The organism is Acidovorax sp. 107 (genome assembly GCF_003058055.1).
In the GTDB taxonomy this organism is placed as follows: domain Bacteria; phylum Pseudomonadota; class Gammaproteobacteria; order Burkholderiales; family Burkholderiaceae_C; genus Acidovorax.
In genome coordinates, this window is the sequence record NZ_QBTZ01000001.1 from 2,256,027 (window position 1) to 2,311,612 (window position 55,586).

55 protein-coding genes (2 of these 55 cut by a window edge) are annotated in these 55,586 nt (G+C 66.4%); 29 read left to right on the top strand and 26 right to left on the bottom strand.

Going from position 1 to position 55,586, the window contains the following annotated elements:
• From C8C99_RS10590 to C8C99_RS10605, 4 genes are all read left to right on the top strand, one after another.
• Window positions 1-464 carry the 3' portion of an electron transfer flavoprotein subunit beta/FixA family protein gene (locus tag C8C99_RS10590; protein WP_108627117.1) on the top strand. The gene continues 286 nt to the left of window position 1, outside the view, so only the last 464 of its 750 coding nucleotides appear in the window; the start codon falls outside the window, past its left edge; its stop codon occupies window positions 462-464.
• The gene (locus tag C8C99_RS10595) at window positions 465-1,397 is read left to right on the top strand and encodes an electron transfer flavoprotein subunit alpha/FixB family protein (protein WP_108624986.1); all 933 of its coding nucleotides are present in this window, start codon (window positions 465-467) and stop codon (window positions 1,395-1,397) included.
• A 443-nt stretch (window positions 1,398-1,840) separates the two neighbouring features.
• Window positions 1,841-2,731, top strand: a complete 891-nt coding sequence (locus C8C99_RS10600; protein ID WP_108625717.1) for a hypothetical protein — start codon at window positions 1,841-1,843, stop codon at window positions 2,729-2,731.
• Complete coding sequence (locus tag C8C99_RS10605; protein WP_108625718.1) at window positions 2,728-5,028, top strand: ATP-dependent DNA helicase; 2,301 nt, start codon at window positions 2,728-2,730, stop codon at window positions 5,026-5,028. The genes C8C99_RS10600 and C8C99_RS10605 overlap by 4 nt, the downstream gene beginning before the upstream one ends.
• A gap of 75 nt (window positions 5,029-5,103) precedes the next feature.
• Here C8C99_RS10605 and C8C99_RS10610 read toward each other — a convergent pair whose 3' ends face one another.
• Both C8C99_RS10610 and C8C99_RS10615 read right to left on the bottom strand, forming a co-directional pair.
• Window positions 5,104-6,615: a tripartite tricarboxylate transporter permease gene (locus C8C99_RS10610; protein WP_056638771.1), complete on the bottom strand. Its 1,512-nt coding sequence runs from the start codon at window positions 6,613-6,615 to the stop codon at window positions 5,104-5,106.
• Between the two features lie 10 nt (window positions 6,616-6,625).
• Window positions 6,626-7,048 carry a tripartite tricarboxylate transporter TctB family protein gene (locus tag C8C99_RS10615; RefSeq protein WP_056638768.1) on the bottom strand — a complete coding sequence of 141 codons (423 nt, stop codon included), beginning with the start codon at window positions 7,046-7,048 and terminating at the stop codon, window positions 6,626-6,628.
• A 152-nt stretch (window positions 7,049-7,200) separates the two neighbouring features.
• Here C8C99_RS10615 and C8C99_RS10620 point away from each other — a divergent pair, with 152 nt between their 5' ends.
• The 4 genes from C8C99_RS10620 to C8C99_RS10635 all read left to right on the top strand — a co-directional run bounded on the left by C8C99_RS10620 (window position 7,201) and on the right by C8C99_RS10635 (window position 10,809).
• Window positions 7,201-7,899: a response regulator transcription factor gene (locus C8C99_RS10620; RefSeq protein WP_056638766.1), complete on the top strand. Its 699-nt coding sequence runs from the start codon at window positions 7,201-7,203 to the stop codon at window positions 7,897-7,899.
• A complete protein-coding gene (locus C8C99_RS10625) occupies window positions 7,880-9,373 on the top strand; it encodes a sensor histidine kinase (protein ID WP_108625719.1) in 1,494 nt (497 codons plus the stop codon). The genes C8C99_RS10620 and C8C99_RS10625 overlap by 20 nt, the downstream gene beginning before the upstream one ends.
• Window positions 9,370-10,167, top strand: a complete 798-nt coding sequence (locus C8C99_RS10630; RefSeq protein ID WP_108625720.1) for a YkgJ family cysteine cluster protein — start codon at window positions 9,370-9,372, stop codon at window positions 10,165-10,167. The genes C8C99_RS10625 and C8C99_RS10630 overlap by 4 nt, the downstream gene beginning before the upstream one ends.
• A gap of 105 nt (window positions 10,168-10,272) precedes the next feature.
• Window positions 10,273-10,809 carry a hypothetical protein gene (locus tag C8C99_RS10635; protein ID WP_108625721.1) on the top strand — a complete coding sequence of 179 codons (537 nt, stop codon included), beginning with the start codon at window positions 10,273-10,275 and terminating at the stop codon, window positions 10,807-10,809.
• 167 nt (window positions 10,810-10,976) lie between these two features.
• Here the strand turns inward: C8C99_RS10635 and C8C99_RS10640 are convergent, their stop codons facing one another.
• Both C8C99_RS10640 and C8C99_RS10645 read right to left on the bottom strand, forming a co-directional pair.
• Window positions 10,977-11,408, bottom strand: coding sequence for a nuclear transport factor 2 family protein (locus C8C99_RS10640; RefSeq protein WP_233247203.1), 432 nt, complete (start codon window positions 11,406-11,408; stop codon window positions 10,977-10,979).
• Window positions 11,405-12,415: a zinc-dependent alcohol dehydrogenase family protein gene (locus tag C8C99_RS10645; RefSeq protein ID WP_108625722.1), complete on the bottom strand. Its 1,011-nt coding sequence runs from the start codon at window positions 12,413-12,415 to the stop codon at window positions 11,405-11,407. The genes C8C99_RS10640 and C8C99_RS10645 overlap by 4 nt, the downstream gene beginning before the upstream one ends.
• A gap of 109 nt (window positions 12,416-12,524) precedes the next feature.
• Between C8C99_RS10645 and C8C99_RS10650 the strand changes: the two genes are divergently transcribed.
• The gene (locus C8C99_RS10650; RefSeq protein ID WP_108625723.1) at window positions 12,525-13,397 is read left to right on the top strand and encodes a LysR family transcriptional regulator; all 873 of its coding nucleotides are present in this window, start codon (window positions 12,525-12,527) and stop codon (window positions 13,395-13,397) included.
• A gap of 184 nt (window positions 13,398-13,581) precedes the next feature.
• Here the strand turns inward: C8C99_RS10650 and C8C99_RS10655 are convergent, their stop codons facing one another.
• The 7 genes from C8C99_RS10655 to C8C99_RS10685 form a co-directional block, all read right to left on the bottom strand.
• Complete coding sequence (locus C8C99_RS10655; RefSeq protein ID WP_108625724.1) at window positions 13,582-14,541, bottom strand: CysB family HTH-type transcriptional regulator; 960 nt, start codon at window positions 14,539-14,541, stop codon at window positions 13,582-13,584.
• Between the two features lie 193 nt (window positions 14,542-14,734).
• Window positions 14,735-16,081 carry a sulfatase gene (locus C8C99_RS10660; protein WP_056638754.1) on the bottom strand — a complete coding sequence of 449 codons (1,347 nt, stop codon included), beginning with the start codon at window positions 16,079-16,081 and terminating at the stop codon, window positions 14,735-14,737.
• Window positions 16,078-17,172, bottom strand: a complete 1,095-nt coding sequence (locus C8C99_RS10665; protein ID WP_108625725.1) for an ABC transporter substrate-binding protein — start codon at window positions 17,170-17,172, stop codon at window positions 16,078-16,080. The genes C8C99_RS10660 and C8C99_RS10665 overlap by 4 nt, the downstream gene beginning before the upstream one ends.
• 36 nt (window positions 17,173-17,208) lie before the next feature.
• Complete coding sequence (locus C8C99_RS10670) at window positions 17,209-18,042, bottom strand: ABC transporter ATP-binding protein (protein WP_108625726.1); 834 nt, start codon at window positions 18,040-18,042, stop codon at window positions 17,209-17,211.
• Between the two features lie 142 nt (window positions 18,043-18,184).
• On the bottom strand, window positions 18,185-18,988 hold the full coding sequence (locus C8C99_RS10675) for an ABC transporter permease (protein WP_108625727.1): 804 nt from the start codon (window positions 18,986-18,988) through the stop codon (window positions 18,185-18,187).
• 13 nt (window positions 18,989-19,001) lie between these two features.
• Entirely contained in the window at window positions 19,002-19,883 is an 882-nt protein-coding gene (locus tag C8C99_RS10680; RefSeq protein ID WP_108625728.1) for an ABC transporter permease, read from the bottom strand.
• 283 nt (window positions 19,884-20,166) lie between these two features.
• Entirely contained in the window at window positions 20,167-21,273 is a 1,107-nt protein-coding gene (locus C8C99_RS10685) for an ABC transporter substrate-binding protein (protein WP_108625729.1), read from the bottom strand.
• 268 nt (window positions 21,274-21,541) lie between these two features.
• Between C8C99_RS10685 and C8C99_RS10690 the strand changes: the two genes are divergently transcribed.
• Both C8C99_RS10690 and C8C99_RS10695 read left to right on the top strand, forming a co-directional pair.
• Window positions 21,542-22,399 (top strand): TauD/TfdA family dioxygenase, encoded by an 858-nt coding sequence (locus tag C8C99_RS10690; protein WP_056638738.1) that lies wholly within the window; start codon window positions 21,542-21,544, stop codon window positions 22,397-22,399.
• 154 nt (window positions 22,400-22,553) lie between these two features.
• Window positions 22,554-23,918: an LLM class flavin-dependent oxidoreductase gene (locus C8C99_RS10695; protein ID WP_108625730.1), complete on the top strand. Its 1,365-nt coding sequence runs from the start codon at window positions 22,554-22,556 to the stop codon at window positions 23,916-23,918.
• Between the two features lie 18 nt (window positions 23,919-23,936).
• Here C8C99_RS10695 and C8C99_RS10700 read toward each other — a convergent pair whose 3' ends face one another.
• The 13 genes from C8C99_RS10700 to C8C99_RS10765 form a co-directional block, all read right to left on the bottom strand.
• A complete protein-coding gene (locus C8C99_RS10700; protein ID WP_108625731.1) occupies window positions 23,937-24,893 on the bottom strand; it encodes a universal stress protein in 957 nt (318 codons plus the stop codon).
• A 123-nt stretch (window positions 24,894-25,016) separates the two neighbouring features.
• The gene (locus C8C99_RS10705; protein ID WP_108625732.1) at window positions 25,017-25,421 is read right to left on the bottom strand and encodes a GreA/GreB family elongation factor; all 405 of its coding nucleotides are present in this window, start codon (window positions 25,419-25,421) and stop codon (window positions 25,017-25,019) included.
• A gap of 392 nt (window positions 25,422-25,813) precedes the next feature.
• A complete protein-coding gene (locus tag C8C99_RS10710; protein WP_108625733.1) occupies window positions 25,814-26,521 on the bottom strand; it encodes an SDR family oxidoreductase in 708 nt (235 codons plus the stop codon).
• A 110-nt stretch (window positions 26,522-26,631) separates the two neighbouring features.
• Window positions 26,632-27,633 carry an NADP-dependent oxidoreductase gene (locus tag C8C99_RS10715; RefSeq protein ID WP_056638726.1) on the bottom strand — a complete coding sequence of 334 codons (1,002 nt, stop codon included), beginning with the start codon at window positions 27,631-27,633 and terminating at the stop codon, window positions 26,632-26,634.
• Between the two features lie 157 nt (window positions 27,634-27,790).
• On the bottom strand, window positions 27,791-28,399 hold the full coding sequence (locus C8C99_RS10720) for a TetR/AcrR family transcriptional regulator (RefSeq protein ID WP_056638723.1): 609 nt from the start codon (window positions 28,397-28,399) through the stop codon (window positions 27,791-27,793).
• A 218-nt stretch (window positions 28,400-28,617) separates the two neighbouring features.
• Complete coding sequence (locus C8C99_RS10725) at window positions 28,618-28,833, bottom strand: molybdopterin-binding protein (RefSeq protein WP_015013774.1); 216 nt, start codon at window positions 28,831-28,833, stop codon at window positions 28,618-28,620.
• A gap of 68 nt (window positions 28,834-28,901) precedes the next feature.
• Window positions 28,902-29,717 (bottom strand): ATP-binding cassette domain-containing protein, encoded by an 816-nt coding sequence (locus C8C99_RS10730; protein ID WP_108625734.1) that lies wholly within the window; start codon window positions 29,715-29,717, stop codon window positions 28,902-28,904.
• Between the two features lie 186 nt (window positions 29,718-29,903).
• The gene (gene ssuC / locus C8C99_RS10740) at window positions 29,904-30,770 is read right to left on the bottom strand and encodes an aliphatic sulfonate ABC transporter permease SsuC (protein ID WP_108625735.1); all 867 of its coding nucleotides are present in this window, start codon (window positions 30,768-30,770) and stop codon (window positions 29,904-29,906) included.
• 27 nt (window positions 30,771-30,797) lie between these two features.
• Window positions 30,798-31,976: an FMNH2-dependent alkanesulfonate monooxygenase gene (gene ssuD, locus C8C99_RS10745; RefSeq protein WP_108625736.1), complete on the bottom strand. Its 1,179-nt coding sequence runs from the start codon at window positions 31,974-31,976 to the stop codon at window positions 30,798-30,800.
• Between the two features lie 47 nt (window positions 31,977-32,023).
• Window positions 32,024-33,043, bottom strand: a complete 1,020-nt coding sequence (locus C8C99_RS10750; protein ID WP_108625737.1) for a sulfonate ABC transporter substrate-binding protein — start codon at window positions 33,041-33,043, stop codon at window positions 32,024-32,026.
• 33 nt (window positions 33,044-33,076) lie between these two features.
• Complete coding sequence (locus tag C8C99_RS10755) at window positions 33,077-34,051, bottom strand: sulfonate ABC transporter substrate-binding protein (RefSeq protein WP_056638713.1); 975 nt, start codon at window positions 34,049-34,051, stop codon at window positions 33,077-33,079.
• A 169-nt stretch (window positions 34,052-34,220) separates the two neighbouring features.
• Window positions 34,221-34,811, bottom strand: coding sequence for an NADPH-dependent FMN reductase (ssuE, locus tag C8C99_RS10760; RefSeq protein WP_108625738.1), 591 nt, complete (start codon window positions 34,809-34,811; stop codon window positions 34,221-34,223).
• Between the two features lie 184 nt (window positions 34,812-34,995).
• Window positions 34,996-36,018: a sulfate ABC transporter substrate-binding protein gene (locus C8C99_RS10765; protein WP_108625739.1), complete on the bottom strand. Its 1,023-nt coding sequence runs from the start codon at window positions 36,016-36,018 to the stop codon at window positions 34,996-34,998.
• 168 nt (window positions 36,019-36,186) lie between these two features.
• Between C8C99_RS10765 and C8C99_RS10770 the strand changes: the two genes are divergently transcribed.
• The 12 genes from C8C99_RS10770 (at window position 36,187) to C8C99_RS10825 (ending at window position 47,776) form a co-directional block, all read left to right on the top strand.
• On the top strand, window positions 36,187-36,459 hold the full coding sequence (locus C8C99_RS10770; RefSeq protein WP_056638705.1) for an oxidative damage protection protein: 273 nt from the start codon (window positions 36,187-36,189) through the stop codon (window positions 36,457-36,459).
• A 224-nt stretch (window positions 36,460-36,683) separates the two neighbouring features.
• A complete protein-coding gene (mnmC, locus tag C8C99_RS10775; RefSeq protein ID WP_108625740.1) occupies window positions 36,684-38,645 on the top strand; it encodes an FAD-dependent 5-carboxymethylaminomethyl-2-thiouridine(34) oxidoreductase MnmC in 1,962 nt (653 codons plus the stop codon).
• Window positions 38,646-38,783: 138 nt separating this feature from the next.
• Window positions 38,784-39,587 carry a sulfite exporter TauE/SafE family protein gene (locus tag C8C99_RS10780; protein ID WP_056638701.1) on the top strand — a complete coding sequence of 268 codons (804 nt, stop codon included), beginning with the start codon at window positions 38,784-38,786 and terminating at the stop codon, window positions 39,585-39,587.
• A gap of 10 nt (window positions 39,588-39,597) precedes the next feature.
• Complete coding sequence (locus C8C99_RS10785; RefSeq protein ID WP_108625741.1) at window positions 39,598-41,436, top strand: nitrite/sulfite reductase; 1,839 nt, start codon at window positions 39,598-39,600, stop codon at window positions 41,434-41,436.
• Between the two features lie 13 nt (window positions 41,437-41,449).
• Window positions 41,450-41,830: a DUF934 domain-containing protein gene (locus tag C8C99_RS10790; protein ID WP_056638695.1), complete on the top strand. Its 381-nt coding sequence runs from the start codon at window positions 41,450-41,452 to the stop codon at window positions 41,828-41,830.
• Window positions 41,830-42,480 (top strand): phosphoadenosine phosphosulfate reductase family protein, encoded by a 651-nt coding sequence (locus C8C99_RS10795; RefSeq protein ID WP_233247205.1) that lies wholly within the window; start codon window positions 41,830-41,832, stop codon window positions 42,478-42,480. Before C8C99_RS10790 ends, C8C99_RS10795 begins: the two co-directional genes overlap by 1 nt.
• Window positions 42,481-42,499: 19 nt before the next feature.
• Window positions 42,500-43,465, top strand: a complete 966-nt coding sequence (gene cysD, locus C8C99_RS10800; RefSeq protein ID WP_108625742.1) for a sulfate adenylyltransferase subunit CysD — start codon at window positions 42,500-42,502, stop codon at window positions 43,463-43,465.
• Entirely contained in the window at window positions 43,465-44,838 is a 1,374-nt protein-coding gene (locus tag C8C99_RS10805; protein WP_108625743.1) for a sulfate adenylyltransferase subunit 1, read from the top strand. The genes cysD and C8C99_RS10805 overlap by 1 nt, the downstream gene beginning before the upstream one ends.
• 126 nt (window positions 44,839-44,964) lie before the next feature.
• Window positions 44,965-45,294, top strand: a complete 330-nt coding sequence (gene fdxA / locus C8C99_RS10810; protein WP_008904181.1) for a ferredoxin FdxA — start codon at window positions 44,965-44,967, stop codon at window positions 45,292-45,294.
• A 46-nt stretch (window positions 45,295-45,340) separates the two neighbouring features.
• A complete protein-coding gene (locus tag C8C99_RS10815; RefSeq protein ID WP_108627120.1) occupies window positions 45,341-46,393 on the top strand; it encodes an NAD(P)/FAD-dependent oxidoreductase in 1,053 nt (350 codons plus the stop codon).
• A gap of 126 nt (window positions 46,394-46,519) precedes the next feature.
• Window positions 46,520-46,879, top strand: a complete 360-nt coding sequence (locus C8C99_RS10820; RefSeq protein ID WP_108625744.1) for a nuclear transport factor 2 family protein — start codon at window positions 46,520-46,522, stop codon at window positions 46,877-46,879.
• 15 nt (window positions 46,880-46,894) lie between these two features.
• Window positions 46,895-47,776: a helix-turn-helix domain-containing protein gene (locus tag C8C99_RS10825; RefSeq protein WP_108625745.1), complete on the top strand. Its 882-nt coding sequence runs from the start codon at window positions 46,895-46,897 to the stop codon at window positions 47,774-47,776.
• Here the strand turns inward: C8C99_RS10825 and C8C99_RS10830 are convergent.
• Window positions 47,743-48,801, bottom strand: a complete 1,059-nt coding sequence (locus tag C8C99_RS10830; protein WP_108625746.1) for an NAD(P)H-binding protein — start codon at window positions 48,799-48,801, stop codon at window positions 47,743-47,745. The two genes, C8C99_RS10825 and C8C99_RS10830, sit on opposite strands and share 34 nt — an antisense overlap.
• A gap of 108 nt (window positions 48,802-48,909) precedes the next feature.
• Here C8C99_RS10830 and C8C99_RS10835 point away from each other — a divergent pair, with 108 nt between their 5' ends.
• Both C8C99_RS10835 and C8C99_RS10840 read left to right on the top strand, forming a co-directional pair.
• Window positions 48,910-49,620 (top strand): TetR/AcrR family transcriptional regulator, encoded by a 711-nt coding sequence (locus C8C99_RS10835; RefSeq protein ID WP_082576733.1) that lies wholly within the window; start codon window positions 48,910-48,912, stop codon window positions 49,618-49,620.
• Window positions 49,621-50,094: 474 nt separating this feature from the next.
• Window positions 50,095-51,381, top strand: a complete 1,287-nt coding sequence (locus C8C99_RS10840) for a cytosine permease (protein WP_108625747.1) — start codon at window positions 50,095-50,097, stop codon at window positions 51,379-51,381.
• 79 nt (window positions 51,382-51,460) lie between these two features.
• Here the strand turns inward: C8C99_RS10840 and thiD are convergent, their stop codons facing one another.
• Window positions 51,461-52,312, bottom strand: a complete 852-nt coding sequence (gene thiD, locus C8C99_RS10845) for a bifunctional hydroxymethylpyrimidine kinase/phosphomethylpyrimidine kinase (protein WP_108625748.1) — start codon at window positions 52,310-52,312, stop codon at window positions 51,461-51,463.
• 276 nt (window positions 52,313-52,588) lie between these two features.
• On the opposite strand from thiD, the gene thiO reads away from it, so the two are divergent.
• The 4 genes in view from thiO to C8C99_RS10865 are tightly spaced (at most 21 nt apart) and all read left to right on the top strand, a layout consistent with a single transcriptional unit that may run on beyond the window.
• Window positions 52,589-53,722: a glycine oxidase ThiO gene (gene thiO, locus C8C99_RS10850; protein ID WP_108625749.1), complete on the top strand. Its 1,134-nt coding sequence runs from the start codon at window positions 52,589-52,591 to the stop codon at window positions 53,720-53,722.
• Window positions 53,719-53,916: a sulfur carrier protein ThiS gene (thiS, locus tag C8C99_RS10855; protein ID WP_056638659.1), complete on the top strand. Its 198-nt coding sequence runs from the start codon at window positions 53,719-53,721 to the stop codon at window positions 53,914-53,916. Before thiO ends, thiS begins: the two co-directional genes overlap by 4 nt.
• A gap of 21 nt (window positions 53,917-53,937) precedes the next feature.
• Window positions 53,938-54,747, top strand: a complete 810-nt coding sequence (locus tag C8C99_RS10860; protein WP_108625750.1) for a thiazole synthase — start codon at window positions 53,938-53,940, stop codon at window positions 54,745-54,747.
• Window positions 54,740-55,586 carry the 5' portion of a thiamine phosphate synthase gene (locus C8C99_RS10865; RefSeq protein WP_108625751.1) on the top strand. It continues 50 nt past the right edge of the window, so 847 of the gene's 897 nt are visible here — the first part of the coding sequence; its start codon is at window positions 54,740-54,742; the stop codon falls past the right edge of the window. Before C8C99_RS10860 ends, C8C99_RS10865 begins: the two co-directional genes overlap by 8 nt.

A 55,586-nucleotide genomic window follows, 5' to 3' on the forward strand; every position in this document is an offset into this window, starting at 1 on the left:
CCGTGGCCAAGCTCTTGAAGGCCCTGGTGGACAAAGAGCAGCCCGGTCTCATCATCCTGGGCAAGCAAGCCATCGACGACGACGCCAACCAGACCGGCCAGATGCTGGCGGCCCTGGCCGACCTGCCCCAGGCCACGTTCGCCAACAAGGTCGAACTGGCTGCCGACAAGGTCAGCGTGACCCGCGAAGTCGACGGCGGCCTGGAAACCCTGGCCCTGACACTGCCCGCCGTCATCACCACCGACCTGCGCCTGAACGAACCCCGCTACGTCACCTTGCCCAACATCATGAAGGCCAAGAAGAAGCAGCTGGACACCGTCAAGCCCGAAGACCTCGGCGTGGACGTGACCCCGCGCCTGAAGACCCTCAAGGTGACCGAACCCGCCAAACGCGGCGCAGGCGTCAAGGTGGCGGATGTGGCCGCCCTGGTCGAGAAACTCAAGAACGAAGCGAAGGTGATCTAAATGTCGGTACTCGTTATTGCTGAACACAACAACGCGTCCATCAAGGGCGCCACGCTGAACACCGTCACGGCCGCAGTGGCCTGCGGCGGCGAAGTGCACGTGCTGGTGGCCGGCCACAACGCCGGTGCTGCTGCACAAGCCGCCGCGCAGATTGCCGGAGTTGCCAAGGTCATCCACGCAGACGCAGCAGGCCTGGAACACGGCCTGGCCGAGAACGTGGCCGCCCAGGTGCTCGCCATCGCCTCCAACTACAGCCACATCCTGTTCCCCGCCACTGCCAGCGGCAAGAACATCGCCCCCCGCGTGGCCGCCAAGCTCGATGTCGCCCAGATCAGCGACATCACCAAGGCGGTGAGCCCAGACACCTTCGAGCGCCCCATCTACGCCGGCAACGCCATCGCCACCGTGCAAAGCCAAGATGCCGTCAAGGTCATCACCGTGCGCACCACCGGCTTTGACGCCGCAGCCGCCACCGGTGGCAGCGCAGCTGTTGAAACCGCCGCCGCCACGGCAGACGCCGGCAAGAGCAGCTTCGTGGGCAGCGAAATCGCCAAGAGCGACCGCCCCGAGCTCACGGCCGCCAAGATCATCGTCTCCGGTGGCCGGGCGCTGGGCAGCAAGGAAAAGTTCGACGAAGTCATGACCCCGCTGGCCGACAAGCTGGGTGCGGCTCTCGGTGCCAGCCGCGCGGCGGTGGACGCAGGCTACGCACCGAACGACTGGCAAGTGGGCCAGACGGGCAAGATCGTGGCACCGCAGCTGTACATCGCGGCCGGTATCTCGGGTGCCATCCAGCACTTGGCGGGCATGAAGGATTCGAAGGTGATCGTGGCGATCAACAAGGACCCTGAGGCGCCGATCTTCAGCGTGGCGGACTATGGGCTGGAAGCGGATCTGTTCACGGCTGTGCCTGAACTGGTCAAGGCCCTGTAAGGCGGCAAGCCCTGCGGCACAAGCCCTGAAGGGCATCGTTTGCGGTGCCTTTTTTTGGTGCTTGCGTCCAAGCAACGACCGCTTTGCATCCCATACCGTGATTTCGTCGATTCGAATTCACTGGCGGCTATCGCTGCATTGCAGCCTCTCGAAGTCGCTTTCAATTCACCCGCTGCATAGACACGGTCCATGACACCTTCCGATTGTTCGCCTCACGTCGGGCAAGAGCATCCTCATTCAAATCCTTGTGGGATTCATTCGGTTCCCTTGCAAGGTGTTTGTTAGAGCGCTCCTTTTTCAATAGCTACCAGCGCATATTCATCGTGCACTAGATGCCTCTCTGACCTAAATTCGTCTACAACACACTTCCTCCCATCCAAAAAAGCAGCGCCAGCCAGACACTGTGATTAAAATCAGTATCCCGCCAGCCCAACCACCCCGCCATGACGGTGCTGCACTCCCCCACTTCGGACTCCCCGCCCTCCACGCAGATCACACGCTTTCACCGCACGCGCCTGATGCAGATCTGGCGCTCGGCAGGCTGGCCGTGCAAGGATGGACTGGAGATTGACCTGCTGGCTGCGGGCCTCATCAGTCTGCACATTGCGGCCGATGGTTGCGAAACCCTGCGCCTCACCGATGAAGGCATCCGCACCCTGGCGCAGGCCCGTCAGCGCAGCGTGCGGGCGCTGAGCCTGCACGACCGGCTGGGGCAGAAGTTCGCAGCGCAGTTGCTGGCTTCGGGGCGAATCGTATGGACCGAACTGTCACTGCGCGCGGTGATCGACACCGTGCCGGTTGTGGATGGGGTGCTGCCTGCGGCCACGGGCGATACGCCCGCCAACACGGCACCGGTCATGGCACCCCTGTGGGCCGACGACGACCACACCCCCGCCGCACGCGCCGCCCACGTCTGGCGCATGGCCCGGCCCGATCTGTTCTCGGTGCGCAACACCTCGGTGCCCGCCTACCTGCAGCCCATGGTGCATGAGGTGAAGGCGAGCCGGGCCGACCTGCTGTCGGACCTGCGGCACGACGCCAAGCGGCAGGCCTACCAGTGGCTGTGCGAGGAGTGTTACTACGTCTTCCCGGCCGGCATCGCCGAGCCTGATGAGATCCCCGAGCACTTCGGCATCTGGGTGCTGCATGGCAGTGTGGAGGATGGGCGCTTTGAGCTGCTGCGCCCTGCAAGGCACAACCGCTGCACCTTGCCCTTTGCGGTGTGGATGGCGTTGTGCAAGGCCACGCCGCTGCGCAGTGAGGAAGACCCGGCCCAGGCGCATCTGGGTGAAGCTTTCGCTCCTGCCATCGACAGCCCCCACTCCGCGCCATGACCTACACCGTGGCGGTGCGCGAGCTGTGCGAGTTCACCGCCAAGCAGGGTGACCTGGACTTGCGCTTCACGCCCGCGCCCACCGCGCTGGAGGGCATCGCAGGGCATGCGGTAGCTGCATCGCGCCGAGGCGCGCGCTACCGCGCTGAAGTTTCGCTGAGTGGCAGCTACCAAAGCCTGCGTGTGCGCGGCCGGGCCGATGGCTATGACCCTGCCCAACAGCGCATCGACGAGGTCAAAACCTTCAAAGGGCGGCTGGACCGCCAGCCCGCATCACACCGCCACCTGCACTGGGCGCAGGCCAAGGTGTATGGCTGGCTGCTGTGTGAGCAAGAGCAGCTGGAGCAGATCGACGTAGCGCTGGTGTACCTGGATGTGGGCACGCAGCAGGAGACGGTGTTTACCGAGCGCTGCAGCGCTGACGACCTGCGCCAGCACTTCGAGGCACAGTGCCAGCGCTTCATTGCCTGGGCCGAACAGCAGATGGACCACCGTGCCGCTCGCGATACGGCTCTGAATGCGCTGGCGTTTCCGTTTGGCGGCTTTCGCACGGGCCAGCGCCCACTGGCCGAGGCTGTGTACAAGGCCGCAGTGGCGGGCCGCTGCCTGCTGGCCCAAGCGCCCACAGGCATTGGCAAGACCATGGGCACGCTGTTCCCGCTGCTCAAGGCCGCACCTGCGCAGCGCATCGACAAGGTGTTTTTTCTGGCCGCCAAAACCTCAGGCCGGCAGATGGCGCTGGATGCGCTGGCGCGCCTGTCTGACAGCGCACCGGCGCTGCCACTGCGCGTGCTGGAACTGGTGGCGCGCGACAAGGCGTGTGAACACCCGGACAAGGCCTGCCACGGCGAATCGTGCCCGCTGGCCCGGGGCTTCTACGACCGGCTGCCCGCCGCACGCGCAGCGGCGGTGGCCACCACCATGGAAGGGAAAAGCGTCCCCGCTTTGCTACTAGCCCGAGTGCGTGAGGTTGCCCTGCAGCACGAGGTCTGCCCTTACTACCTGAGCCAGGAGCTGGCCCGCTGGGCCGATGTGGTGGTGGGTGACTACAACTACTACTTTGACCTCGGCGGCCTGCTGCACGGCCTGGCCCAGGCCAACCAGTGGCGCACGGCGCTGCTGGTGGACGAAGCCCACAACCTGGTGGAGCGCGGCCGCAAGATGTTCACTGCCGAGTTGCACCCCGCCGCCCTGGCCCAGGCCCGCAGCAGCCCCACCGCTGCGCAGCACGCGCCCGTGAAGAAGGCGCTGGACAAGGTGCGCCGCGCCTGGGTGGCGCTGGACAAGGCGCACACCGCTCCCTACACGGTGCTCGAAGCCTTGCCGGACAAGCTGCTGGCCGCGCTGCAGCAGTGCACCACCACCCTCAACGAACATTTCACCGAGCACCCCACCGAGCCGGACGGTGCGTTGCAAACGTTCTACTTCGACGCCCTGCACCTGCAGCGCATGGCCGACCTGCTGGATGCGCATTCGATGGTGGACATCACCCAGGCCTCTGCCACCCACCACCGCACCTTCAAGCCCGGCGATTCCGTGGTCTGCATCCGCAACGTGGTGCCCGCACCCTTCCTGCAACCCCGGCTGGCCGCCGCGCACACCAGCACCTTGTTCTCGGCCACGCTGCAGCCCGCGCGCTACTACGCCGATCTGCTGGGCCTGCCCGATAACCATGCGTGGGTAGATGTGGAGTCACCCTTTGCCGCGCACCAGCTGCAGGTGCAGGTGGCGCGCCACATCTCCACACGCTACCCGCACCGCGCAGCGTCGCTGGCACCCATTGCGGCTCTGATGGCGCAGCAGTTTCGCGCGCGGCCCGGCAACTACCTGGCGTTCTTCAGCAGCTATGACTACCTGCAGCAGGCCGCCGCGCTGTTTGCGCAGCGGCACCCCGATGTGCCGCACTGGTGCCAGTCGCGTCGCATGCTGGAGGGTGAACAACGCGATTTTCTGGCCCGCTTCACCGACACCAGCCGGGGCATTGCCTTTGCGGTGCTGGGCGGCGCATTTGCCGAGGGCATCGACCTGCCGGGCAAGCGCCTCATCGGCGCATTTCTGGCCACCTTGGGCCTGCCGCAGGTCAACCCCGTCAACGAGCAGATTCGCGAGCGCATGCAGGCGCTGTTTGGCGCGGGCTACGACTACACCTACCTCTACCCCGGCCTGCAAAAGGTCGTGCAGGCCGCTGGCCGCGTGATCCGCACGCCCAGCGACGATGGCGCAGTGCATCTGATGGACGACCGGTTTGCGCAGGCGCAGGTGATTGCGTTGCTACCCGCCTGGTGGCAGGTGGAGTGAGCCACAAAAAAAGGCCGGTCACCCAGGGTGACCGGCCTTGCAAAGCCGCCAAGGCGGCACACAGAGAGTCAAGCGTTAGCTCGCCGCAGGCGCTACCACCATCTCCTTGGCCCTGCCGCGCTGGCGGAAGAACACAAAGATCTGCCACAGGACGAACGCAGCGATCAGGCTGATCAGCGTGCCGCTGATGGGGCGGTTGATGAACACCTCGAAGCTGCCGCGCGACAGCAGCATGGAGCGGCGGAAGTTCTCCTCCAGCATGGGGCCCAGGATGAAGCCCAGCATCAGCGGCGACGGGTCCATCTCCAGCCGCATGAACAGATAGCCCAGCGCACCAAACGCCACCGTGATGAACACGTCGTCGAGGTTGTTGTTGATGCTGTAAGTACCGATGCAGCAGAAGAACAGAATCGCCGGGAACAGCACGTTGTACGGAATCTTGAACACCGACAGCCAGTAGCGCACCAGGGGCACGTTCAGCACCAGCAGGAAGCAGTTGCCGATCCACATGCTGGCCACCAGACCCCAGAACAGTTCGGGGTGACCGGCGATCATGTTGGGGCCGGGCTGGATGCCCTTGATGATGAACGCGGCCATCATCAGCGCCATCACGGCGTTCTCGGGGATGCCGATGCTCATCAGCGGGATGAAGCTGGTGCGTGCAGCCGCTTCGTCCGCTGCAGCCTGGCCTGCCACGCCTTCGATGCAGCCAGTACCGATCTCGTGCTTGTACTTGCTGACCTTCTTGTCCAGCGCGTAGGCCGCAAACTGGGCAATCACGGGGCCGCCGCCGGGCAGGATGCCCAGGATGGAGCCCACCACGCTGCCACGCAGGGCACTCGGGATGATGCGCTTGAACTCGGGCCAGGTGGGCATGAGCTTGATCTTGCCGTTAAAGGGCGAGCGCTCTTCACGCGAGTCGAGGTTCTTGGCGATCTCGGCAATGCCGAAGCAGCCCAGCGCAATGCTCACAATGCCCACGCCGTCGGCCAGGAACGGAGCGTCCCAGGTGAAGCGGGCCAGGCCGCTGTTCACGTCGGTACCGATGGAGCCCAGCAGCACACCCACCATGCACATGGCCAGGCCATTGAGCAGACTGCCGGTGGTCACAAAGCTCACGCACACAAAGCCCACCAGCATCAGCGCGCAGTAGTCGGCAGGGCCGAACAAAAAGGCCACCTCGCCCAGGCTGGGCGCCAGGAACGCCAGCACCACAATGGCCACTGTGCCCCCGATGAAGCTGGAGAACCCGGCGGTGAACAGAGCCAGCCCCGTTTTCCCTTTCAACGTCATCGCATACCCGTCGATACACGCCACGATACTGCTCGCGTGCGGAATCTTCATGGTGATGGCGCTCACGCTGTCGCCGTATTGCGCACCGTAGTAGATACCGGCCAGCATGATGAGTGCGCCGGTGGTGTCGATCGAATAAGTCAGCGGCAGCAGCAGGCTGATGGTGGCCAGCGGGCCCAGGCCCGGCAGCAGGCCCACCAGAGTGCCCACGGTGCAGCCCAGGGCGCAGAACATCAGGTTCTGCAAAGTCAGCGCGTGGCTGAAGCCAAACGCAAGGTTGTTCAAGACTTCCATGGCGGAGACCTCAGTACAGCGGCAGGCTCACGCCCAGCAGCTTTTGGAATGCAAACGCGATGCCGACCAGCACCGCAGCGATCTTCAGGTTGCGCTTCCACGAGTACGACGTACCCGCAAACCCCGAACAGAACACCAGAAAAACGATGCCCGCGATCATGTTCACAAAGTGCGACAGCGCGGCAAAGCCGCACAGGCTGCCCAGGATGATGGCGATGTTGCGGACCTGAAAGTCCATGGGCACCGGCGCCACCAGGCGTGCACGCACCACGGTGATGACACCGATCACAAACAGCATGCAGCTGACGATGAATGGAAACATGCCCGGCCCTGCGCGGCCGAGCGTCCCTAGCGAATAGCCCATGGACGGCAGGCCGAAGCCCAGCGCCAGAGCCATGAGGGCAAAGCCTCTGAGTAGATTGCGGTTGATCATGAAAAGGTTGTCTCCTGATAGGCTTGACGACCCCCGCCGGCTGCGCAAATGGCGCGCAGGGCTGGGGTATGCTGACGAGCGGACTATCCCCATCGAACCTGATCGCAGGCTGATCTTGGCCATGCGTAATTTCACGTAGAACTCACATCTCCATGCGCCTCCTCCTGGTGGAAGACGACCCCGTGCTCAGCCGCACCATGGCCCAGGGCCTCGAAAACGCGGGCCACCGCGTCGAGTTGGCCCATACCGTGGAAGAGGCCCAGCACTGGTGGGCCGTACAGTCTTTCGATGCCGTGCTGCTGGACCTGAACCTGCCCCACGCCGCCCACGCGCGCAGCGGCCTGGGCAGCGGCCTCACTGCGCTGCGCAGCGCGCGCGCGCGCGGCGACCGCACCCCCGTGCTGGTGCTCAGCGCCCGCGACAGCACCGAAGAGCGCATTGCCGGGCTGGACGCCGGTGCCGACGACTACCTGGGCAAGCCCTACGAGCTCAAAGAGGTGGAAGCCCGCCTGCGCGCCCTGCTGCGGCGCGCCAGCGGCACCGCCGACATCGTCACCGTGGGCCAGCTGGTGCTGGACCGCCAGGCGCGCCGCGTCAGCGTGGCGGAGCAACCGCTGGAGCTGCCCGCACGCGAATTCGACCTGCTGTGGGAGCTGATGACCCCACCCGGCCGTGTGCTGAGCAAGGGCGACTTGTCCTCGCGCCTGTCAGATGGCGGCGAGGTGGTCGGTGAGAACGCACTGGAAGCCTCGTTCTCCCGCCTGCGACGCAAGATTGCGGGCAGTGGCGCGACCATACGCACGCTGCGCGGGCTCGGTTACGTGCTAGAGGATGACGTTGGCCAGCCCTGAACCAGACCCCGCACCGCTGCACCAGCAGCCGCCCGACCTGCGCCAACGCATAGGCCGGCGCGTGCTGCTGTCGCTGGTGCTGATCTGGGGACTGGGCAGCACGGTGGTGCTGGGGGTGGGCAACCACTTTGTGGCCGAGGCGTTTGACCGCGCCTTGCTGGACGACGCCCACGCGCTGGCGGCCCACGTGCGCGGTGGCCAGACGGGAGGCTTGGCAAGCCCCCCCTTGCGGCTAGACCTCACCCCGCGCGAGGTGGGCCTGTTGCGCTTTGACCAGAGCGAAACTGTGTGGTTTGCGGTGTATGCCACCGACGGCAGTTTCATCGCTGGCGACTCGCACCTGGCGCCGGGCGTGGTGGCGGCGGGCGGCAGCCACGCCTTTTCGCACCTCTCGCAGGACGGGCGCGAGATGCGGCGCGCCACCTTGCAGATCGCAGGGCCGCCGTCGTTCACCGTCGTCATCGCGCAGACCACGGCCGAGCGCACGCAGCTGCTGCGCCGGTTGCTGGTGTACTCGGGCCTGGCCCAGTTGTGGCTGCTGGTGGTGCTGGGATCATGGCTGCTGCGCGGCATAGAACGCGACCTGCATCCACTGGGGGCGTTGCAAGACGCCATGGACCAGCGCGACGCTGCCGACCTGCAACCCCTGCCGCCCACGCTGACGCAACAGGCCAGCACCAGCGACGTGCAACGCCTGGGCGTGGCCCTGGACGGCTTGCTGGCGCGGGTGCAGCAAAGCCTGCATGCGCAGCGTGAGTTTGCGGGCAACGTGGCGCACGAGCTGCGCACTCCGCTCGCAGGCATCCGCGCCCAGGCCGCCCACGCGCTGGCCCACAACGACCCGGCCGTCTGGCGCAGCGAAATCGAAGGCATCGCCCAAGCCGAACAGCGCGCCAGCCGCACCGTGGACCAGTTGCTGGCCCTGGCCCGCGCGGCCGAGGGCGGCATTGCGCTGACGTTGCAGCCGCTGGCCCTGCACACCCTGGTGCGCGACGTGCTGCTGCGCTACCTGCCCCGCGCCGACACTCTGGGGGTGGACCTGGGCGCCGAGGGCCTGGACCAGGCCGTGGTGGTGCGGGGCAACATCGCGCTGGTGGAAGGCATCCTGAACAATCTGCTGGACAACGCATTGCGCTACGGGCGCGGTACTACGCCACCCCGCATCACGGTGGCGCTGAGCACCGAGCCAGGCTTTGGCGTGCTGCGCGTGACCGACAACGGCCCCGGTGTGGACGCCGCGCTGGCGCAGCAGTTGCAGCAGCGCTGGGCGCAGGGCGACCAGGGCCAGCACCTGGGCCAGGGCGCGGGGCTGGGCTTGGCCATCGTGGCGCGGTATGTGCAATTGATGGAAGGGCGGCTGGAACTGGCAGCAGCCAGCGATGCAGCAGACGGCTCCGGCCTGGCGGCCAGCGTGCGGCTGCCTTTGGCACCCACAGCGCCTGCGCCGTCCAACACGGTCCACGCACCCCCATGACGAGCCCGCCCTCCCCGGCGCTGACCGAAGCAGAACAAGCCGCCTTCCTGCAGTCCATCGCCCGCGTGCGCAGCGCCGCCGGGCGGGCACTGCGGGCGGCGCAGACCAACGCCACGCAGGGCGCGGCAGCCGATGGCACAGACGCCATCACCGCTGACGAGGCGACTACCGAAGCCACCGCCCAGGCTGCCGTCGATTTCATCGCGCAACTGCACCAGGGCCTGGACGCGGTGGCCGAGCAAGCCCGCGCCACCGGCCCCCAGCTGGCGTGCCAGGCAGGCTGCGCCCACTGCTGCTACCTGCGCGTGGAAGCCACCGAGCCCGAGGTGCTGCACATTGCCCAGTACCTGCGCTCTCTGCCCGATGCGGACCAAGCCGCAACCACACGGCGCCTGCAACAGCATGGGGCTGCAGCAAGCGCGGCCAACCCCGCACAGCCCGGCCCACCCGCAGGCCCCACCCGCCAGCCCTGCAGCTTTCTCATTGATGATCGCTGCGCCATCTACACCGTGCGCCCCGCCGCCTGCCGCAAAGCGCACTCCCTGTCGGCCACGCACTGCGCAGAGCAGTCGCCCACCATCCCGCAAAACCTGCGCCTGCTGGTGGACGCCGAAGCACTGATGGCCGGCACCGCCCTCGCCTACCGCGACCAACCCTTGCCCGCCCGCGCCCACGAACTCAATGCGGCGGTGTTGGCCGCGCTGGACGGCGCCGTTGCCACGCAGCCCAGCGCCCTGCTGCGCTGGTACCGGGGTGATGACGGCGCGCTGGCCATGCGCAGCACGCCGCCGTAAAAGCCTGTGCGTCTTGATATCCATCAAGACCCACTGCGGCCACCAGCCCACAATGCAGCCTGACCGCACCGCCGAACATCCCGACGAACCACCGCCCCCCGCCTGATGACCCAGCCACACCACTGCTCCCGTGCCTCCCTCCCCTTGGCAGCCGCTGCCGCCTTGGTGGCTGGCCTGGCAGGCTGCAGCAAGCCCGAAGCCAGCAGCCCTGCCACAACGGGCTTCGACGCCATCACCGCCGCCTGCACCCAGTTCCTAGCCGGGCGACAACCCCATGTACTCCCCGGCGCGGCGGGCGACTGGACCCTGACTGGCTACAGCCCCGCCCTGGTCCAGCCCGAAGTCACACGCACCGAATCCACCGTGACGCCTTATGTGGGCAAGCTCGTCATCAAGGACAACGAGGCCCAGGCCCACGCACCGACGCAAGCCGCTGCCCAGGCCATCACCCTCACCCCCGCGCACCTGCTGTCCAACCGCACGCACACCTTCGTCTACAGCTTCGACGGCACGCATTGGCGCTGGCAGAACGGCCAGCGGCTGACGAAGATACCGGGGCAGAACGACCGGCTGGAGGCCATGACGCTGGCGGATGTGTCAGCAGCAGGGCCCAGGGGGTTTGCGGGCTGCCTGCCGCGGTGAGCCAGATCAAGATGCTCTTTTTTCGATAGCTGCCATGGCATGATTCACTAGCGCTTCAGGCTGTTTTCCATCAAATTCCGCATCAATACAGCCCAGAGCAGCCTTGTGCAGCCTAGCGTGGCACGTCAGCCCTGAGAGCCGTCGCGCAGCCAAACCATTCACACCGCTCATTCCAGATCGGCATCCAGGCGGGCGATCAAGCCCTGCGCATCCACGGTGATGTCCAGGTTGCCGATCTCGTGACCAAAATCCCCCGTGAAGTCCACCCGCACCCTCGCGCGCTGCGGCCCGAGGCGTTGCATCGACAGGAACCGGGTCACCGTCTGGTAGCCAACGAAGTACTGTTCGACATACCGGCGTATTCCGGCATGGCCATCAAAACGGTGGCCCGTGGAGGGGTCGTCGATCACGGCGTCGTGCGCAAAAAGGCCGAGCACCTGCTCCACCGCAAACGCATTCGTGGCGGCGATCAACGCATCGGCCACGCGGCGAAGGTGTTCGTGCGTGGGGTCCATCGCGCCAAGCCGCGTGCCTGCTGCACCGTCCCTGCTGGCTGGCGCGCTGTCGCTTTCTGCCAAAGGCTGACCCGGCTTGCTCATGGCAGCACGCTCACCACCACCTTGCCACAGGCACGGCCCTCAGCGACCAGGGCGTGTGCCGCTTCGGCCGTATCCAGCGTGAAGCTGGTCGGGTCGAGCAACGGCACCAGCTGCCCCGCTTCCGCAAGCGTGGTGGCCTGCTCCATGATCTCGCCATGGTGTTCGCGAAACTCCCCCGTGAGGATGGGAAGCAGCGTGAACACGCCCGAGAACGTCGCACCCCGGAACGACAGTGGCGCCAGCTTGTGGGTGCCCCAGCCCAGTGACGTCACCACATGGCCCGAGTAGCGGCGGGCCGCCAAAAACGACGCATCCAGCACCGGTCCACCCACGGTGTCGTAAACGATATCGAAACCCTTGCCGTCGGTGAACGCATTGACATAGGCCTCGACCGAGGTTGTTTCATGGTCGATGGGCGTCGCGCCCAGGGACCGGATGTAACCAGCCTGCGCCGCCTTGCCCGTGGCAAACACCTCGGCACCCCGGGCGCGGGCCAGCTGCACGGCCACATGGCCCACGCCCCCGGCGCCGCCATGCACCAACACCTTGTGCCCGCTGCGGACATTGGCACGGTCCACCAAGCCCTCCCAGGCGGTGATGAAGACCAGCGGCAAGGCCGCTGCCTGGCGCATGGTCAGCCGGCCTGGCTTGTGGGCCAACAGGCGGGCATCCACGACGGCGTACTGCGCCAGGCTGCCTTGCAGCCCGCCGATGCCGCCGGTAAAGCCATACACCGCATCCCCCACCCGGAAGCGAGAGACGCCCTGCCCCACCTCCTCCACCACGCCGGCGAGGTCCATGCCCAAAACGGCGGGCAGCGGTTGCTGGGCGTGCTCGGCGGCGCCCGCGCGGATCTTGGTGTCCAGCGGGTTCACGCCGCTGGCGTGGATGCGGACCAGCACCTGGCCCGCGGCGGGCTGCGGCCGGGGCAGCCAGGTGGGGGTCAGTGCGCCGTGGGGGGATGCGAGCACCAAGGCCTGCATGGTGGGCGTGGATGGGGTGGACATGGCGTTTTCCTTCGTGGGGTTGAACAGTGCCGCCAGTTTTCACCTTTCGCTTTTGAATGAAAAGCCACAAGATTGAAATCTTGTCATTCACTTTTGTATGATGCAGCCGATGAACTGGGATGACGTACAGGTGTTCTTGGCCATTGCCCGGCACGGCACGCTGGGTGCGGCAGGCCGCGCGCTCAAGCAAAGCCAGCCCACCATGGGCCGCAGGCTGAAGGCCCTGGAGCTTTCTCTGGGCCACACCCTGTTCCAGCGAACGTCAGAGGGTTTCGTGTTGACCGACGAGGGCGCTGCCGTCCTGAGCCACGCCGAGGGCATGGAGGCGCAGGCGCTGTCGTTCTCCCGGCAACTGGACGGTGCCGACCAACAACTGGAAGGCGGCCTGCGGGTATCGACCTCCGACTGGTTTGGTCTGCATGTGCTGACGCCGCTCTGTGCAGCGTTTACCAACGAACACCCCCGGGTCACGATCGAATTGCTGACCGATGCGCGCCTGTTCAGCCTGGCACGCCGCGAGGCCGATCTGGTGGCACGCATCGTTCCCTTTGACGAGCCCGATGTCATACAGCGTCGGCTGATGCATGTGCCCTACGCGCTGTACAAGCAGCGTGGTGCAGACATGCCCACGGACGATGCGGACGTTCGCCTCATCACGATGGACCTGGGCTTCAGCGAGATGCCCGATGCCGCGTGGTTGCGCGAGGCCTTTCCGTCGGCGCGCATCGCTTTCCGCAGCAACAACCGGCACGTGCAGGCCATGGCCTGCGCATCTGGGGCGGGCCTGGCCGTGCTGCCCTGCCCCCTGGGGGATTCACACCCGGGACTGCAAAGGCTGGAGGGCGCCAGTTCACCGCCTGGGCGTGACGTCTGGCTGGGTTACCACCGGGATTTGCGCAGGCTGCCCAGGCTGCACGCACTGGTCGATTGGCTCATGCAAAGCCTCCATCCGGACCTCCATGAGGAGACGGTAAAGGGCTGACGACGAAGCGCGAAGCCAACGTGCCCGGTGGTACAAGGCGAGCCGGACACCCGTCCTGGCAAGGCGGTGAAGGCAGGCTGCTTGGGGCCGCGCGGCGGGCCTCACCACGCACCGTGCCCCGGGTGGGGCCCATAGCTGCAGTGCGCAGGCCCAGCGCCTCTCTGGCCGAGGCCCGGGTTCCGCATCAGGCCCCCCGGTCGCTGTCGATCCCCGTGCCGCCGCCCGGCTGCATGGCCTGCCTCACCATATCGGGCGTGAGCGTGGGAACAAAACTCTCGATGAAGTGGTACGCATACCCGCGCAGCCACGCGCCGCGCCGCAGGCCAAGGCGGGTGAGATTGACCTCGAACAGATGGCCCGCATCGATGAGGCGCAGGTGCCGGTCACGGTCTTCATCGACCGCGATGGAGGCCACAATGCCCACGCCCATGTCCAGTTCCACATAGGTCTTGATCACATCCGCGTCCATAGCGGTGAGCACGATGTCCGGCGCCAGGCCCGCGCGAGCGAAGGCGGTGTCGATGTGGGCACGACCGGTGTAGCCCAGCTCGTAAGTGATGATGGGGTGCTCTGCCAGTTGCTCCAGCGTCACGGGGCCCGGGCTGGCCAGCAGCGGGTGGCCCGGGGGCACCACGATGCTGTGCGTCCAGCGGTAGCACGGCAGGGTGACCAGGGCTTCATAACCGGCCAGCGCCTCGGTGGCCACGCCGATGTCGGCCTCGCCAGACAGCAGCATCTCGGCCACCTGGCGCGGCGAGCCCTGGTGCAGGTGCAGCGATACCTGCGGGAACAACGCCCGAAAGTCGCGCACCACCTGGGGCAGCGCATACCGCGCCTGCGAATGCGTGGCCGCCACCGACAGGCGCCCCTGTGCGCTGTCGCTGAAGTCCTGGCCGGCGCGCCTGAGGTTGTCGGCCTCCAGCAGCAGGCGCTCTACCGTGGGCAACAGCACTTCGCCGGGCGGTGTCAGGCCCGTGAGGCGCTTGCCCGCCCGCACAAAAATCTCCACGCCCAGCTCTTCTTCCAGCTCGCGGATCTGGCGGCTCACCCCGGGTTGAGAGGTGTGCAGGATGTGGGCCACTTCGGTCAGGTTGAAGCCCCGCCGCACGGTTTCGCGCACAGAGCGCAGTTGCTGAAAGTTCATGAATGAAAAGCCGCTCCCCAATGTCCACGTGACTGCCTCCTGTCACGGCCCATGATGGCGACGGCCCATGCGGCCAGAAGCCATAGGGCCCATGAGGCAGAGGGCTCGCAGATACTATGTTTTTGATAGCATAAAGCGCATATTTCACTAGCGCATCAGTCACTTTTCTTTGGATTTCTGCCAAACAGGCGCCTCACATGCCCCGTTGGGACAGGTCGGGCACGTAGCGGTCCGCCTGGATGTCGGGCGACAGGCCGTGGGTGATGACCTCGTCGGTGATGGGCAGGAACTGCGCGTTCCACTGCTCCCACGCCGTGCGCAGGCGCTCAAACACATCGGGGTGCTTGTGGCGCAGGTTGGCGCGCTCCAGCGAGTCAGCTTCCACGTCGAACAGAAACTCGTTGTCGTTGATGCGCAGGTACTTGAAGCGGCCCTCGCGCACAGCGCGCTGGCGCTGCGACTTGTAGCGCCAGAACAGCGTGCGCGGGTGTGCGGGCGCGTCGCCCAGCAGCACGGGCAGGATGTTCTCGCCATCGGGCAGGTAGTCGGCATCGGGCGCCACGCCCGCAGCGGCCAACAGCGTGGGCAGCCAGTCCATGGTGGCGGTGACCTGCTCGCTCACCTGCGGGGCAATGCGCGCGGGCCAGCGCAGCAGCGTAGGCACGCGGATGCCGCCTTCGAGCAACTCGGTCTTCTGGCCGGTGAAGGGCCAGGTCTTGGAAAAGCGCTCGCCGCCGTTGTCGCTGGTGAACACCACGATGGTGTTGTCGGCCAGGCCTTGCGCCTTTAGGGCGCCCAGCACCTGGCCCACGGCCTTGTCGAGCGAGCGCACCATGCGCGCATAGGTGGCCAAGTTGCCGCCGTCGTAGTGAAACAGGTCCTTCAGGCCCAGCGAAATCTCTTCGTCCTCCGGACCCACCCAGGGCCAGTGCGGCGCGGTGAAGTGCAGCGACAAAAAGAACGGCTGGGCCGCGCTGCGCTCGCCGATCCAGCGCGTGGCCTCGTCGGCCAGCAGCTGGGTGTAGTAGCCCACGCGCTCCACCGGCACTTCGCCTTCGTACAAATCGCGCGCCACGGCATCGCCCACGCCGGGTTTGTGGGTGAAGTAATCAATGGCACCGCCGTAGTTGCCAAAGAAGCGGTCGTAGCCACTTTTGAGCGGGCCGAACGTGGGCAGGCTGCCCAGGTGCCACTTGCCAATCAGCGCCGTGTCATAGCCCGCGTCGCGCAGCAGCGAGGGCAGCGTGGGGTGCTCGGGCGGCAGGCCATGCACATGGGCCTTGCGCACCAGGGGTTCTTCCAGGCCGCCACGCAGGCGGTACTGGTAGCGCCCGGTGATCAGCGCAAACCGCGTGGCCGAGCACACGGCCGAGTTGGCATAGGCCTGCGTGAAGCGCACGCCCTCGCCCGCCAGCGTATCGAGGTGCGGCGTGGCGAAGTCGGCCTGGCCGTACACGCTCAGGTCGGCCCAGCCCAGGTCGTCGGCCAGGATGAAGACGATGTTGGGCGCTTGTGTGGAAGCGGAGGCGGCGGTGCTCATGCCGCCCCCTTGGCCTTGCCAGCGGCATCGGTCTCGCGCCACTGCTTGTCGAGCTTGAGGTCCTTCACAGCCTGCTGCACGAAGGCGGGCTGGAACCAGGCCTTCACATCAAAGGTCTGGCGGATCAGCCCCAGTTTGACGCCGTCATCCAGCACGCCCTGGTAACCGGCGATGAAGCCCTCATCCAGCAGCGGCGAGTAGCGCGCTTTGAGGTTGTCGCCTGCCAGCTCCTCGCGGAACGACAGCTCGGGGTTGCCGCTGTTGTCGGCGTAGAGCTTGATGAGCGCTTCGCGGTTGCTCTCTTGCGAAGACCAGTGGGCGGCGCGCACCAACTGGGTCACCAGGCGCTGGGTGAGCTGCGGGTTCTGCGTGGCGAAGTCCTCGGTGGCCAGAATGCCGGAGTTGATGGTGTAGTCGGGCCCCCGGCCCTTGGTGCTCAGCGCAATCTGCGCGCCCTGCGCCTTGAGCAGGAACAGGTCCGAGCCGCCAAACGTGGCATCGATCTGCCCGGCCACCACGGCGGCCTTGGACGTGGGCCAGTCCATGTTGATGAGTTTGACGTCCTTTTCGGTCAGGCCCGCTGCGGCCAGCAGGTTGTCGAATGTGCGCTGGTAGGCCGTACCCTTGAGCACCGTGACCTTCTTGCCCTTGAGGTCGGCCACCGTCTTGATGCTCACGCCCGGCGCCGTGGCCAGGTAGCTGTTGCTGCCCCGCCCCGTGGCCGCAACGAAGCGGGTGGGCAGGCCGCGCGCGCGGCCGATGACTGCAGCCAGGTCGCCCAGCGAGACGATGTCGATCTGCTTGGCCGACAGCGCCTCGTGCACGGCCGGGCCTGCGCCACGAAAGAAGTTCCACTCGATCTTGATGCCGTCCTTGGCAAATTCATCTTCGAGCCACTTGTTGGCCTGCAGCACCGCAAACACGCTGCCGCCCGGCGAGGGCTTGCCGGCCGTGCCCAGGTCGGGCGAGCCGATGCGGATGACCTTGGCAGGCGACTGGGCGCGCAGCACCAGAGGGGCGGCCAATGTGGCAGCGCCAGCCACCAGCAGCGAGCGGCGGGTGGAGAAAACGGAGGAGTTCTTTTGTGTCATGGGAATCTCGGGAATCAGAAAAGGGAGAACAAAAAATCAAACGGCAAACTGCCATTGCGCGGCAGGCGCCAACTGCTCGCCACGTTTGAGCGGTGGCTCGGCCAGGTCAGCCGCCGGGTGGCCGGAAAACTCGCGCAGCACGCTGTCCTTGATGGCGGTAAACGCATGCGAGGTGCGCTCGCGCGGATGGGGCAGTCCCACCGGCACGGTGCGGCGGATGCGGCCGGGGCGCGGCTCCATCACCACCACGCGGTCGCCCAGGTACACGGCCTCTTCCACGTCGTGGGTCACCAAAATCATGGTGATGCCCTCTTGCTGCCAGATGCGGTGCAGCTCCTGCTGCAGGTGGGCGCGGGTCATGGCGTCGAGTGCGCCAAAGGGCTCGTCCAGCAGCAGGATGTCGGGCCGGTTGACCAGCGCCCGCGCAATCGCCACGCGCTGCGACATGCCGCCCGAGAGCTGGTGCGGGTAGGCCGTTTCAAACCCCTGCAGCCCCACCAGCGCAATGTGCTCGTGCACGGTGGCGCGCTGCTGGCCTTCGGTCAGGCTGGAGTTGAGCAGGCCCAGCGCCACGTTCTTCTCGACCGTGAGCCAGGGGAACAGGCGGTGCTCCTGGAACACGATGCCCCGGTTCAGGCTGGTGCCCACAATGCGCTGGCCGTTGAGCAGGATCTCGCCCTGGTAGTCGCCCTCCAGGCCAATCACCAGCCGCAGCAGCGTGGACTTGCCGCAGCCGCTCGACCCGACGATGCTCACGAATTCACCAGGCTCGATGGTGAGGTGGATGTCCTGCAGCACGGGCAGGGCTTCGCCCTTGACCTCGTACTGCTTGTTCAGGCCGCGAATGGCCAGGGTACCGGCGTGTGCCATGGTGTATTCCTTTTCAAATGACGTTGTTCTCAGCAATGGCCCTCAACTGGCGCGGCCCAGGCCAGTGCCCCCGGGGAGCTGGCTTTGCCAGGCCCCTGGGAGCGTCCCCCTGAGGGGGATGGCGCGCAGCGCCTCAGGGGGCTCAATACCTTGCGATCGTGCTGTCGCGCCAAGCCAGCAGGCGCTTTTCCAGCGCGGCCAGCAGCGCGTTCAGGGCGAAGCCCACCAGGCCCACCACCACCACGCCAAACAGCACCAGATCCATCCAGAAGTGCTCGCGCCCGTCGATGAGCGTGTTGCCAATGCCCTTGCCCGAGGCCAGCAGGTATTCGGCCCCCAGCGTGGCCAGCCAGCTGTAGATGAGCGACAGTTGGATGCCGGTGAACAGCGAGGGTGCCGCCGCTGGCGCCACCACGCGGCGCAGCGTTTGCCACACGCTGAACTCGTACACGCGGGCCACCTCCAGGTATTCGCGCGGCACGCTGCGCAGGCCCTCCAGCGTGTTGAGCACCACGGGGAAGAACGCCGCCATTGCAACGAACGCGATCTTTGCGGCATCGCCCAGGCCAAACCACATCGACAGCATCGGAATCCACGCAAACAGCGAGATCTGTTTGAGCGTGTGGAAGGTGGGCCCCACCAGCCGCTCGGCCCAGCGCGACCAGCCCAGCAGCGCCCCCATCGCCAGCCCGATGCTGGAGCCGATCACAAACCCCCAGGCCATGCGCCACAGGCTGGCCGACAAGGCCACCCACAGTTCACCACTGACGACCTGGCCCACGCCGCGCTGCCACACGGCCAGCGGCGACACCAGCAGAGGCGAATCGGACGCGCCCGAGGCCACCGCCGCCCACCACACGGCCAAGATCAACACGGGCAGCACCCAGCCCCGCAGGCGTGGAGGCACTTTGTGGAACAGGTTGCGTTGCACGTTCACAGAAGACATTTGCACACCCCTTTCACAGCCCCGGCTTGCGCCAGCGCAGCAGCCACGCCTCGGACACGGCCAGCAGCTTGTCGATCACAAAACCCACGATGCCCACTGCCAGCACGGCGGCCAGCACCACGTCCAGCTGAAAGAGCTGGCGGCCATAGACGATGAGGAACCCGATGCCCTCGGACGATGCCAGCAGCTCCACCACCACCAGCGCCAGCCAGGCATGGGTGAGCCCATAGCGCACGCCGTTCCAGATGGGCGCCGTGGCTGCCGGAAACACCACCTTGCGCAGCATCTGCCAGCGGGTAAAGCCGTACACGCGCGCCACCTCCACCAGCCGGTTGGGCACGTTCTGGATGCCCTGGCAGGTGTTGATGGCTACGGGCACCAGCGCGGCCTTGGCGATGAGCAGAAACTTCAATGCCTCATCAATGCCCACCACCAGAATCAGCAGCGGAAGCCAGCCGATCACCGGCACCTGGCTGAACGCCTTGAACAGCGGAAACACGTAGTCGCGGAAGGTGGGCGAAAGGCCCATGGCACCGCCCAGCAGCAGACCGAGCGACAGGCCAATGCCAAAGCCCGCAAACACGCGGACCATGCTGATGCGCAGGTGGTCCCACAGCTCGCCACTGGCCAGCAGCTCGCCAAACACCTTGAACACGGCGGCGGGCGGCGGCAGCACCTGCTCGGGCGCCCAGCCCCAGATGGCCGAGAGCTGCCACAGTGCCAACACGGCCAGCGGAAAAGGCCAAGCCCAGAGCGAGCGCCCTGCCCAGGTCCAGGAAGCCTTAGTTCTTGCCGCTGCAACGCGGCGCGCGGGCAAGTCCGGCCGCGGCTCCAACGGGTGCGTGGGGCTGGCAGGCCCGGCCGCGTTCAGTGCGGGTATCGCCATCTTTTGCATGTCCTTTCGGGTGGAAGAAGTGCTACCGCAGAGGACTGAGCGGGTAACTTCAATAACAACCAAAAGAAATGTAAAAGACGTTTGTTATAAAAATAAATAGTTAATACTCATATGCAATGACAAAGATGTTTGCGGCATGAGCAGCGGTGCAGACGTTATGAGCGGGGCCAGACGCAGGCACAAAAAAACCCGCCGGGCACTGGGTGCCGGCGGGTTGCAAAGGGCGGTTTTCACCAGCCCGGTCCCCCTACCTAGGATTCCATGCTGCTGACGCAGCGCCCGACTAGGGCGCGGCTGCCAAGTCCCCGTTGGCGCCATACACGGGCCAGTAGGCCTCCAGCTTCAGTTCCTTGAGTGCGGCATTCAGGTAGCGGCGGTCAAACCAGCTGTCGATCTCGGGCTTCTTGCGGATCAGCTTGAGCTTGAACGCCTCGTCGGCCGCGTCCTTGTAGCGCGCTACCAGAAACGGGTCGAGCAGCGGCGACAGGCGCACACGCAGCGGCTGACCGATGAAGTCTTCACGCCACACCTTCTCGGGGTACTCGGCCTTGCCCCACTGCGCAAACAGCTCGGCACGGCGGTTTTCGTCGGAGTACCTGTGCGCGTACTGCACCACGGTCTTGACCACACGCTCCACGGCCTTGGGGTGGCGGGCGGCGAAGTCGTCGGTCACCAGCAGCGCGGTCTGGCGGGTGTACTTGTACGAGTCTTCGGCGGCCGACCACACCACCTTGGCCAGCCCCTGGTCGCGCAGCTTGAAGAAGCCCACGTAGCCAAAGGCAGCGTCAATGTCCTTGCTGACCAGTGCGGCCTCGGCACTGGGAAGGTCCAGGTTCACCAGTTTCACATCGCGCTCGGTCAGCCCCTTGTCGGCCAGCGCACGCACGGCAGCCAGGTGCAGGTTGGTGCCCTTGAACACCGCCACCTTGCGGCCCTTGAGGTCTTCCAGGCGGCGGATGTTGGAATCAGGCGACACCGCCAGGTAGAGCCCGCCGCGCACGCCACTGCCGAGGATGATCCTGGTCTTCACGTCGCTCGCGCGGTGCACGATGGACGGCAGGTCGCCCTGCCATGCAAAGTCCAGCTGCTTGTTGACCAGCGCCTCGTTCACGGCAGGGCCTGCGCCCTTGAAGAAAGTCCACTGCACTTTCACGCCGTCTTTCTTGAACTCCTCTTCCAGTGCGCTGTCGGTGTAGGCCAGCGCAGCCGAGGTACCGCCATGGCGCACGGGGTCGCTGCCTACGCCGCCGGTGGCAATGCCGATGCGGATCACCTTCAGCGGCTCTGCCGTCTGCGCAGCGGCGCTGCCCGCCCACAGGCCCAGCGCCAAGGCAGCGCCTGCTGCGGTCAAGGCCTTGCGGCGGGTTGCATTCCAGGATGTTTTTGTCATGGGTATAGCTCTTTCGTAGGGGTTGCGTTGGAACGGTGCGCGGGCCATGCCCTGCACCTGTCAAACCCCACTCTAGGCACGCCCGGCAATGCGGCCAACGACCGAAAACAGATATCCAAATGCGCAAGCGCCCTGCCCGTGCGCATGGCTGCAGCGCCTGTTTTTCCAACTATCGATATGCGAACTGCTTCGTTGGTGTGCAGCGCTTGCAGTGTCCCAATGACATGGCCGTTCTCTTTCAACCACCCTCGTTTCAGAAAGCAGCACCATGTCCAAGATCAACGATTTGCACCCCACCTTCACCCGCTTTGCAGTGGAGCCCTACACCCCCACCATCGGCGCCGTCATCCACGACCTGGACCTGCGCCAGCCGCTGGATGCCACCACGCAGGCCGAGCTGCGCCAGGCACTGGCCGTGCACGAGGTGCTGTTCTTCCGCGACCAGCACATCACGCCGCAGCAGCAGGTGGACTTCACCCGCAGCTTTGGCAACGTGGCGGAGGTCAAGGCGTTCTTCCCCCGGCTGGAGAACCACCCCGAGATCGAGATCGTGGAGAGCACGGCCGAGCGCCCAAAGGCATCGAGCAACTGGCACGCCGACATCACCTGGCGCGAGCAGCCACCGCTGGGAACCAGCCTGTATGCGCAGGTGATTCCGGCCAGCGGCGGCGACACGCTGTGGGCCAGCCTCACCGCTGCCTACGCCAGCCTGCCGCCCGCGTTCCAGGCCTACCTGGAGACGCTGACGGCCGTACACACCTGGGAGATCAGCGGCTGGACCGAGTACCTGCTGCGCAAGGACGCCAGCGGCGATGAGCTGAAGGCCGCCCGCGCCAAGTACCCGCCGGTGGAACACCCTGTGGTGCGCGTGCACCCGGTCACGGGCAAGAAGGTGCTGTATGTGAACTCCACCTTCACCAGCCACATCAAGGGCCTGTCGCGCGTGGAGAGCGATGCCCTGCTGACCCAGCTGTTCGCCTTGCCCCAGGTGCCCGAGTTCCAGGCCCGCCTGCGTTGGGCACCGGGCACGCTGGCGGTATGGGACAACCGCTCCACCCAGCATTACGCGGTGGGCGACTTCTTCCCGCAGCACCGCAAGCTGCATCGCATCACTATCACTGAGTAACCCCCGAGAGATAGCCCCCTGAGTCGCCTTCGGCGCCCCCCCCCAGGGGGACGCACCCAGTGGCCCGGCGAAGCCGGTTCCACGGGTGCACTCGCCTGGGCCGCGCCAGTCTCGCGAGCTGCGTGCCCATTCAACAGCCGTTTTAAAAATACCTATGACCCAACCCGACACATTCAGAAAACTGCGCCTCGGCGCCTTCATCATGGCCACGGGCCACCACATTGCCGCGTGGCGCCACCCCGATTCGCAGGCCAATGCGGGCGTCAACATCGACCACTACATCGAACTGGCGCAGACCGCAGAGCGCGGCCTGTTCGACCAGGTGTTTGTGGCCGACAGCCCAGGGGTGTGGCACAAGGGCGACCGCGAGTCCTTCAGCCGCCAGGGGCGCCTCTCGCACTTCGAGCCCGTCACGCTGTGGGCCGCGCTGTCGGCCGTCACCAAGCACATCGGCTTTGTGGCCACGGCCTCCACCACCTACGAAGACCCCTACCTGCTGGCACGCAAATTCGCGTCGCTCGACCACATCAGCAAGGGCCGCGCCGCCTGGAACGTGGTGACCACCAGTGCCGAGAACGTGCACGGCAACTTTGGTCTGGACACCCACCCCGACCCCGCCGTGCGGTATGAGCGCGCCCACGAGTTTGTGGACGTGGTCAAGGGCCTGTGGGACAGCTTTGACGACGACGCTTTCCGCCGCGACAAGGCCAGCGGCGTGTACTTTGACCCCAACAAGCTGCACACGCTCAACCACATCGGCAAGCACCTGAAGGTGCAGGGGCCGCTCAACATCGAGCGCTCGCCCCAGGGCCACCCGGTCATCGTGCAGGCGGGCTCGTCCGAAGACGGCAAGGAGCTGGCTGCCGCCACGGCCGAAGCCATCTTCACCGCCTGGACCAGCCTGGCCGAAGCCCAGGCTTTCTACAAGGACGTGAAAGGCCGCATGGCCAAGTACGGCCGCTACCCCGATGAGCTGCTGGTGCTGCCTGGTATCTCCCCGGTCATCGGTCGTACCGAGGAAGAAGCCCAGGCGAAGTGGGCCGAGCTGCAGGCGCTGATCCACCCCAGCGTGGGCCTGGCCACGCTGGCCCCCTTCTGGCCTGGCGAAGACCTCACGCAATGGAACCTGGACGCACCGCCGCCCTACATCCCCGAGCCACCCAAGGGCATCAACAGCCGCGCGCATGTGGTGCTGCAGCTGGCCCGCCGCGAGAATTACACCGTGCGCCAGCTGTACGAATACCTGGCGGGCGCGCGCGGCCACTGGGTGGTGGTGGGCACGCCACAAACGATTGCCGACCGCATGCAGGAATGGTTTGAGAACGGCGCGGCCGATGGCTTCAACGTGATGCCGCCCGTGCTGCCCCAGTCCCTGAACGAGTTTGTGGACCTGGTGGTGCCCGAGCTGCAGCGCCGCGGCCTGTTCCGCACCGCGTACGAAGGCACCACGCTGCGGGAGAACCTGGGCTTGGCACGCCCTGCCAGCAGGTACGCCACACCCCTCGCCAAGGCGGCCTGAGCCCTTAGGCCCACCGCGTCATGCCCCACCCCACAGCGCAGCCGGATTGGGGTGTCCCGGCGGGCGCGGTGCGCCGGCTTTGACGCGGCGCATGGGCAGATCGGTCACGAGACGCTTTAACGCAGCCCCCCGGGACGCGGGCTGAAAACCATGCGGCACCACCAGCACATCGGTACGGGCTTCGCGCAAGATGCGTTGCGCCACGCTCTCGAACAGCCAATCCACCCACGGGGAAGCGGGATGCTTGCCCACCACAATCAGGTCGGCCCCAGCGCTTTGCTGCGCCACCAGCACCTGCCGCGCCGGATCGCCGCGCCCGATGGACGATGACAGCCGATTGCGCCGCGCGTCGTACGAATCGGTGAGCGTGAACATCCTGTCTTGCGCATGGCGCCTGCACTGCTCGCGATAGATCTGAATGGCGCGCTCTGACACTTCGGCATACCGCAGCTTGCCCTCATTGGCGGTGCTAACGGCATGGAACAGTTCCACGCGTGCGTGGGGGTGGAGTGCCAGGCCCAGCTCTACCAATCGGTGCGATACCAGCGAAAAGTCCACCGCCACCAACAGGCTCTGGTAGGTCTGGTCCGCCGCGTTGCGCACCACGACCACGGGGCGCTGGCAGGCACGCAGCACCTGCAGGGCGGGGTGCGCGCCCCACCAGGCCCGCAGCCCCCGCTGCGGTGCCGTGCCCCACACCACCAGGTCGTGCGCGGCTGCCGCACGGGCGATGTCTGCCACCGTGTAGTACACGCGTGTTACTGCCTGCACGGCCATCTGGTGGCGCTGCCGCAGCTGGAGCGCATGGTGCGACAGACGCACAGCCACATCGGGGGGAGGCACCTCGCCAGGTTGGGCGAGATACACCAGCTGCAACGCAGCCCGATGCTCTGCGCCCAGCAACGCCGCGCGTGCCAGCGCGTGCCCTCCCAGTTCAGAAAAATCGGTGACGACGAGGATGGAGCGAGGGGTCATGGTGGTACGTCCTTCTGTGGTGAACAACGCGCACTCCTCCAACGGCTGCCAATGCCATTGGCGCCGGTCTGGTGGGAAGTGATCTGGTGGTACGGCCCGCAGCGGGCCGGAATGCGGAGGCGACTAGGTGAGGTAGTCGCCCGTGGCCTCGGGCTGGTACTGGATGCTCTCGATGGTGGCTGCGCACTCTTCGCCGTGCGGCGTTTGCCACTTGGCCACATCTCCCGCCCGCAGGCCTAGCAGGCTGATGCCCACCGGCGACAGCACCGAGATGAAGCCCGCCGCAGGCTCGGCGTCCTGCGGGTAGCACAGGGTCAGCACCTGGCGCCTGTGGGTGTACTGGTCCACCAGCTCGACGCGCGAATTCATGGTGACCACGTCCGCCTGTACGTTGCGCGGACTGGTGATGTCTGCGTTGGCCAGCAGGTCATCGAGCAAGGGCGCCAGCCGGTTGCCGACCAGTTTGGTCAGGCGCGAATAGTCCAGATCGGTGAGCGTGCGCTCGCCAGGGGCCACAACTGCATGCATACAAAGCACTCCATCGAATGCGGCCGTGCCCCGTGGGGACAAGACGGCCGCTACCGCGCTTGGCTGGTGCCCGGCGGTGGATGGTTGCGCTACAAGGGATGAGGAGAGAGGGTGCCGCCGGGCTCAGGAATGTGCTGGCGTCAGCTGACGACGCACGTTCTTCTTGGCCACCGCTCGCGCGCAGGCCGCTGCATGGGGCAGCGCAGCCAGGGCGTTGAAAGGGCAAACCAGAAGGGTCGTCATGGCCCCGAGTGTAGGCAACATGCGCGGGTTGGTGGGCAATAGCCCCAGGGTTCTTGCCAGATACCCGGCCGACTGAGCGTTTGATCCTTGTCGCGGTGCAGGGGCCATCGCGCACATTACGTCGGCTCTGCGGCCCCCGCGCCGCGCTCTCAGGCAGCTTGCGGCAGGTAGCTGGGGCGCGTGCCTGTCATCGCGAGCTTGACGTGCTGCGTAAGCTCATCGGCCAGCACCTCGTCCGCACCTGCTTCCAGGCCATCCAGCGCACACCGCACGATCTGAACCGGGCTGGTCTTGGGTACATCGAAGCCGCGCGTGAGGTCGGTGTCCACATACGCCATGTGCAGCCCCAAGACCTGCGTTTTTTGCGCTGCCAGCTCGTGCCGCAGTGCATTGGTCAGCGACCAGGCGGCAGACTTGCTGGCCGAGTACGCAGCCAGCTCACCGCCATTCACCCACGACGCCACCGACAGCACGTTGAGCAGCGCCCCGCCCCCGTTGGCCTGCAGCACAGGCGCAAAGGCTTTGCTGACGCGCAGCACGCCAAAGACATTGGTCTCAAAAATGCGGCGCATCACCTCTTCGCTGTCGGCCGCCATGAAGCCGCCAGGCTGGGCGATGCCCGCGTTGTTGATGACCAAGGTCACATCGGACGCCAGCGCTGCAGCCGCTGCGACGTCTTCGGGGTTGTTGACGTCCAGGCGCAGGGCCTGCACGCCGGGTTGCGGGGTGATGGTGGATGGGTCACGCGCAGCGGCGTAGACCTTGCGCGCACCACGTGCGAGCAGCTCGCGGACAAAAGCCAGGCCAATGCCGCGATTGGCACCGGTGACGAGGACAACAGCGTTTTCGATCTTCATGGGAATCTCCAGGGGTGGGTTGGGAATGGACAGTGAGGTGCGGGTCAAACGTGCCGGGGATCAATGCGCAGCGAGCAATCGGTGGGTGCGGGTAGCCGCCAGCGAACAGCTCAGCGCACCTTGACCACGACCTTGCCCTTGGCGCGGCCGGTGTCCACGTAGGCAATGGCTTCGTTGGTGGCGTCAAAGGCAAACACCTTGTCGATCACCGGGCGGATGGCCCCGGCGTTGATCAGGCGTGTGATCTCTTGCAGCTGGCTGCCCTGTGCCCGCATGAACAGGAACCCGTAGCCGATGCCCAGCGCCCGAGCGCGGCGCCGGGTGCCTGCGCTCAACAGACGGAACACCAACCGCAAAAAGCCGGGGGCACGAATGGATTCGCCAAATGTGGGGTCTGGCGGGCCCGAGACAGAGACGAGTTGGCCGCCGCGCTGGAGCACGCGCAGGGACTTGGCCAGCGCCTTGCCGTCCTGGCTGTGCAGCACCATGTCGTAGTCGCGCAGCACGTCTTCAAAGTCCTGCTGGCGGTAGTCGATGACCACATCGGCGCCCAGGCTTCGCACCAGTGCGGCATTGCCCGCGCTGGCGGTGGTGGCCACGGTGGCGCCCAGGTGCTTGGCCAGCTGGATGGCGATGCTGCCCAGCCCGCCCGAGCCCGCCTGGATGAAGACCTTCTGCCCTTTTTTGACCTGGGCCTTCTCGACCAGGGCCTGCCAGGCCGTCAGGGCCACCAGCGGGATCGAAGCCGCCTCTTCCATGGTCAGGCTGCGGGGCTTGAGGGCCAGCGAAGACTCCTTGACCGCGATGAGTTCCGCAAAGGTGCCGATGTGAAAGTCGTCCGCCCGGGCATAGACCTCGTCGCCGGGTTGGAACTGCCGCACGCGCGGCCCCACGCGCACCACCACGCCCGCCACGTCGTGCCCCAGGATGAGCGGCATCTTGTAGGGCAGGATGAGCTTGAACTCACCGTCCCGGATCTTGGCGTCGAGCGGATTGACGCCCGCTGCATGCACCTCCACCAGCACTTCGTCGTCGCGCAAAGAGGGCGCAGGAACGTCGGCGGGCCTGAGCGCGCCCTTCTTGGCGTAACGATCCAGAACAAACGCTTTCATGGGACGTCCTTTGCGGCGGGAGCCTGAAGAGGCCCCCCATGGTTAGAAGGGCTGGATTCGATAATTCGAATGATAAACATCATATAAAAAGACAAAAAAATGCGTGCCACCGCACGAAGATCACAATCGAGAACAGCGCCTGGTGAGTGGTTTTGCGTCAGGCCGCTTCCGCAGGCAACAGGTGCTTGAGCGCGGCCTCGCGCAGGCTGTCGGACAGCGCAGCATCGTCCACCGCCCGGGCAAGCACCAGGGCGCCCACCATGGTGGACAGGGTGACGAGCGCCTGCTCATGGATCTCTGGCTGGCCCCACTGCGGCGACTGGCGCGCAATCAGGTCCACCATTTCCTTGATGTGCCGGGTGGAGACCCGCCGCACTTCGGGCGACTGGCGCGAGGTTTCAGAGCCCAGCGCGGCCAGGGGGCAACCGGTTTCCACGCTTTCGACATGCTGGCGCGAGAGATAGGCCTTGAGCACGGTGGCCATCGCCTGCGAGGCGGGCTCCCCCGCCACGGCGCCGGCCACAGTGGCCACAGACTGGGCACAGGCCTGCGTGGCCGCTTCGGCCAGCATGGCCTCGCGGGACTCGAAGTGCGCATAGAAGCCGCCATGCGTCAGGCCCGCCTCCTTCATGATGTCTGCCACCCCGGTGCCGTGGTAGCCGTTGCGACGGATCGCCCGCGCGGCCACCGACACGATGCGCTCGTGGGTCGCCTCCTTGGCAGCGGCTCGGGCACTGGGTTGTTTATTTCGCATGACACGTATCATACGTTTTATCAGGCACACCTGCAAGCGGGCCATATTGCAGCTGCTCCCTGCCAGCCCCGAGCCTGGTCAGCACCAAAAACTCAGGCGTTGTAACAAGGCCTGAGAGGTGAAGTGCGCAGTACGAGCCGCTCTGGCTTGCTGCGAAGTTCGCTACGCTTTCAATAGCAGCCTGCGACCGTCCACAGGGCGCAGGCTGACTATTCAGTTCAAAAATCAGATCACAGCTTGGCGATCGACACCTCGGTGGACTTGACCAGCGCCACCACATCGGAGCCGACGACCAGGCCCAGGTCGTCCACCGAGCGGGTGGTGATGACGGAGGTGACGATGCCCCAGGGGGTTTCGACATCGACCTCGGAGACGACATCGCCGCGAATGATCTCGCGCACTTTGCCCTTGAACTGGTTGCGAACGTTGATGGCTTGGATGGACATGGGGTTCTCCTAAAAAGTCCGTTGAAAGAAAGAAGCGCTGTTAAAAATCGAGAGAGAAAGCGAGAAATTCACACCGCCCAGCGCAGCCCGTGGGCGGGCACGCCGGGCCAGGTGGGTTCGGGGGTGGGCTCCACGTCGGGCTTTTGCAGCACGCGGTCGAGGATGCGTTTTTCAAGCTGCGCAAAGGCCGCCTCGCCGTGCACACGCGGGCGTGGCAGGTCGATGCGCTGGTCCAGCGCGATCTGGCCGTCTTCGATCAGGATCACGCGGTCGGCCAGGGCCACGGCCTCCTGCACGTCGTGGGTGACCAGTAGCGCGGTAAAGCCCGACTGGCGCCACAGGCCTTCGATGAGGCGGTGCATCTCGATGCGGGTAAGCGCATCGAGCGCACCCAGGGGTTCGTCCAGCAGCAAGAGGCGTGGGTTGTGCACCAGCGCACGCGCCAGGGCCACACGCTGGCGCTGGCCGCCCGACAGGCGCGCGGGCCACTCGCCCAGCCGGTCGCCCAGACCCACGCGGGCCAGCACATCGGCCGCTGCCCCACGCTGCGCGGGCGGCAGGCCCAGGGCCACGTTGTCCTGCACACGCTTCCAGGGCAGCAGGCGCGCGTCCTGGAACATGATGCGGGTGCTGCTGCTCAGGCCGTCCACCGGGTCACCGTCGATACGGATGGCACCGCCCGACACCGATTCCAGCCCCGCCACCAGGCGCAGCAGCGTGCTTTTGCCGCAGCCGCTGCGGCCCACGATGGCGACGAACTCGCCGGGCTCGATGACCAGTTCGGCCTTCTGGAGCACGTCGCGTGTGCCATAGCGTTTGTCTACGCCGCGCACTTCCAGGCGCACACCCTGGTGCTGCTGTTGTGGTGAGAAATTTGCAGTCAAAATGGCCTCCTGCGCCTGTCCATAAAGCGCTAGCAGCTATAAAAATGAGAGTAATCGGGCGCGGTGGCTGCACTGGGCGCGACCCAACGCCAGGGACGCCGCGCAAGGGCCGCCCCGCCGCGCTGGCGTCGTCCCCCTTCCCGTAGCGCGCAGCGCGTAGAGAGAAGGGGGAAGCCGCGCAGCGGCTCAGGGGGATGCATATCCTGGATGCCAGCGCAGCCAGTAGCGCTCCAGCCCTTTGGCAAACACGTCGGCCAGCTTGCCCAGCAACGCGTAGAGCAGGATGCCCACGAGCACGATGTCGGTCTGCAGAAACTCCCGCGCATTCATCGTGAGGTAGCCAATGCCCGCCTGCGCCGAGATGGTCTCGGCCACGATCAGGATCACCCACATCAGCCCCAGCGAAAACCGCAGCCCCACCAGGATGCTGGAGAGCGCCCCGGGCAGGATGATTTGCTTGTAGAGCTGCCAGCGGCCCAGGCCATAGGTGCGGCCCATTTCGATCAGCCCCGGGTCCACATTGCGGATGCCGTGGAAGGTGTTGAGGTAGATCGGGAAGAACACCGACACGCTGATGAGGAACAGCTTGGCCGACTCGTCAATGCCAAACCACAGGATCACGAGCGGGATGAGCGCCAGCGCGGGGATGTTGCGCACCATCTGGATGGTGGAGTCGAGCAGCGTCTCGAACAGCTTGATGGAGCCTGTGAGCAGGCCCAGCAGCAGCCCCAGGCCGCCGCCAATCGCCAGCCCGGCCAGTGCACGGCCCGCGCTGACCTTGACGTGGGTCCACAGCTCGCCCGAGGCGGCCAGGGTCCAGGCGGCCTTGACGACCTCCAGCGGCGCAGGCAACACGCGGGTGGACAGCCAGCCTTGTGACGAGGCGATCTGCCACAGCACGATGAGGCCCACGGGCACGGCCCAGGGCAGCAGGCGCTGCGCAATGTGCCTGGCAAAGCGCACGACGGGTGCGGGCAGCAAGGGCCCTTCGATGGGCAGGTCCACTGCGTCGGCCAGCGGGGATACCTGCAGTTCTCTGAGGGTCTGTGTCATGGGACTGGTTCCGTTAGGGGTTCAGGGTCAGCTTTGCGACGCACGTGGCACAAAGTCGTTGGCCACGGTTTCGCCAAACGGGCCCAGGGGGTTGCCAAACAAAGGGTTGCCGCTGGCGAGCTGGTTGCGCAATGGCAAGGGCAGCAGCGGGAACACCAGCTCGGCAAAGCGATACGCCTCGTCCAGGTGCGGGTAGCCCGACAGCACAAAGGTTTCCAGCCCCAGCGCGGCGTATTCCTCGATGCGTGCGGCCACCGTTTGCGGGTCGCCCACCAGGGCCGTGCCCGCACCGCCGCGCACCAGGCCCACACCCGCCCACAGGTTGGGGCTGATCTCCAGGTCTTGGCGGCTTCGTTTGGCGCCACCGGCGTGCAGCGCAGCCATGCGACGCTGGCCTTCGGAATCCATGCGCGCAAACACGGCCTGGGCGCGCACCACGGTGTCGTCATCCACATGGCTGATGAGTTCTTCGGCAGCGGCCCAGGCCTGTGCGTCGGTCTCGCGCACGATGACGTGCAGGCGAATGCCGAACTTCACGGTGCGCCCATGCTTTGCAGCGCGGGCGCGCACGTCTGCCACCTTCTTGGCCACCTCGGCAGGTGGCTCGCCCCAGGTCAGGTAGGTTTCGACCTGCTCGGCTGCCAGGTTGCGCGCGGCGGCAGATGAGCCGCCAAAGTACACCGGCGGGTGCGGCTGCTGCAGCGGCGGAAAGAGCAGCTTGGCGCCCTTCACCGACAGGTGCTGGCCCTCAAAGTCCAGGCTTTCGCCCCGGTGGCTGCGCGCCAGAATTTCGCGCCAGATGCGGATGAACTCGGCCGACTGTTCGTAGCGCGTGGCGTGGTCCAGAAACACGCCGTCGCCCTCCAGCTCGGCCTGGTCGCCACCTGTGACCAGGTTGATGAGCAAGCGCCCGCCCGAGAGCCGGTCGAACGTGGCCGCCATGCGTGCCGCCAGCGCAGGCTGGTGCAGGCCGGGGCGCACCGCCACCAGAAACTTGAGGTTGCGTGTGACGGGCAACAGGCTGGACGCCACCACCCAAGGGTCTTCGCACGAGCGGCCGGTGGGGATGAGCACACCTTCGTAGCCCAGGCTGTCGGCGGCCACGGCCACTTGCTTGAGGTAGTCGTGGTTGAGCTGGCGCGCACCTTTGGAAGTGCCCAGGTAGCGGCTGTCGCCGTGGGTGGGGATGAACCAGAAAATTTTCATGGATGCCTCGGGGTAGGTATTCGATGGACTCAACGAGCGCATGCGGCTCAGGGCCTGGCGCTGACAGCCGCCAGCTCCGCTGCCGCAGGCCGCCACACGATGTCGGCCACGTTCACGGGTTTGGGGATCAGGCCGAGCTTGAAAAACGCATCGGCCACGCGCTGCTGGTCAGCCACGGTGGCGGGCGAGAGCAGGCCCACAGGTGATGAGGGGCGGCGCTGGATGAACAGGCTCACCACACCCGCGTCCAGCCCGCTGAAGGCGGCAATGAGCTTGATCGCGTCCTTGCGCGCCTCTTGCGCCAGGCGGTCGGCGCGGCTGAGTTCGTCAAACAGCACGCGCAGCACCTGCGGGTGGGCCTGCACAAACGGGCGGGCGGCCAGGTAGAACGAGTTGTTGCTGCTGGCCAGGTCGCGCCCCGTGGCCAGCACGCGGGGCTGGATGGCGAGCTCGGTGGCGGCGTAGAACGGGTCCCAGATGGCCCAGGCGTCCACGCTCTTGCGCTCGAACGCTGCGCGGGCATCGGCCGGGGCCAGGTACACGGGCTGGATGTCGGCCCACTGCAGCCCTGCCGTTTCGACTGCGCGCAGCAGCAGGTAGTGGGCGCTACTGCCCTTTTGCACGGCGATGCGTCGGCCTTTGAGATCGGCCAGGGTGCGCAGGGGCGAGTCCTTGAGCACCAGCAGGGCCGAGCTGTCGGGCTTGGGCGGCTCGGCGCCCACATAGAGCAGGTCTTTGCCTGCGGCCTGCGCAAACACGGGCGGCGAGTCGCCGGTCAGGCCAAATTCGAGGCCGCCGACCGACAGCGCTTCAAGCAGTTGCGGCCCAGCCGGGAACTCCAGCCAGCTCACGCGGGTGCCGGGAAAGCGCTTTTCCAGCACGCCCTGCTGCTTGAGGATGACAAGGTTGACGGCGGACTTCTGGTAGCCGATGCGCAGTTGCTCGGGGCCTGGCACGGCCGGGCTTTGTGCGTGGGCGTAGCGGCTCGCCAGCACCCAGTTAAAGGCGGTGACACCCAGCAGTTGCAGCGCGCGGCGGCGCTCGTTGCTCAGGGGAAGGTGGGCCATGGTGACTCCTTTCAGTGCGGTGCTGCCAGGCTCTCAAAGGTCCACCGGCGCGGCGTGCAGCAGGTTGAGCTTTTTGGGGATGAGCTTGAGGTCGAAGAAGGTGTCGGCAATCGCCTGCTGCTCGGCCAGGATCTCGCGCGTGACGGGCGCGGTGCCAAAACGGGCGCGGTTCAGGTACAGCTCGGTGATGGACTTGTCGAGGCCCAGCACGGCCGACAGCTCGGCAGCGGCGGCGTCCTTGTTTTTGGACGCCCAGGTATCGATGGCGTTGACCTCTTCGATCGCGATGCGCAGCACATCGGCGTTCTTGGTGGAGAACTCGCGCGAGGTGAAGTAGTAGGCGCGGTTGTTGACCACACCCGTGGCGTCGGCCAGCAGGCGGGCGTCCAGCGTCTTTTGCGCGGCGGCGAGGAACGGGTCCCAGATGATCCAGGCATCGACTGCGCCGCGCTCAAAGGCAGCCCGCGCGTCGGCCGGGGCCAGAAAGACGGACTGCACGTCGCCGTATTTCAGGCCGTGCTTCTCCAGCAGCTTGACCAGGAAGTACTGCACGTTGGAGCCCTTGTTGTAGGCCACGCGCTTGCCCTTGAGGTCGGCCACGCTGCGGATCGGCGAGTCCTTGGGCACGATCACGGCCTCCAGCGCGGGGCGCGGCACGGTGGCACCGGCGTACACCAGCGGCGCACCCGCAGCTTGGGCAAAGATGGGCGGGGCTTCGCCCACGTCGCCAAAGTCGATGGAGCCGACGTTGAGCGCCTCGAGCTGCACGGGGCCGGCGTTGAATTCGGTCCAGGTCACTTTCACACCCAACGGAGCCAGGCGCTTTTCGAGCGTGCCGCGGCCCTTCAGGATGGAGAGCCAGCCCTTTTGGTGGCCCACGCGCAGCACGCGGGGCGCGCCGGAGGCCTGGGCCCAAGAGGTGGCAGGGAGCGCCGCTGCAGCGGCGGTGGCAGCACTAGTGGCCAGCAGGTGGCGGCGTTGCAGGGAGAAGCGGTTCAGTTCGTTCATGGTGCGGGTTCCAGCAGCAAATCAGGTGGATGGAGCACCGGGCGGGCTGGCAGCAGGCGGCACACCGCCCTGCCCGCGCACCCGGCGCAGCAAAAAGCCAAAAAGAGGGAATGGGAGGAAAAGTAAGCTGGCGCTGGCGCCGCGGGCCTGCCGCAGTGCCGGCGCTGCGTCAGACGCTACATCGCACGTCAGCGAAGTTGACCGGTGCAAAACGCGTGGCTTGGGCGGGCGATGGGCGCAGGGTTTCGGTCACCAGCACACTCACCGCGTCGTCCAGCCGGGCGGCAATGTCGGCCTGCACGTGGTAGGTGCCCTCGGGCGTCAGCGTGACCTGGGCATCGGTAGCGTAGATGCCGGGCAGGATGCTTTTGGCGCCCAGCGACTGCAGCACGGGGCGCAGAGCGTAGTCCAGCGCCAGCATGTGGTGTGGGCTGCCGCCCGTGGCCAGGGGCAGCACGGTCTTGCCCTTGAGGGCTGTTTGCGGCAGCAGGTCCAGAAACACCTTGAGCACGCCGCTGTACGCCGCCTTGTAGACGGGGGTGGCCACCACCAGCACGCTGGCATCGGCCACCTGGTCGATGGCGCTGACCACCGTGGGGTGCCCAAAGTCGGCCAGCAGCAGCGCCTGGGGCGACAGGTCGCGGATGTGGATGCGGTCCACCAGCGCGCCGCGCACCGAAAGGCGCTGGGCCACGGCGTCGAGCAAAACGGCGGAGCGGGAGCGCTCCGAGGGACTGCCGGCGATGAGCAAGGCGGACATGGTGTGGATTCCTTGAATACTATGGTTTTGATAGCTGGCAGCGCATGTTGGACTATCGCTTGGGCCTGTTTTCATTCAAAAAGGACGAGCAACGCCCCGCCCGGCCCGCTGGGGCCTGGCTTGTTGCACGGAGACGGGGCGCCGGCCACCCGCACACGAAAGGCGGGTGGGCTGACTGGCTTACTTACTTGCGGGTGTAGATCTGGTCAAAGCTGGCGTTGTCCGCAAAGTGGTCCTTGGCCGCCTTGTCCCAGCCACCAAACGCGTCGTTGATGGTGAACAGGTTCAGCTTGGGGAACTGCTTGGCGTACTTGGCTTTGGCTTTGTCGGACACGGCCGGGCGGTAGAAGTGTTTGCCCGCGATGTCCTGGCCTTCTTCGGTGTAGAGGTACTGCAGATAGGCCTCGGCCACGGCGCGGGTGCCCTTCTTGTCCACGTTCTTGTCCACCACCGAGACGGCAGGTTCGGCCAGGATGGAGATCGAGGGGGCGATCACGTCGAACTTGGCACCGAACTCTTTTTCGAGCAGGTAGGCCTCGTTCTCCCAGGCGATGAGCACATCGCCCTGGTTGCGCTGCGCAAAGGTGATGGTGGAGCCGCGCGCGCCGGTGTCCAGCACAGGCACGTTGCCGTACAGCTTGGCCACGAAGTCCTTGGCCTTGGCGTCACCGCCGTATTTGCGCTTGGCGAACTCCCACGCGGCCAGGTAGTTCCAGCGCGCGCCGCCCGAGGTCTTGGGGTTGGGCGTGATCACTTTCACATCCGGGCGGACCAAGTCATCCCAGTCCTTGATGCCCCTGGGGTTGCCCTGGCGCACCACCAGCACGATGGTGGAGGTGTAGGGCGAGCTGTTGTGTGGCAGGCGCTTTTGCCAGTCCTTGGGGATCCAGCCGCCGTTGGTGTGCAGCGCATCGGTGTCGCCCGCCAGGGCCAGGGTGGCCACGTCGGCGTCCAGCCCGTCGATGATGGAGCGGGCCTGCTTGCCCGATCCGCCATGGCTTTGCTTGATGGTCACGTCCTGGCCGGTCTTGGCCTTCCAGTGCTTGGCAAAGGCCTGGTTGAACTCCACGTACAGCTCGCGGGTGGGGTCGTAGGACACATTGAGCAGCGTCACAGACTGCGCAAACGACGGCAGCGCCGTCAGCGCCAAAGCGCCCGCAAAGGCTGCGGCCAATGGAAACTTGATAAAGTCGCGGCGAAAGTTCATGGGGGTCCTCGGTTTTGAATGTGGACGGTGCAAAACACCGATGAAACGCATTCTGGAAGGCCCTCTTAAAAACTGGAACCAATAAGATTTCAGTTCTTAATACCCAAAACATCTGAAGGCAGAGCCCACGCCGCCTTCGCATTCACCCCACCACAAGAAGGAACCACCATGGCACGCACCGTCCAATGCATCAAACTCGGCCAAGAAGCTGAAGGCCTGGACTTTCCGCCCTACCCCGGCGAGCTGGGCAAGCGCATCTGGGAAAACGTGAGCAAGCAGGCCTGGGCCGACTGGCTCAAGCACCAGACCATGCTGGTCAACGAAAACCGCCTGAACCTGGCCGATGCGCGGGCCCGCCAGTACCTGGCCCGGCAGATGGAAAACCATTTCTTTGGCAGCGGCGCAGACGCTGCGGCGGGCTACGTCCCGCCCAGCGCGTAACGCAGCGAAGCTGCAGTGCAGCGTTGCACGAAATGGTTTTACGCAAACCCTTTCTTGGCAGCGCGGTTCACTTCACGCGCTCACGGCCAGTGATCTAGAACAACCGACGCTCAGCCTAATTGCTGTAAAAACCAGCCTCAGCACGGCGCCCATGTGGCGCCCTTTCTTTTTCTGGGTTGTGCGCACAAAGCGTGCAACTCCTGGTTTTCGCAGCCCCCCACCCCATGTCCGAGCCCATCGACTGGTTGCCCGACGGCACCCCCTACAGCCCCCGCTTTGGCGACCGCTACCACAGCGAAAACGGAGGGCTGGACCAGGCCCGCAGGGTGTTTTTGCAAGGCTGCGGCCTGCCCGCGGCCTGGGCCGGGCAGCCCCAGTGGCGGGTGCTGGAAACCGGCTTTGGCTTCGGGCTGAACTTTCTCGTCACCTGGGCAGCGTGGCGGGCCGACGAGCGCCGCCCCCGGCTGCTGCACTTCGTATCGACCGAGGCCTGGCCCGTGAGCGCGGCCGACCTGCTGCGGGCCACTGCGGCCCACCCCGAACTAGCGCCCTTGGCTGAGCAATTGCACGCGCAATGGTGGGGCCTGCTGCCCGGCGTGCACCGCCTGGCATTTGACGAAGGCCGCGTGCTGCTCACCCTGTATGTGGGGGACGCGCAGGAGATGCTGCGCCAGCAGGCGCCGACGGCAGATTCGGTGTACCTCGACGGGTTCAGCCCCTCCGTCAATCCCGAAATCTGGAGCACCCACGCCCTCAAGGCCGTGGCGCGCTGCTGCCGCCGGGGCACCCAGCTCGCCACCTGGACCATCGCCCGCGCCGTGCGCGATGCGCTGGCCGAATGCGGCTTCGAGGTGCAGCGCGTGCCCGGCGTGCCACCCAAGCGCGACAACCTGCAGGCCACCTACAACCCCCACTGGGAGCCACGGCCCCGCACGGCCGCCTTGCCGGAGGCGCCCCCCACCGCCGCCCCGCAGCCCCGGCATTGCCTGGTGATTGGCGGCGGGCTGGCAGGTGCCGCAGCGGCCGCCAGCCTGGCCCGCCGGGGCTGGCAGGTGCAGGTGCTGGACGGGGCGGCGGAACCCGCCGCTGGCGCATCGGGCCTGCCTGCGGGCGTGTTTGCGCCCCATGTATCGCCCGACGATGCGGTGCTGTCGCGCCTGTCGCGCAGCGGCGTGCGGACCACGCTGCAGCAAGCCCGCCAGCGCCTGAAGGCCGGGCAGGACTGGGGCCCCACCGGCGTGCTGGAACACCGCACCGACGGCCCCCCCGGCCTGCCCACCGACTGGCAAGGGGGCCCCGGCGCGGACTGGACCGTCCCTGCCCCGCAAGCCGCTCGCGAGCAGGCCGACCTGCCGCCCGATGCGGTGGCCTGCTGGCATGCCCAGGCGGGCTGGATACGCCCGCCCCAGATGGTGCGGGCACTGCTGCAAGAACCCGGCGTCACGTGGCTTGGAAATTGCCCAGTGGCCAGCCTGCGCGCCCAGCCTGCTGCGGACGCCGCCGCCAACGCGGCCGAATGGCAGGCGCTGGATGCACAAGGCCAGGTACTGGCCCAGGCCCCCGTGGTGGTGATTGCCGCAGGCGCAGGCAGCAGCCCGCTACTGGCTGACCGCTGGCCCCTGCAACCTGTGCGGGGCCAGGTGTCGTGGGGCCGCTATGCCGCCCACCTGACGGCGCCAGCGCCGTTCCCGGCCAACGGGCATGGCAACATGGTGCCGTCGTTCGGCGTGGGCAGCCCCGGCAACCCGGGCGAAGAGGCCACCGAGCGCGCCTGGATCATGGGCTCCACTTTTGAGCGCAATGTGGCAGAGCTGCCCGCCACGGCCGCCGACCAGCTTGCGGCGCACCGCTCGCATTGGGACAAAGTGCAGACCCTGATCCCCGCCGCTGCCCGCGAACTGGCCCCCCGCTTCGAGGCACGGCTGGCCGCTGGTGAGCAGGACACCACCGCATCCTCCGCCGTCGAGCACTGGGCCGCTGTGCGCTGCACCGCCCCCGACCGCCTGCCCATCGTGGGGCCGGTGGATGCAACCGCCCTGCCCGGCCTGTGGGTGTGCACCGCCATGGGTGCGCGCGGGCTGACGCTGGCCTTGCTGTGCGGCGAGTTGCTGGCCGCCCGCCTCAACGGCGAGCCCTTGCCGCTGGACACCAAGCTGGCCCGCGCTCTGTCCAGTGAACGGATGTGAACCGCCGCCGCGTGCGCGCCAGAGGCGGTCGGCCACCGCCCGGCGCACGAGGCCAGCACTGACTTATATCCATATTTGCATATTAGAAGCACAAAACAATAGTTTGCATCCATAAGCAAGCCCTCTACATTCGCCGGCATGCATGAATTGGCGTTTGTCTTTGCGGGATTTGCAGTGGGTCTGATCGTCGGACTCACTGGCGTGGGCGGTGGCTCGCTGATGACGCCCATCCTCATCTTCTTCTTTGGCATCAAGCCCCACATGGCCGTGGGCACCGACCTGCTGTTTGCCGCCTTTACCAAGATGGGCGGCACCGTGAGCCTCGCGCGCCAGCGCCTGGTGCCCTGGAAGGTGGTGGGCCAGCTGTGCGCCGGCAGCATTCCGGCCGCGCTGCTGGCGTTGTGGGCCCTCCAGGTGATGGGACCGGCCAGCGGCACCGCGCAGGCCATCATGACCACCACGCTGGGTTTTGCCCTGCTGCTCACGGCAGCGGCTACGCTCTACAAAGTCATTGCTTTCTCCGCCCAACGCCAGGCGGCCGAGGCAGCAGCCCGCAAGAACCACGTGGGCGACCCCGCCCGCCCGCGCCACTGGAGCCTGCCGGTTCTGCTGGGCGCGGTGATTGGCACGCTGGTCACCTTCACCTCAGTGGGCGCAGGCGCCATTGGCGTGACGGTGCTGCTGCTGGTGTACCCCATGCTGCCGCTACCGCGCATCATTGGCGCAGACATTGCCTACGCCGTTCCATTGACCCTGGTGGCCGGGCTGGGACACGCATCGCTGGGCTCGGTGGACTGGTCTTTGCTTGCACAATTGCTGGCTGGCTCGCTGCCGGGCATCTGGCTGGGCTCGCGCCTCGTCACCCGCACGCCCGAGCGCCTCATTCGCTCTGCCCTTTCCCTGCTGCTCGCCTGGGCGGGCTTCAAACTGATTCTGATCTGAGTGCTCCACGATGTACCAATACACCGACTTTGACCGCCAATTCATCCGCCTGCGCGCCGAGCAGTTCCGCGACCAGCTCGAACGCTGGCAAGCGGGCAAACTGACCGAAGAGCAGTTCCGCCCCCTGCGCCTGCAAAACGGCTGGTATGTGCAACGTTACGCGCCCATGCTGCGCGTGGCCGTGCCGTACGGCGAGCTGTCGAGCACCCAGCTGCGGGTGCTGGCCCGCGTGGCCCGCGAATACGACCAGCCCGAGCCCGCCCTGCTGGCCGAGGCCCAGGCTACGCAAGAAAAGCTGGGCGAGATTCCGCTGGCCGACGGCCGCCGTATTGGCACCAAGCTGAAGTACGGCTATGGCCACTTCACCACGCGCACCAACGTGCAGTACAACTGGATTCCGCTGTCCAAGGCTGCGGACGTGATGGACCTGCTGGCCACCGTGCAACTGCACGGCATCCAGACCAGCGGTAACTGCATCCGCAACATTAACAGCGACGCGCTCGCGGGCATCGCGGCCGACGAGATCGCCGACCCCCGCCCCTTCTGCGAAATCCTGCGCCAGTGGAGCACGCTGCACCCCGAGTTTTCATTCCTGCCCCGCAAGTTCAAGATCTCGATCAACGGTGCGCGCGAAGACCGCGCCGCCCTGGGCTGGTACGACGTGGGCCTGCAGCTCGTCAAGAACGACGCGGGCGAACTCGGCTTCAAGGTGCGCGTGGGCGGCGGCATGGGCCGCACGCCCACCATCAGCCCAGTGCTGCGCGAGTTCCTGCCATGGAACCAGCTCATGAACTACCTGGAAGCCGTGATCCGCGTGTACAACCGCTACGGCCGCCGCGATAACAGCTGGAAGGCGCGCATCAAGATTTTGGTGAAGGCCGAGGGCCAGAGCTACATCGACCAGGTGAATGAAGAGTTCCGCCAGATCGTCGAGGACGAAGGCGGCCCGCACACCATCACCCAGGCCGAATACGACCGCGTGGCCGCGAACTTCCGCGAGCCCGACCTCGACCTCTCGCCCGCCAACGCCGAAGCCGAAACCCTGGAACTGCTGCGCACCGCCGCCAGCGACGACCGCGACTTTGGCCGCTGGCTCACCAGCAACGTGCTGCCACACCGCCACCCGCAGCTGCGCGCGGTGATGCTCTCGTTCAAGCGCCTGGGCTATGCGCCCGGCGACGCGACGGCCGAGCAGATGGAAGCCGCCGCCGAGCTGGCCGACCGCTTCTCGGGTGGCGAATCGCGCGTGACACACGAGCAAAACCTGCTGCTGCCCTGGGTGCGCCGCGACCAGTTGCCCGCGCTCTACCAGGCCGCCAAGGCGCTGGGCCTGGCCAAGCCCAACATCGGCCTGCTGACCGACATGATCGCCTGCCCCGGCGGTGACTTCTGCTCGCTGGCCAATGCCCGTTCGCTGCCCATTGCCGAGGCCATCACCGAGCGATACCAGGACCTGGACGAGCTGTGGGACCTGGGCGAGATCGACCTGCACATCAGCGGCTGCATCAACAGCTGCGGCCACCACCACAGCGGCCACATCGGCATCCTGGGCGTGGACAAGGACGGCAAGGAGTGGTACCAGATCACGCTGGGCGGAGCCGATGGCTCCAACCTGTCGGGCCCCGCCACGCCCGGCAAGATCATCGGCCCCTCGTTCAGCGCCTCCGAAGTGCCGGGCGTGATCGAAGCACTGCTGGCCGTCTACCGTACAGAGCGCCTGCCGCTGGCCGGCGACGCCGAAGGACCGCGCCACGAGAACTTCATCGACACGGTGCGCCGTGTCGGTCTCGACCCCTTCAAGGCCGCCGCCAATGCCGCGCGCCACCCTGCTGAAACCGAAGCCGCCTGAGGCATCGAACACTATGAAAATAATAGCTGCTCACGAGCACCACACTGACGTTGCCGGCCAGAAGATCATTGAACTGCCCAACGACACCAACCCCTTTGAACTGGACCTGGCGGGCGTGGACCGCATTGACCTTCAGTTTCCCAAGTTCACCGACGGCCGGGCCTTCAGCCAGGCACGCCTGCTGCGCGGTCGCCTGAAGTTTGCGGGCGAGCTGCGCGCCACGGGTGACGTGCTGATCGACCAGCTGGTGCAGATGGCCCGCTGCGGCTTTGACGTAGCGGTGCTGCGCGAAGGCGTGGACATGGCAGACGCCCAGCGCCAGTTTGACCGCTTCAAGGCCTTCTACCAGGGCGACGTGACGCACCCGCTGCCCCACTTCCGCGAGGCCGCCTGATGAACATGAGAGACACCACCCACGCCATGAGCCAGCTTGACCTCGCCGCCATCAACGCCGACCTGGGCCGCAATGCCCCCGCCCTGGTCGAATGGGCTCTGGGCCTTGGCCAGACCAGCATCGTCACCACCAACTTCCGCCCGTTCGAGGCGGTGATCCTGCACCTGGTCACGCAGGTGAAGCCCGATGTGCCGGTGGTGTGGATGGACAACGGCTACAACACCGAAGCCACCTACCGCTTTGCCGACGAGGTGACGAAGCAGCTGGGTTTGAACCTGCAGATCTACCTGCCGCTGCGCTCGCGCGCCCACCGCGAAGCCGTAGAAGGCCCCACGCCCGCACTGGACGACCCGCGCCACGCCGCGTTCACCGCCGAGGTGAAGCTGGAGCCCTTTGCCCGCGCCCTGCGCGAGACTGCGCCCCAGGTGTGGTTCACCGCCCTGCGCGCCACCGACACCGCCGTGCGCGCACAGATGGACCCGGTGAGCATCAACCCCGATGGCCTCATCAAGGTGGCGCCGCTGCTGCACTGGTCATCCAAAGACCTGCACGAATACTGCGTGAAGCACGGACTGCCCAACAACTTCGACTACGTGGACCCCACCAAGGGCGAAGACAACCGCGAGTGCGGCCTGCACCTTGCGCATTGAACCCACCGCAGATCCGACCATGAATGCCCGCACCGACTCAGCGCTGCTTGAGAAAACCAACAACATGAGCTACCACCTCAACAACTCGCACCTCGACGCGCTGGAAGAAGAAACCATCTTCATCCTGCGCGAAGTCGCCGCCGCCTTCGAGCGCCCCGCACTGCTGTTTTCGGGCGGCAAGGACTCGCTGGTCATGCTCAAGTGCGCTGAAAAGGCCTTTGGCACCAAGGCCAGCGGCGGCGGCATTCCGTACCCGTTGCTCATGATCGATACGGGCCACAACTTCACCGAAGTGACGGACTTCCGCGACTTCCGCGCCAAGGAGCTGGGCGCCGAACTCATCGTGCGCAACGTCGAAGATTCGATGGCCCGCGGCACGGTGCGCCTGGCCCACCCCGGCGAGTCGCGCAACGTGCACCAGTCGGTCACGCTGCTCGAAGCGATTGAAGAATTCCGCTTCGATGCGCTGATCGGCGGCGCCCGCCGCGACGAGGAAAAGGCCCGCGCCAAAGAGCGCATCTTCAGCCACCGCGACAGCTTTGGCCAATGGCAGCCCAAGGCCCAGCGCCCTGAGCTGTGGACCCTATTCAACACCCGCCTACAGCCCGGCGAACACTTCCGCGTGTTCCCCATCAGCAACTGGACCGAGCTGGACGTGTGGCAGTACATCGACCGCGAGCAGATCGGCCTGCCCAGCATCTACTACACGCACAAGCGCCAGGTGGTGGACAAGAAGGGCCTCTTGATGCCCGTGACCGAGCTGACTCCGCCGCGTGAGGGCGATGTGGTGGAAACGCGCGATGTGCGCTTCCGCACCGTGGGCGACATCACCTGCACCGCCCCCGTGGAAAGCACCGCAGCCACCCCGGCCGAGATCGTCATCGAGACCCTGGCCGCCGACGTGAGCGAGCGCGGCGCCACGCGCATGGACGACAAGACATCGGATGCTTCGATGGAGAAGCGCAAGAAGGACGGGTATTTCTGATGACCGCTATCAATTCCATAGCTGCTAGCGCAAACAACACCAGCGCTACCAGCCAAAACGACCATATTTCCGCCCTCAAGTTCATCACTTGTGGTTCCGTCGATGACGGCAAGAGCACGCTGATTGGCCGCCTGCTGGTGGACAGCAAGGCCGTGTTGCAAGACCACCTGGCCGGCGTACAGCGCCAGGGCGAGACCGACCTGGCCCTGCTGACCGACGGCCTCTCCGCCGAGCGCGAACAGGGCATCACCATCGACGTGGCCTACCGCTACTTCGCCACCGAAGAGCGCAAGTTCATCATCGGCGACGCGCCCGGCCACGAGCAGTACACCCGCAACATGGTCACGGCCGCCAGCAGCGCCGACGCCGCCGTGGTGCTGGTCGATGCCACCAAGCTCGACTGGAAGAACCCCAGCCTGGCCCTGCTGCCGCAGACCCGCCGCCACAGCCTGCTGGTGCACCTGCTGCGCGTGCACTCGCTGGTGTTTGCCGTGAACAAGCTCGACGCCGTGGAAGACCCCGCACTGGCCTGGAAGCACATCCAGGGCGCGCTGCAAGCCTTTGCCCAGGCCGCTGGCATCACCGTGCGCGCCACGGTGCCTGTCTCGGCCCTCAAGGGCTGGAACGTGGTCGATGCCCATGCCGGCTGGTGCGGCTACACCGGCCCCACGCTGCTGCAAGTGCTGGAAGCGTTGCCCAACACCCCCGCCGACACAGCGCTGGCACCGGCCTTCCCGGTGCAGTGGGTCGAGAAGTTCTCGTCCTCATCCGACACCAGCCAGGGCCGCCGCGTGTTCTGGGGCCGTGTGGCTGCGGGCACCTTCGCGCCCGGCACGGCCGTGCAGATCTTCCCCAGCGGCCAGCTGGCCACCGTGGCCCAGGTGCTGGACCACGCCCGCCGCCCCAAGGACGTGCCCGCAGGCACCAGCGCCGGCATCATCCTGGACCGCGAGGTGGACGTATCGCGCGGCGACTGGATCCTGGCCGCGCCCACGGCTGCTGCAGCGCCGGTTGCCGACGACGACTTTGGCGACACACCCGCTGCCACCCCGGCCTGGCCCGCCAGCCGCGAGCTGCGCACCACCATCGCCTGGATGGACGACGAGCCCCTGGTCGCGGGCCGCGTGTACTGGGCGCTGCACGGCCACCGCTGGGTCAAGGCCAAGGTCAAGGCCGTGGTGCACAAGCTCAACATCAACACGCTGGCCGAAGAAGCCGCCACGCAGCTCGACCCCAACGCCATCGGCCATGTGGAACTGCTGCTGCAAGAGGCGATTCCCGCTGCGCCGTTCACCCAGGCCCGCGTGCTCGGATCGCTGATCCTGGTGGACACCGCCAGCCACAAAACTGCGGGCGCCGTGCTGGTCAACTGATGGGCCACTGACCCAGATCAGCCTCCGCACGCCCGAGACACCCCTTCGCAGCAAGGGGCCCTGCAACCAAAGGTCGGTGAAAGCTTCTAAAATCGAGGGTTTTCACCGACCCACACAACTCCTGTCATGACCCACGTCGTTTCCGAAAACTGCATCAAGTGCAAGTACACCGATTGTGTGGACGTGTGCCCCGTGGACTGCTTCCGAGAAGGCCCGAACATGCTCGTCATCGATCCTGACGAATGCATTGACTGCGCCGTCTGCATCCCCGAGTGCCCGGCCAACGCCATCTTTGCCGAAGAAGACCTGCCGGCCGACCAGATCGCCTTCATCAAGCTCAACGCCGACCTGGCCTTTGCCGACGGCTGGAAGAGCATCACCAAGCGCAAGCCCGCACTGCCCGACGCCGACGAGTGGAACGGCAAGCCGGGCAAGGTCAACGAACTGATCAAGTAACCCGCCGCGCGCCCCACTGGTGACCGAGACTTTGCAAGCGCCCACCGTGGTCGAGACCGACGCCGTTGTCATCGGCGCAGGTCCCGTGGGCCTGTTCCAGGTCTTCCAGCTGGGCCTGCAGGGCATCACCGCCCACCTGATCGACGCCCTGCCCCATGCGGGCGGCCAGTGCGTCGAGCTGTATGGCGACAAGCCCATCTACGACATCCCGGGCATCCCGGTGTGCACCGGGCGGGAGCTGGCCGACCTGCTGCTGCGGCAGATCGCACCGTTCAAGACCCAGTGGCATCTCAACACGCTGGTGTCTGCGCTCACCGTACAAGCCGACGGACGCCTGCTGGTCGAAACCTCGCAAGGTGCGCAGCTGCTGGCACGCACCGTGTTCATTGCCGCAGGCGTGGGCGCCTTTGTGCCCCGCACGCTCAAGGTGGACGGCATCGAGCGGTTTGTGGGCACGCAGTTGCACTACCAGCGCCTGCCCGCCAGCGTGGATGCGACGGGTCGCCACGTCGTCGTGCATGGTGGCGACGAGCCTGCCGTGGCGCGCGCCGTGGAGCTGGCCGAACAGGGCCAGGCCGCCCGCGTCAGCCTGCTGCACCGGCGAGACGTGTTCCAGGCGCCCGATGCCCTGCTGCAGCGCCTGCAGCACTTGCGCGATGCGGGGCGCATCCATGTCGAGGCTGCGCAGATCACCGGCATCGAAGCCTCTGGCGACCAACTGAGCGCGTTGCAGGTAGTGGATGCCGATGGCAGCACCCGCACCCTTGGGCTCGACCTGCTGGTGGCCGTGCTCGGCATCTCGCCCCGCCTGGGCCCCATTGCCGATTGGGGCCTGGCCATGGACCGCAAGCAGCTGGTGGTGGACACCGAGTCCTTTCGCACCAGCGTACCCGGCATCTACGCTGTGGGTGACATCAACACCTACCCTGGCAAACGCAAGCTCATCCTGTGCGGCTTTCACGAAGCCACGCTGGCCGCCTTTGGCGCGGCCGAGGCCATCAAAGGCGACAAGGTGGCGCTGCAATACACCACCACCAGCCCGCGGCTGCACCAGTTGCTGGGCGTGGCGCCGGCATCGACACCTTCCGCCAGCGCATAGTCCCGGGCGGATCAGGGCACAGTCGCGCGCTGCCAGAACGGCGCGCCGACAAATAAGCACGAAATGTCCAAAAGGCGCGCAAGCGCCCGGCACGATGGCGTCTCCATCCCCCTTCAGGAGCACACCATGAGCCAACACCCTCTTCAATCCATCTGGGACGCCTACACCGCGTCGTGGAAGACCGACTCGCCCGCCGAGCGCGATGCCCTGTTCGCCCAGTCGCTGGACCGCGCCTGCACCTACAACGACCCGCTGGCCACGGCCCAGGGCTGGGCGCAGCTGACGGCCTACATGGACGACTTTCACCGCCAGGTACCGGGGGGCCACTTTGTGACCCACTACTTTGCCAGCCACAACCAGCAAAGCCTTGCCAAATGGAACATGGTGAATGGCAGCGGGCAGGTGATCGGCGAGGGCGTGAGCTACGGCCGCTACAACGATGACAACCGCCTGGTCTCCATGACCGGCTTTTTTGACACTCCCTGATCCACAGGCCCGCCCGTGCTGCATCTGCAACAACTCCAGGAGGGCATCGACTACATCGAAGCCCATCTTGAATCCGACATCGATCTGGCCGACGTGGCACGGGCCGCAGGCCTGAGCCAATGGCACTTTCAGCGCATCTTCAAGGCCCTGACCAACGAGACCCTGAAGACCTACATCCGCTCGCGCCGGTTCGCCAACGCGCTGGAGCAACTGGCCAGCACGCGGCTGAGCGTGCTCGACATTGCGCTGGCCGCCGGCTACGAAACCCAGGAAAGCTTCACCCGGGCGTTCAAGGACTGCTTTCGGCTGACACCGTCGCAGTACCGCCGCATGGGCAATCGCTCACTCTTCGTGCGCAAGGTCCGTCTGGACGAGCGCTACCTGGAGCACCTTCGCCACAACGTCTCGCTGGCACCGACGATCGAGGTGCGCCCCACCATGCGCGTAGTGGGCCTGCCCACCGACTACTACGGCATCGACTCCGAAAAGAACAACCTGGGCCAGAAGCTGCCGCCCCTGTGGGGCCAGTTCCTGCCGCGCCTGAATGAGATTGCGAACGCAGTGCCCGGCGTCTGCTACGGCGTCGTGTTGCCCGCCGGGCCGCGCACCGAACAATTGCGCTACCTGGCGTGCACCGAGGTCCAGGGCGCTGGCGACCTGCCCGCGGGCATGGCCACGATGGAGATCCCTGCGTCGACTTACGCGCGATTCACCCACCGTGGTGAGGCCAGAAACGTGGACGCGACGGTGAACTACATCTACGGCAGCTGGATGGTGTCCGGGGGCCGGTCGCACACGCTCGGGCCGGACCTGGAAATCTACGATTCGCGGTACCACCCGACCTCGGCGCAGTCGGTCATGCACTATGCAGTGCCTGTGCACGCATCAGCCGGCTGACGCCAGGCGGCGTCCGCGCCCCACCACTGCAGCGCGGCCGCGTCGTGCAGCGACTGCAGTACGTCCACAGCATCCACCGCCTGCGCCAGGGCCAGCGCACCGCTGCGTTGAAAAGCTGGGTCGATGAGCCGCTGCGCCACCTCGATCACGATGGGCGCCGTCACCGCGTAGATATCCTGACCGCGCACACAGGTCGTGCGGGCCGTACCGTTCTGCTCGACCTGCACCACCATCTCGAACTGCTGGGCCGAGCGGCCGGAGCCGTCCGCTGCGACGGGCGGTGGGGTGGCCGCATCGCGTATGTCCTGCAATGCAGACCGGTTGAGCAGCGAGCGGATGTTGTGTACAGGCAGGTGGTGGGCCAGCGTGATGACCTCGCTGAAAGGGATCTCCACCATGGCCTGGCGGCCCAGTGGCCCGCCAAAGCGCCAGTCAGGCACCTGCAGCGACGGCACCAGCGGTGCCAGGTGCCCCTCCTTCACCACCATCCGGGGTGCGGTGTTGCGCTCGCCCGTGCGCCGTGTGCCGGCGGTGGGCCACCAGTGATCCAGTCCGATGGCCACGGTGATCGCGTCAATGGGGCCGGGCGCCGCCACGCTGCTGGCCAGCAGGTCGGCCAGGCCGCCGTAGAAGGCAGCGGCCGGAATCGCCACGCGACCTGCCGCCTGCGCGGGGGCGTCCAGGTCGGCCAGCGTGGCCTGTGCACTGCCCTGCTCGGCCGTCACGTCGAGGTAGTGGCAGCCCCCCCGCAGGGCCGCGGCGCCCACCGGGGCCGCGGTGTCCAGAAAGGGCCCGGCGCAATTGATGACCACCGAGCAGCCGGCAAAGGCCCGGTCCAGGCTGGACGGATCGGCGATGTCCGCCACGCGCCACTCGACGCCCGAGGGCAGACTGTCGTCGAGCTTGCGGGCATCGCGGCCCACGGCCACGACAACCAGGCCGCGCCGCAGTGCCTCCTGGACGACGAACCGGCCGGTGTGACCGGCGGCTCCGAAAACAGCGATGGCTGCGCGGGTGGGGTTCATGGCAAATCCTCGAAGTAGAAAAAAAGGAAACAACAGAAACGTGATCAACAAACGATACAGACCTGTCTGTTCTTAAAATATTACAGACAGGTCTGTATCATTGTCAACATGTCCTCCGCCACTTTTGCCCCATTGCCCCCTGGCGACCGCTCCGCCGGGGCCGACACTGGGCCAGCCTCCGTCGCGCCCACCACCCGCCCCAACTCCGCCCTTCCTGCGCGTTCGCGGCGCGCCGCTACGGCGGCGGGTGAAGTGGGCGACGTACGCGCCCGCATCCTGGACACGGCGTCGCGCCTCTTCTACGAACGCGGCGTGCGCGCCGTGGGGGTGGACCTGGTGGTGCTGGAAGCCGCCGTGGCCAAGACCAGCCTGTACCGCTATTTCCCCACCAAGGACGACCTCATCGTGGCGTTTCTGGAGCGGGAAGACGTCGACTTCTGGGCCACGTGGGATGGGGTAGCCGCACAGTTCCGCGAAGACCCGGCGGGCGAGCTGGATGCGCACATGGTCTGGATCGGCGAGCGCCTGGCCCGCTCCAACTACCGGGGCTGCCCGCAGATCAATGTGGCGGCAGAATTTGCCGAGCAGGATCACCCCGCCCGTCTGGTCTCGCAACGGCACATGCAGGCGCTGCGCCAGCGGCTGCGTGCCATCGCCGTTCGGCTGGATGCGGCCGACCCGGACCGGCTTGCCGCCCAACTGGCGGTGCTGGTCAACGGTGCCTTCGTGAGCGCTGGGCTGCTGAGCGCAGAAGAAGGCACGGGCGTGTTGCGCGCCGCGCTGAAGGCCTTGCTGGCAAGCGCGCAAGCCAAGGGCTGACCTGGTCATCACGGCGGGGAATCCGCCTTGCTGCCCACGGGCTCGCGCTTCAAGACCGCAGTGTCCGCAACGGGCCGGCCCACCCGCAGGTCCCCGACCAACATGCGCGAGCGCAACCCACCCCCAGCGACAGCAGTCCGACGTGACAGCATCCTATTGGCCCTGCCCCGCCGAGGCCCTGCTGGCTCCGCCTGTCCCGCCACGGATGCAACCAAGCGTTTCCGCGTGGCACAATCGCGCCGCTGCCCTCGGGCGGCACGCTAGGGGTGTCCCGCCGTGTGCGGGGCTGAGATCACACCCTTTGAACCTGTTGCACACCGGCCGTAAGAACGTCTGACGGCGATGTGCGTGAGATCATCCTCGCGCAGGGAAGCCAAGTCCGCCGAAGCCACGCCCCGCAACGCTAATCGCTGCCGCCGGGTGCCAGCCGCCCGGGCCGCCCCTGCTCTGTATGCCTGTCTACGGAGCCGTCCGATGCCTGTCCACACCACCGCGCCCGCTGCCGCCACCAACGAAGCGCTGGCCCCTGTCTCATCCGACCGCCGCGTCTTCCAGTGGCACGACCACGCCTCGCTTTGGTTCAGCCTGGGCGTGGGCCTGCTGGTGATGCAGGTGGGTGCCTACCTGATGCCTGCACTGGGCACCAAAGAGGCACTGATTGCCATCATCGCCGGCTCCATCGTGGGCGCAGGACTGCTGGGCTGGGTCGCCAAGCTGGGTTGCGACAGCGGCCTGGCCAGCGCGGGGCTGATGCACGCCGTGTACGGCCGCACGTTTGCCAGCCTGCCCATCATCCTGAACATCGTGCAGCTGGTGGGCTGGGGCACGTTCGAGCTGGTGGTGATGCGCGATGCCACCGTGGCCATCGGCCAGCAGTCGGGCGCCATGGCCGGTGCCCACTGGCAGGTAGCGGCCACGCTGCTGTGGGGCGGCGTGGTGATGCTGCTCATCAGCGGGTCGATGGTGCAGCTGGTGCGCAAGCTGATTGCGCGCATTGCGCTGCCGCTGGTGGTGCTATCGCTGCTGTGGCTGTCGTGGCAGTTTTTGTCGCTGACACAAGCGCAAGGCCTTGAAGCGCTGTGGACGCGCAAGGGCGAAGGCGGCATGGGCGTGTTGCCCGCACTCGACTTGGTGATCGCCATGCCCATCTCGTGGCTGCCGCTGGTGGCCGACTACGCACGCCATGGCAAGAACGGTGGCTCTGCGCTGCGGGGCACCTGGCTCGGCTATGCGCTGGCCAACATCTGGTGCTACAGCCTGGGTGTGCTGGTGGCGCTGACCTTGCCCAGCCAAGACCTGGTGCAGGCGCTGCTGCTGGCCCAGGGCGGGCTGATTGCGCTGTCGCTGATCCTGATCGACGAAGTGGACAACGCCTATGGCGACGCGTACTCGGGCGCGGTGTCGGCCCACAGCCTGCTGCCGCGCTGGGGCGTGCGTGGCTGGGGCCTGCTGGTGGCTGCGTTGTGCACGGCGCTGGCGCTGGTGCTGCCCATGCACAGCCTGGAACCATTTCTGCTGCTGCTCAGCTCGGTGTTTGTGCCACTGTTTGGCGTGATCCTGGGGCGCCTGGCGTTTGGCGCCCAGGCCACCGCCCTGCTGGCGACGGCGCGCAAGGTCCACGGCGTGCCCGTTGCGATCTGGCTGGCGGGCATCGCGGTGTACCACCTGGCCCCCAAGGTGCTGCCTGATGCGGGCTCCGCCCTGCCCGCGTTGGTGTTCAGCTTTGTGCTGGCCTGGGCGACAAGGCCCAAGGCACGCTGAATCGCCAAACACTATCAAAAGAGGAGCGCTCAGCGCATGATTGACTAGCGCTTGAGCCTCAAAACACCCAAAAATCGCTCTACGGCGCCTGAAACACCCGCTGCGCCACCGGCGCGTAGCCGTGGTTGAGGGGGCCGTGGCCTTGCCCGGTGGTGACATCCGCCCCGGCAGCAATGGCCCCAAGGATGTAGGCGCGCGCCTGCTCCACGGCCTGCTGCAGCGGCAGGCCCAACGCCAAATGGGCAGCAATTGCGGACGACAAGGTGCACCCCGTGCCATGTCCGTTGTGGGTGGCAATGCGTTGTGACTGCAACCGGTGCCCCTGGGCCCCGCTTTGAACGCTCAGTACATCCACCACCCAGTCGCCGGGCAAGTGCCCTCCCTTGACCAAGGCGGCGCGGGCGCCCAGTCGCAGCAGGTCCTGCGCCGCCACCTCCAGCGCCTCCACGCCCTCGATGCTGCGCCCCAGCAGCCATCCGGCCTCGTCCAGGTTGGGCGTGACCACCTCGGCCAGCGGGAACAGTTCCTTGACCAGGACCGCCACCGTCTCCTGGGCGATCAGCCGGTCGCCGCTGGTAGCCACCATCACGGGGTCCAGCACCACGTGCGGCAGCCGGTAGGTCCGAATGGCGTCGGCCACCACGTGCACCACGTCGGGTGAATGCAGCATGCCGATCTTGACGGCGTCCACGCCAATGTCCTGCACCACGGCGTCGATCTGGGCCTTGAGCATCTCGGGCGGAATGCCGTGGATACCCGTCACCCCACAGGTGTTCTGGGCTGTGATGGCGGTGATGGCGGTCATGCCGAAGCAACCGAGCGCACTGAAGGTCTTGAGATCGGCCTGGATGCCCGCGCCGCCGCCGCTGTCAGAGCCGGCAATGGAGAGCACGCGTGCGTAGCGGCGGCCCGTCGAGGGCAAGGGGGTCATCGATGAAATCATGGCAAAAATTATGGCCTATGCGCCAGGTCAAAACGGCACGTCAGGGGGATGTGCTGTAATTCATTTTCCGGACGAAACAGGGGTGTCCCGCCATATGGTGTGCGACTGAGAAATACCCTGGGGCCCGCGCAGAACCTGCGCACTGCGGCACACGCAGCAGCCCCGCTACCCGATCCAGGTCATGCTGGCGTGGGGAGTTTCCACCAACGGTGCCCCCGTTTTGTCCATGGCTGCATGCCACTACACGGACACACCGACGGAGCTATGTCACTTCAACCTTCTTCCTTTGTCATTCTGGGCGCGGGCCTGATGGGCCGTTTGCTGGCCGTGGAACTGGCGCGCCAGGGACACCGTGTGGACATCTACGACGCGGGCAGCCCTGCGGCCGAAAATTCGGCGGCCACCGTGGCAGCAGCCATGCTGGCCCCTCTGGCCGAATCGGCCATCACCGAACCAGGTGTGGTGCGCATGGGGCACCATGGCCTGACCCGCTGGCCCGAGCTGCTGGGCGCCCTTGCCCAGCCCGTGTTTTTTCAGCAGGCAGGCACGCTGATCGTGTGGCACCGCCAGGACGCGGCAGAAGCCCAGCGGTTCACGCGCCAGCTGGAGAGCAACCAGCGCACCGTGCCCGAGCTCCCCGCACTCAAAAGCCTCGACAGCCATGCCCTCGCGCAAGCCGAGCCCTCGCTAGCCCACCGCTTTGCGCAAGGCCTGTACCTGCCCGGCGAAGGCCAGCTCGACAACCGCCAGCTCCTGGCGGCGCTGGTGGTGGAGATGGAGCGGCTGGCCGTGCGCGCGCACTGGCACACGCCCCAGTCGCCCGAAGCCTTCACCACCGGCGCGCCGGGCCAGCCTGACTGGGTGCTCGACTGCCGGGGCCTGGGCGCCAAGGCCCAGTGGAGCGCCTTGCGCGGTGTGCGCGGCGAAGTGGCACGCATTCACGCGCCCGACGTCACCCTGCAACGTCCCACACGGCTGGTGCACCCCCGCTACCCCATGTACATCGCCCCCAAGCAGGACAATATGTTTGTGATTGGTGCCACCGAGATCGAGTCTGACGACCGGTCCCCCGCCAGTGTGCGCTCCACCCTGGAACTGCTGAGCGCCGCCTATGCGGTCCACCCCGGCTTTGCCGAGGGCCGCATTCTGGAACTGGCCACCCAGTGCCGCCCCACGCTGCCCGACAACCTGCCGGCCATCCGCCAGACGCGCCCAGGCGTGCTGGAGATCAATGGCCTGTACCGACATGGCTTCATGATCGCGCCCGCCATGGTGGACGTGACCCTGGAGGTGCTGAACACGGGACAATCGGCGCTGTCCGAACGTTTTGACCTCCGGGTGGAACTGGAGCCCACCGCCCCAGCCCCGACCGGAGTCTCAGCCCCCGCATTTGCATGAACATTTCGATCAACCAAGTCCCGCACGAACTGCCCGAGGGTGCCACCGTGGCCGATGCCGTGGCCGCGATAGAGGCGCGCCCCCCATTTGCCGTGGCGGTAAACACCACCTTTGTGCCCAACACCCGCTACGCCGCGCACCCCCTGCAACCCGGTGATCGCGTGGAGATCATCTCCCCGGTGACGGGCGGTTGAGCCCCTCTTTTTCCCTTCGTCATGACACAGTCTTCAAGCCCTGACGCCCTGGTCCTGTACGGCCAGACCTTCCACAGCCGCCTGTTGCTGGGCACTTCCCGCTACCCCTCGCCTGCGGTGCTGGAAGCCTCGGTGCAGCGCGCACAGCCCGCCATGGTCACGGCCTCGCTGCGCCGCCAGGGCAGCAATCCGGCCGAAAGCGGCAGCAGCTTCTGGGAGTTGCTGCGCAAGCTCAATGTGCCCGTGCTGCCCAACACCGCTGGCTGCCACAGCGTGCAGGAGGCCATCACCACCGCACAGATGGCGCGCGAAGTGTTCGACACCCCCTGGATCAAGCTGGAACTGATCGGCGACGACTACACCCTGCAGCCGGACACACTGAACCTGGTGGGTGCGGCAGAACACCTCATCAAGGAAGGCTTCCAGGTGCTGCCCTACTGCACCGAAGACCTGGTGCTGTGCCAGCGCCTGGTCGATGTGGGCTGCCAGGCCGTCATGCCCTGGGCCGCCCCCATTGGCACGGGCCGTGGTCCGGTGAACCCCTACGCACTGCAGACACTGCGTGAGCGCCTGAACGTGCCCATGCTGGTGGATGCGGGCCTGGGCCTGCCCTCGCACGCCTGCCAAGTGATGGAATGGGGCTACGACGGCGTGCTGCTGAACACGGCCGTAGCACTGGCCCAAGACCCGGTGGCCATGGCTGGCGCATTCGCCGATGCGGTGAATGCCGGGCGCGCCGCACGCCGGGCTGGTGCCATGTCGGCGCAGGACGCCGCGCAACCCAGCACGCCCGTGTTGGGCACACCGTTCTGGCACCACGCCCATGCCTGATACCGCCGCCCTGGCGCAAGCCATTCTTGCGCACCATGCAGACACCTTTGCCGGGTTCACGCCCGAGCCCGTGCCCGCCCCCACATCACAAGACCCTACCTACCTGGCAGCGTTGCAGGCCTGCAGTGCCCTGGGTTTCATTGCCCACGACGCCGAGTGCCTGGCCCGCGCCTGGCAGGCGCGTGCACAGCGGACGGGGGTGATGGATGCAGCACATTGGCCCGATGAGCCAAGAGATTTTGGCCTGCAGCCCACGCCGCGCGTCCGCCAGTTCGCCCCCTGCCCCGAGCGCCTGGGCCTGTATGCCGTGCTGCCCGACGCTGCCTGGGTGGGTCGCATGGCTCTGGCGGGTGTCCCCACCGTGCAACTGCGCTTCAAATCCGACGATAGCGAGGCCATCGCACGTGAAGTGCGGGCCGCAGTGCAGGCAGTGCAGGACACCGGTGCGCTTCTGTTCATCAACGACCACTGGCGTACGGCCATCGACGCTGGTGCGTACGGTATCCACCTGGGCCAGGAAGACCTGGATGCACTCTCTGCGGACGAATTGCAAACGCTGCACCGCTCAGGGCTTCGCCTGGGAGTCAGCACCCACGGGTATGCCGAGATGGTGCGAGCCGATGCGGTGGGCCCCAGCTACGTCGCCATGGGCGCCGTGTTCCCCACCACCCTGAAAAAGATGGCCACCGCACCGCAGGGCGTGGGCAGGCTGGGGGTATATGCGCGGCTGATGCGCCACTACCCGCAGGTAGCCATCGGAGGAATCAGTGCCGAACAGCTCCCCCAGGTGCTGACCACCGGGGTGGGCTCGGTGGCGGTGGTACGGGCGCTGGTCAACG

Excerpts from the sequence above, each read along its gene's own strand:
- C8C99_RS10610 (WP_056638771.1), bottom strand. The coding sequence starts at position 6,615 with ATGGAAGTCTTGAACAACCTTGCGTTTGGCTTCAGCCACGCGCTGACT.
- C8C99_RS10700 (WP_108625731.1), bottom strand. The coding sequence starts at position 24,893 with ATGACCCCTCGCTCCATCCTCGTCGTCACCGATTTTTCTGAACTGGGA.
- C8C99_RS10665 (WP_108625725.1), bottom strand. The coding sequence starts at position 17,172 with ATGACACAAAAGAACTCCTCCGTTTTCTCCACCCGCCGCTCGCTGCTG.
- C8C99_RS10820 (WP_108625744.1), top strand. The coding sequence starts at position 46,520 with ATGAGCCAACACCCTCTTCAATCCATCTGGGACGCCTACACCGCGTCG.
- C8C99_RS10830 (WP_108625746.1), bottom strand. The coding sequence starts at position 48,801 with ATGAACCCCACCCGCGCAGCCATCGCTGTTTTCGGAGCCGCCGGTCAC.
- C8C99_RS10680 (WP_108625728.1), bottom strand. The coding sequence starts at position 19,883 with ATGCAAAAGATGGCGATACCCGCACTGAACGCGGCCGGGCCTGCCAGC.
- C8C99_RS10615 (WP_056638768.1), bottom strand. The coding sequence starts at position 7,048 with ATGATCAACCGCAATCTACTCAGAGGCTTTGCCCTCATGGCTCTGGCG.
- ssuC (WP_108625735.1), bottom strand. The coding sequence starts at position 30,770 with ATGACACAGACCCTCAGAGAACTGCAGGTATCCCCGCTGGCCGACGCA.
- C8C99_RS10630 (WP_108625720.1), top strand. The coding sequence starts at position 9,370 with ATGACGAGCCCGCCCTCCCCGGCGCTGACCGAAGCAGAACAAGCCGCC.
- C8C99_RS10655 (WP_108625724.1), bottom strand. The coding sequence starts at position 14,541 with ATGAACTTTCAGCAACTGCGCTCTGTGCGCGAAACCGTGCGGCGGGGC.
- C8C99_RS10640 (WP_233247203.1), bottom strand. The coding sequence starts at position 11,408 with ATGAGCAAGCCGGGTCAGCCTTTGGCAGAAAGCGACAGCGCGCCAGCC.
- C8C99_RS10835 (WP_082576733.1), top strand. The coding sequence starts at position 48,910 with ATGTCCTCCGCCACTTTTGCCCCATTGCCCCCTGGCGACCGCTCCGCC.
- C8C99_RS10670 (WP_108625726.1), bottom strand. The coding sequence starts at position 18,042 with ATGGCACACGCCGGTACCCTGGCCATTCGCGGCCTGAACAAGCAGTAC.
- C8C99_RS10770 (WP_056638705.1), top strand. The coding sequence starts at position 36,187 with ATGGCACGCACCGTCCAATGCATCAAACTCGGCCAAGAAGCTGAAGGC.
- C8C99_RS10755 (WP_056638713.1), bottom strand. The coding sequence starts at position 34,051 with ATGAACGAACTGAACCGCTTCTCCCTGCAACGCCGCCACCTGCTGGCC.
- C8C99_RS10685 (WP_108625729.1), bottom strand. The coding sequence starts at position 21,273 with ATGACAAAAACATCCTGGAATGCAACCCGCCGCAAGGCCTTGACCGCA.
- C8C99_RS10690 (WP_056638738.1), top strand. The coding sequence starts at position 21,542 with ATGTCCAAGATCAACGATTTGCACCCCACCTTCACCCGCTTTGCAGTG.
- C8C99_RS10785 (WP_108625741.1), top strand. The coding sequence starts at position 39,598 with ATGTACCAATACACCGACTTTGACCGCCAATTCATCCGCCTGCGCGCC.
- C8C99_RS10805 (WP_108625743.1), top strand. The coding sequence starts at position 43,465 with ATGACCGCTATCAATTCCATAGCTGCTAGCGCAAACAACACCAGCGCT.
- C8C99_RS10860 (WP_108625750.1), top strand. The coding sequence starts at position 53,938 with ATGACACAGTCTTCAAGCCCTGACGCCCTGGTCCTGTACGGCCAGACC.
- C8C99_RS10650 (WP_108625723.1), top strand. The coding sequence starts at position 12,525 with ATGAACTGGGATGACGTACAGGTGTTCTTGGCCATTGCCCGGCACGGC.
- C8C99_RS10660 (WP_056638754.1), bottom strand. The coding sequence starts at position 16,081 with ATGAGCACCGCCGCCTCCGCTTCCACACAAGCGCCCAACATCGTCTTC.
- C8C99_RS10840 (WP_108625747.1), top strand. The coding sequence starts at position 50,095 with ATGCCTGTCCACACCACCGCGCCCGCTGCCGCCACCAACGAAGCGCTG.
- thiO (WP_108625749.1), top strand. The coding sequence starts at position 52,589 with ATGTCACTTCAACCTTCTTCCTTTGTCATTCTGGGCGCGGGCCTGATG.
- C8C99_RS10795 (WP_233247205.1), top strand. The coding sequence starts at position 41,830 with ATGAACATGAGAGACACCACCCACGCCATGAGCCAGCTTGACCTCGCC.
- C8C99_RS10765 (WP_108625739.1), bottom strand. The coding sequence starts at position 36,018 with ATGAACTTTCGCCGCGACTTTATCAAGTTTCCATTGGCCGCAGCCTTT.
- C8C99_RS10710 (WP_108625733.1), bottom strand. The coding sequence starts at position 26,521 with ATGAAGATCGAAAACGCTGTTGTCCTCGTCACCGGTGCCAATCGCGGC.
- C8C99_RS10750 (WP_108625737.1), bottom strand. The coding sequence starts at position 33,043 with ATGGCCCACCTTCCCCTGAGCAACGAGCGCCGCCGCGCGCTGCAACTG.
- fdxA (WP_008904181.1), top strand. The coding sequence starts at position 44,965 with ATGACCCACGTCGTTTCCGAAAACTGCATCAAGTGCAAGTACACCGAT.
- C8C99_RS10715 (WP_056638726.1), bottom strand. The coding sequence starts at position 27,633 with ATGAAAGCGTTTGTTCTGGATCGTTACGCCAAGAAGGGCGCGCTCAGG.
- C8C99_RS10705 (WP_108625732.1), bottom strand. The coding sequence starts at position 25,421 with ATGCATGCAGTTGTGGCCCCTGGCGAGCGCACGCTCACCGATCTGGAC.
- C8C99_RS10725 (WP_015013774.1), bottom strand. The coding sequence starts at position 28,833 with ATGTCCATCCAAGCCATCAACGTTCGCAACCAGTTCAAGGGCAAAGTG.
- C8C99_RS10675 (WP_108625727.1), bottom strand. The coding sequence starts at position 18,988 with ATGTCTTCTGTGAACGTGCAACGCAACCTGTTCCACAAAGTGCCTCCA.
- C8C99_RS10695 (WP_108625730.1), top strand. The coding sequence starts at position 22,554 with ATGACCCAACCCGACACATTCAGAAAACTGCGCCTCGGCGCCTTCATC.
- C8C99_RS10720 (WP_056638723.1), bottom strand. The coding sequence starts at position 28,399 with ATGATACGTGTCATGCGAAATAAACAACCCAGTGCCCGAGCCGCTGCC.
- C8C99_RS10635 (WP_108625721.1), top strand. The coding sequence starts at position 10,273 with ATGACCCAGCCACACCACTGCTCCCGTGCCTCCCTCCCCTTGGCAGCC.
- ssuE (WP_108625738.1), bottom strand. The coding sequence starts at position 34,811 with ATGTCCGCCTTGCTCATCGCCGGCAGTCCCTCGGAGCGCTCCCGCTCC.
- C8C99_RS10625 (WP_108625719.1), top strand. The coding sequence starts at position 7,880 with ATGACGTTGGCCAGCCCTGAACCAGACCCCGCACCGCTGCACCAGCAG.
- C8C99_RS10600 (WP_108625717.1), top strand. The coding sequence starts at position 1,841 with ATGACGGTGCTGCACTCCCCCACTTCGGACTCCCCGCCCTCCACGCAG.
- mnmC (WP_108625740.1), top strand. The coding sequence starts at position 36,684 with ATGTCCGAGCCCATCGACTGGTTGCCCGACGGCACCCCCTACAGCCCC.
- C8C99_RS10620 (WP_056638766.1), top strand. The coding sequence starts at position 7,201 with ATGCGCCTCCTCCTGGTGGAAGACGACCCCGTGCTCAGCCGCACCATG.
- C8C99_RS10645 (WP_108625722.1), bottom strand. The coding sequence starts at position 12,415 with ATGTCCACCCCATCCACGCCCACCATGCAGGCCTTGGTGCTCGCATCC.
- thiD (WP_108625748.1), bottom strand. The coding sequence starts at position 52,312 with ATGACCCCCTTGCCCTCGACGGGCCGCCGCTACGCACGCGTGCTCTCC.
- C8C99_RS10605 (WP_108625718.1), top strand. The coding sequence starts at position 2,728 with ATGACCTACACCGTGGCGGTGCGCGAGCTGTGCGAGTTCACCGCCAAG.
- C8C99_RS10595 (WP_108624986.1), top strand. The coding sequence starts at position 465 with ATGTCGGTACTCGTTATTGCTGAACACAACAACGCGTCCATCAAGGGC.
- ssuD (WP_108625736.1), bottom strand. The coding sequence starts at position 31,976 with ATGAAAATTTTCTGGTTCATCCCCACCCACGGCGACAGCCGCTACCTG.
- cysD (WP_108625742.1), top strand. The coding sequence starts at position 42,500 with ATGAATGCCCGCACCGACTCAGCGCTGCTTGAGAAAACCAACAACATG.
- C8C99_RS10790 (WP_056638695.1), top strand. The coding sequence starts at position 41,450 with ATGAAAATAATAGCTGCTCACGAGCACCACACTGACGTTGCCGGCCAG.
- thiS (WP_056638659.1), top strand. The coding sequence starts at position 53,719 with ATGAACATTTCGATCAACCAAGTCCCGCACGAACTGCCCGAGGGTGCC.
- C8C99_RS10780 (WP_056638701.1), top strand. The coding sequence starts at position 38,784 with ATGCATGAATTGGCGTTTGTCTTTGCGGGATTTGCAGTGGGTCTGATC.